The sequence below is a fragment of the Neoroseomonas lacus genome, from assembly GCF_014644535.1.
In the GTDB taxonomy this organism is placed as follows: domain Bacteria; phylum Pseudomonadota; class Alphaproteobacteria; order Acetobacterales; family Acetobacteraceae; genus Neoroseomonas; species Neoroseomonas lacus.
Genome location: NZ_BMKW01000008.1, coordinates 285485 through 341650 on the forward strand (window position 1 = coordinate 285485; position 56166 = coordinate 341650).

Consider the following 56166-nt stretch of genomic DNA (forward strand, 5'->3'; position numbering starts at 1 on the left):
CGGCTCTTCGCGAATTTCGGCGCCGCCGTCGCCGGCCGCTACACCGGCGGGCCGGCGAAGGTCGCGGTCGTCTCCTCGGGCCTGTTCGGCACGATGAGCGGGTCCTCCGTCTCCAACGTCATCACCACCGGGGCGATGACCATCCCGCTGATGATCCGCATCGGCTACAAGCCGGCGGTCGCGGCCGGAATCGAAAGCGCGGCCTCGGTCGGCGGCGCGCTGATGCCGCCGGTGATGGGTGCCGCGGCCTTCGTGATGGCCGAGATCACCAACATCCCCTATGGCGACATCCTCGTCGCCGCGGCGATCGGCGCGGTGCTGTACTATTTCGCCATCCTCGCCGCCGTGCATTTCGAGGCGAAGAAGCTCGGCATCACGCCGATGGCGGCCAAGGATATCCCCGCCTGGCGCGAGGTGCTGGCCGATGCCCACCTGATCATCCCGATCGGCCTGCTCGTGTACCTGATGACCGAGCGCTGGAGCGGTAACTACGCCGCCTTCTGCGCGACGCTGGCGATGGTCGCGGTCTCCCTGCTGCGGGCGCGTACGCGCATGGGCTGGCGCGAGGTCATCGAGAGCCTGACCAATGCCGGCCTGACCATGGCGCCGCTCGCCGTTGCCATCGCCGCCTCGGGCGTGGTGGTCTCCGTGCTGACGGCGACCGGCATGGTCGTGGCCTTCGGCGGCATCATCAAGGAACTGGCGGATGGCAGCTTCGGCCTGCTCGCGGTGCTGCTCTGCCTGACCGTGCTGATCCTCGGCCTCGGCATCCCGACGACGCCGTCCTACATCATCGCCGCGGCGATCGGGGCGCCGCAGTTGCTGGAACTGGGCCGCTCGCTCGGCATCGACATGATGCAGGCGCACCTGTTCCTGTTCTACTTCGCGGTGATCGCGGATGCGACGCCACCCGTCGCCGCCTCGGCCTTCGCCGCGGCTGCCATCGCCAAGGCGAGCCCCACCATCGCCAGCCTGCATGCCTCGCGCTTCGGCATCGCCGGCTTCACGGTCGGTTTCGCCTTCCTCTACGACCCCGGCATCATGATGCGTGGCGGCATCATCGAGATCGTTTCGGCAACCTCGATCCAGGTGATGGCGCTGGTGCTGATCACCTCGGCATATGCCGGCTTCCTGATGCGGCCGATGGGCGTGCCGCTGCGGATCCTGCTCGGTGCCGCCGGGCTGTTCGCCGCCTTCGGGCATATCGCGCCGGATACCGTCCGGCTGACGATCGCCGCTGTCGCGCTTGGTGGAACGGCCCTGCTACAAATGATGATAACAAGGAAGACTTCGATGATACGACCGATCGTGGCGCTGCTGGGGCTCCTGCTGGCGGTGCCGGCGGTTGCGCAGAACGTGGCGCCACAGCAGGCGGGCCCGACGCTCTCGGCGATCCGTGCGCGTGGCATGCTGAATTGCGGCGTCTCCACCGGCGACCCTGCCTGGAGCCAGCCCGACAGCCAGGGCGTCTGGCAGGGCGTCGATGCCGATTTGTGCCGCGCCGTCGCCGCTGCCGTGCTCGGCGACCCGTCCAAGGTCTCCTGGCATCCGCTGACCGGCCAGACGCGCTTTGCCGCGCTGTCGGGCGGGCAGATCGACATGCTCGCGCGCACCACCACCTGGACCTTCCTGCGCGATGCGGTGAACGGGCTGAACTTCACCGCGCCCTATTTCATGGATGGCCAGGGCTTCCTGGTGAAGGCCGACAGCGGCATCGAGCACGCCAACCAGCTCGACGGCGCGAGCATCTGCCTGACCGCAGCCAGCACGCATGAACTCAACCTGCAGGATTGGGCACGGCAGGCGAATATCCGTTTCCAGCCGGTCGTCTTCGCCGACAAGGACGAGGCGCGCCGCGCCTATGAGAGCGGCCGCTGCGACGCCTACACGGCCGATTCCAGCCAGCTCGCCGCCATCCGCGTCGCCTTCACCAACCCGGCTGCGCATCGCCTGCTGCCCGAGCGCATCAGCAAGGAACCCTACGCCGTCGCCGTCCGCCAGGGCGACGACCAGTGGTTCGACATCGTGCGCTTCGTCACCTTCGGCCTGATCGAGGCCGAGGAACTCGGCGTCACGCGCGAGAACGCCGCGACGCTCGCGGTCGACAGCCCACGCCCGGCCGTGCAGCGCCTGCTCGGGCGCACGGGGGATCTCGGCCCGACGGTTGGGCTCGACCGCGCCTGGCTGCTGAACGCGGTCAAGGCCGTCGGCAATTACGGCGAGATCTATGACCGCCATCTCGGTGCCAACAGCCCCGTGCGACTTCCGCGCGGGCCGAACGCCCTGTGGAACGCCGGCGGCCTGCTCTGGAGCCCGCCGATCCGCTGACCCACGCCTCTTCTGGTCGGGCAGCCCTGCGCCCGGCCGGAAGCCGAGCCGATCGTGCCGGCGCGCCCCCTGGCGCCGGTCTCGATGCCGGCGATATGCTCCCGGCCGCGATCATCAAGAATACCTCCGGGAGAAAGCACTATGAATCGGACTGTCCTCGCCGCGCTCGCGTTGATGACGGCTGGCCCCGCTCTGGCGCAAACCGCCTCGCCTGGCCCCACCCTCACCGCGGTCCGCGCGCGCGACGCCGTTGTCTGCGGTGCGCATCCCGGCTCGCCAGGTTTCGGCGTGATGGACAGCCAGGGTGTCTATCGCGGCCTCGATGCCGATACCTGCCGCGCCATCGCGGCGGCGACCCTCGGTGATGGCGACAAGGTGCGCTGGACGCTGCTGTCGTCGCAGGCGCGCATGCCGGCCTTGCAGTCAGGCACGGTCGACCTGCTCGCCCGCACGACGACCTGGACGCAGACGCGCGACACGGCGAATGGGCTGAACTTCACCGCCGTCACCTTCTATGACGGACAGGGCTTCCTGATCCGCCGCTCGGCCGGCGTGACGCGTGCGCGCGAACTCGAAGGTGCGACGGTCTGCGTCACCTCGGGCACCACCAATGAGCTGAACCTCACCGATTGGGCGCGCGCCAACAACGTGCGCATCCAGCCGCTGGTCTTCGACCAGAACGAGGAAACCCGAAACGCCTATACTGCCGGGCGCTGCGACGTCTACAGCACCGACGCCTCGCAGCTTGCCGGCATCCGCTCCACCCAGCGCGATCCGTCCGAACACGTCATCCTGCCCGATATCATCTCGAAGGAACCGTTGACCCCGGCGGTGCGCCACGGCGACGACCAGTGGTTCGACATCGTCCGCTGGACGGTCTTCGCGCTTCTCGAGGCGGAAGAACTCGGCGTCACCCAGGCCAATGTCGACGAGATGCTCAACAGCACCAACGCGTCGATCCGCCGCCTGCTCGGCCAGACCGGCGACCACGGGCCGCTCATGGGCCTCGACCGGCGCTGGGCCTACAATGCGATCAAGGCGGTCGGCAATTATGGCGAGATCTACGACCGCCACATGGGCCCCAACACGCCCATCGGCCTGCCGCGTGGCATCAATGCGCTGTGGAACCAGGGCGGGCTGATGTACGCGCCGCCGATCCGCTGACTGTGCCGCGAGCCGGAGAGGGGCCTCGCCCCTCTTCGCGCCTCATGCCGTCGAACCCTTTCCGATGACGGTGTCATCGGGCAGGCGAACGTCATGGCGCACAGGATTGGTTTCGCGGCCGCGCGCGAAACCGAGGCTCTGATGCAGCTCAGCCGGAGGGCTGGCCCGTATCAGCCCAGTAGGCCGAACACGTTCAGCAGGATGATGACCGTGACCGGCACGCCAAGTACCCACAGGAAGATCGATCGCATGGCATTCTCCTCCGCTGGACGACGCTGTCCCGGCGAATGAACGCGGCGATCGCGACAAAGGTTGCGCCTCAGCGACGCTCGTAGATCAGCCGCGCTCGGATGGTGCCCGGCAGGGCGCGGAATTCCTCGAGGATCGCCTGTGCGTCGCGCTTGGCTTCCTCGCTGTCGACCACGACATAACCGACCGACCCGGCCGTCTGGTAATACTGGCCGGAGATGTTCAGCCCGCGCTTGGCGAAGCTCTCGTTGATGCGCGAGAGGATGCCCGGCGCGTCGCGATGCACATGCACCCAGCGCGCCCCGGTCGGCCGTGCGGGTAGTTCCACCTGCGGGAAGTTCACCGCGCCCATCGTCGCGCCGGTGTCGGAGAATTCGATCAGCTTGCGGCTGACCTCGTCGCCGATGCGCCACTGCGCCTCGCCGGTCGAACCGCCGATATGCGGCGTCAGGATGACATTCGGCAGCCCCTGCAGCGGCGAGACGAAGGCCTCGCCATTGCGCGACGGCTCTACCGGGAATACGTCGATCGCCGCCCCCAGCAGATGCCCATCGCGCAGCCCATCGGCCAGCGCGTCGAGGTCCACCACCGTGCCGCGCGCGTTGTTGACGAACACCGCGCCCTTCTTCATCGCGCCGATCTCGGCCGCGCCGATCATGTTCTTCGTGTCGGGCGTCTCGGGCACATGCACCGTGATCGCGTCCGACTCCGCCAGCAGCGCGTGCAGCGAGGTCATCGGCTGCGCATTGCCATGCGGCAGCTTGCCGGTGCGGTCCCAGTAGATGACGCGCATGCCAAAGGCTTCGGCGAGCACCGACAGCTGGCTGCCGATATTCCCGTAGCCGACGATGCCGAGCGTCTTGCCGCGCACCTCCCAGGAATTCGCCGCCGACTTGTCCCACTCGCCACGATGCGCCGCGTTCGACTTGGGGAAGATGCCGCGCATCAGCATCACGATCTCGCCGAGCGTCAGTTCGGCGACGGAGCGCGTGTTGGAAAACGGCGCATTGAACACCGGAATGCCGCGATGCGCCGCCGCTTCCAGATCCACCTGGTTGGTGCCGATGCAGAAGCAACCGATCGCGAAGAGCCGGTCGGCCGCTTCGAGCACCTCCGCCGTCACCTGGGTACGTGAGCGGATGCCCAGCACATGCACGCCCTTGATCGCCTTGATCAGCGCGGCACCCTCGAGCGCCTTCGGCTCGCGCTTGACCGTGGCGTAGCCGGCATGGGCGAGCTGCTCGATCGCGCTGTCCGAAATGCCTTCGAGCAGCAGGATGCGGATCTTTTCCTTGGGCAGGGACAGGCGGGTCGGGGACATCGTTATGCCGAAACAGGGGAGGGGGCGCGTTTCCTGCTCCCTTCGCGCCCGCGAGACAAGGGCGGGTGCCGATGGCGCACCTATTGCTTGGCTTCTTCCGGAGTCGGCATGGTGCAACACAGCGGCCGGACACGCCGCGCGGGGATGCTTCGATGGACGTCGCCTATCTTTCCGAATGGGCCAACCTGCTGCTGCGCTGGCTGCACCTGATCACCGGCATCGCCTGGATCGGCACGTCCTTCTACTTCATAGGCCTCGATAGTCAGCTCGACCCCGCGAAGGACGGCAATCCCCGCGTCGCCGGCGAGCAATGGTCCATCCATGGCGGCGGCTTCTACCACAAGCAGAAGTACCTCCTGGCGCCGGAGCGCCTGCCGGAGAAACTGCACTGGTTCAAATGGGAAGCCTATTGGACCTGGCTCAGCGGCTTCTCGCTGTTTGTCCTGATCTATTGGGGCCAGGCCTCGACCTATCTGGTCGACCCCGCGGTGCTCGACATGCCGGCCTGGCTCGCCGTGCTGCTGAGCGCCGCGCTGCTGGCCGGCGGCTGGGTCGGCTACGACCAGCTCTGCCGCTCGAAACTCGGGGAGAACGAGGCGCTGCTTGGCGCCATCGGCGCCGCCGCGCTGGCGGTCACCGCCTTCGTCTCCTGCCACCTGTTCGGCGGGCGCGGCGCCTTCCTGCAGGTCGGCGCGATGACCGGCACGATCATGGCGGCCAATGTCGCGATGGTCATCATCCCCGGCCAGAAGAAGATGGTCGCGGCGATGCAGAAGGGTGAGCTGCCCGACCCCAAATACGGCCGCTGGGGCAAGCAGCGCAGCGTGCACAACACATATCTGACGCTGCCCGTCATCTTCATCATGATCTCGCCGCACTACCCGATGACCTTCCAGTCGCAGTGGAACTGGCTGGTGCTGCTGGCGATCGGCCTGTCCGGCGCGCTGGTGCGCCAGTATTTCGTGCTGCGGCAGAAGGGCGCCAACCCGGTCTGGCTGCCGGCGGCGGGTGCGGCGGTGGTTGCCCTGCTCATCGTCACCGGTGCGCCCGAACGCGGCACCGGCAGCGCCGGCGAGGCGCCCGCCTTCGCCGAGGTGCAGACCATCGTCGCCTCGCGCTGCGTCGCCTGCCACGCCGCGCGGCCGACCATGGATGGCTTCGCCGCCCCGCCCAAGGGCGTCATGATGGAAACGCCGCAGCAGATCCGCCGCTGGGCAGCCGGCCTGCGCCAGCAGGTGCAGACCGAGGCCATGCCCCCCGGCAACATGACCGAGATCACCCCCGAGGAACGCGCCAAGCTGGTCGCGTGGGTCGCCGCCGGCGCGCCGGCCGAGTGAGAGGCCCGTCGCGATCCACGTGCCTGAGGCCGGTATCGGCCCGCACCGCCCGGCATGGCGAGAGCAGGCTGGGCCCGGCTGCCGGCCCGGCTTTCTCAAGCGGCCTGCGGTCCTTCCACCTGCGGTTGCGCTGCCGCTGGCGTGACCTGTAGGAAGGCGAAACGACGCCGGCATTGGGGGAGCGAGTCGTGCCGCGGTCCGCGATCATCCTTCTCGGTTGCCTGCTGCTCGGCTGCGCGTTGCCGCCCAATACCGCCCTGCGCGACTGGGCGCGTCTGGCCAGCGTGCTCGCCGACCACCCCAGCGCCGCGGCTGCCCCCAACCCCGCCCAGCGCGACGGCCTGCTCGCCCAGCAGCAGGCGCTCGCCATCTATCTCTACGCCCTCTCGGTGCTGGCCACCGAGGAGAGCACCCTGACCTTCCGGCCCGAACCCTTCGCGCCACTGCCGTCGCGCGCCGCCGCCGCGGACCCCGCCGCCGGTCCGGCGGTGGCCGAGATCGGCCGCCTGCTCGCCGCCGCCCGTGCTGCCAACCTGCCCCCCGGGGCGCGTGCCCGGAGCGCCGGCTCCGCCACCGTCGTTGAGGATCTGCGCCTGCGCCCGCTGATCCGCGCGGCCGACGCGCCGGTGCAGATGCTGGTCGGCACGCTGTCCCGTGGCACGACCGGCCCGGAGGAAGAAACCTACCGCCAGGTGCTGGCCGCGATTGGCCAGGGCCATGCCATGCTCAAGGCCCAGGCGGGGGATATCCGGCAACGCGAGACGGCCCGCGACATCATGGCCCAGGAGGATCGCTTGCGCCGCCTCATGCTGATCCTCGCGCCCGACCCCGCGGTCGGATTGCGGCCCGACCCGGCCGGCCTCGTCGGCGCCGTGGTGCAACCGTGAGGCGCCACGTCGCCGTGCTGGCGGTGCTGCTGGCGGCCGCCTGCAACGCGCCGGACTACACCGCGGTGCGCGACTGGGCCCGCACCGCGAGCCTCGCCGCCGATTTCCCGGCCGGCCGCCTGCCGCCGCCCGCCTCGGCGGATGTGCGCGAGGGCGGCCTCGCGATGCGCGACGCGCTCGCGACCTACCTCACATCGCTGGCGCGCATGGCCGATGACGGCGTGCTGCCCTACCCGGAAAACCCCTTCGTCGAGCTCGCTCCCCAGGCCGGCCGCGCCGGCACCGGCGGCGAACAGCCGGTCGCGGCCCTCGGCGCCTTCCTCCGGTTGGCGACGCGGCAGAACTGGCAGGCGCCGCGCCTGCGTGAGGCGATCACCCTCAACGACCCCTCGGTGCAGGCGCTGGCGCATGCGCTGACGGCGGCGCTCGCCCGCAACGCCGACCCCGGCGAACCGCCCGCCATCGCCACCGCCCGCGCGCAATATGCCGGTATCATCACCCGCATCGGCGCCGACCACGCGCTGCTCGCCGCCCATGCCGACGACATCACCGATGAGGAGGTAGTGGAACTGATCCGTGCCGCCGAGGACCGCATGCGCCGCTCGGTGCTCGCGCTGCCGCGCCCGGCGATGCCGGCCGAGCCGCCACGCTGATGCGGCGGAGTTGCTTCGCCGGCCTGCTCGTCATCGCGCTGGCGGCGCTGCTGCCGGCCATCGCCGCCGCGCAAACCACCACCGACCAAGTCGATGGCCTGCTCGACCGCATCGACGCCATCCGCGCGCAGCTCGCCCCGCGCGGGTCGGGCGTGCTCGGGCTGATGGGCTACAACATGTCGCCTGACGGGTCGGCCAATGCGTTGGAGGTCGAACGCGGCAATGCCAAGACCGAGCTCGGTTCCTCGGTCATGCAGCTCGGCCAGTTTGGCGCCGGCTTCACCGTGTCGGAGAGCTTCCCGCTCTGGCTCGAAGGCTATGTGGGCTATGCGCGCTACGATCCGCGCGCGGTGTTCACCGATCTGCCGCCGCGGCAGCACCCGCTGCGCTGGAACAACCTCGCTGCGACGGTGGGCGTCGGGTACGACATCCGCTTAGCCGAATACCTCTGGCTGCGGCCGATCTTCAACGTGTCGGGCGGCTATGCCACGTCCGATTCCTCACTCTTCGCCAGCTTCATCGACTATCGCACCGGTCGCGAGGTCGCCGCGCTCACCGACAAGCACGTCAATGTCTGGGGCATCGGCGGGTCGCTGATGCTGGCCTATTACGACCACCGCCCGTCGCGCGATATCGATGTCGAGCTACGCTACACGCAGATCTATCTGCAGACCTTCGGCGACACGATCCGGGCGGCGCGCGGCACCGCCATGGCGCAGACGCTCGGCCTGTGGGCCCGTTATCGCTGGCCGACCGGCTGGGAGGCCTTCGGCCGGCCGGTGCGCTGGGTGCTGGATGGCTCCTTCAGCTACTATCTCGGAGACCAGGAATCGGCGCTCGGCTTCAGTTGGGCGGCCAAGGCCGGCGGCGGCATCGAGGTCGATGTCGGCCGCTACGAATTCGGCGCCGCCGGGCTCTATGTCTCGCGCATCCGTCTCGTTGCGCGTTATTTCCTCGGCGACAACAACGTCACCGGCACATCCGTCGGCATCGGCATCAGCTTCTGAGGTCCCGCATGGCAGGCACCGGCCCCGGCACGCTCTCGACCCATGTCCTCAACACCGCCGAGGGCATCCCCGCCGCCGGCGTGCGGGTCGAGCTGTGGCGCCTCGACCCCGACCCCGTACCGGTCAGCAGCACGCTGACCAACGACGACGGCCGCACTGTCGACCCGCTGCTGCCACCGGGCGGCTTCCGCGCCGGGCGCTACGAACTGCGCTTTCATATCGGCGCCTATTTCACCGCGCGGGGCATCGCGCCGGAGCCGCTGTTCCTCGACGTGGTGGCGGTGAATTTCGGCATGGCGGACGGTGTCGGGCACTACCATGTGCCGCTGGCCTGCACGCCGTGGTCGTATTCGACCTACCGGGGGTCGTGACCCGGGGCGCAGGCCGAACCCGCTACAACAGAAACCATCCCGCCGCCGGCGCTGCGCCGCCGTGGATCTCGACGGCGAGCTCCGCCGTGCCATCGCCATCGACATCGCCCTCGGCCAGCTGCACCCCGTCCGCGAGCGCCGTAACCCGCAGATCCGCCGCCCCCGTCGCCCCGAAGGCCGCGCCGCCGATGAAGACGGATCCCTGATCGAGCGGTGCCACCGGGTCCGTGCCGATCAGCCGCAGGTCCAGCCGGTCGAAGCCGTCGGTCGCGTTGGAGGTGAAGTCCAGGATCACATCCCGCAGCCCCGGCGCGCCGTCCGAGGCGATGCTGATGCGGAACTGGTCCGCCCCGGCCCCGCCGATCAGCACGTCGTTGCCGCCCCGCCATTCAGGCTGCCCGGGCCGGCCAGGCCATACAGCGCATTGTTCGCCGCATTGCCGACCAAGCTGTTGTCCGGCGTATTGCCGAACCCCGTCAGCAGGGTCGGCCACGCCCGCCTCAGTGCCTCGAGGAGGTCAGCGTCCAGCTGGTCCCGGTCGTCGCCCCGCCTTCCTCTCAGGCCCGCACCAGCCCGCTCGCCGGGCTCGCCGCATCGCTCCCCGGAAACGCCCGCGCCACCGCCTGCGCCGGCAGTTTCAGGTGGTCGCGCAGCAGCCCCTTGGCCAGCGAGCGGAAATCCGTGGTCGGCGCCAGGTCGCGGTTCTGGAACAGCGCGCGTTCCGACAGCCCCGGCCAATCGCCACCGACGCGCCCACCCGCCACCGCGCCCCCGGCCAGGAAGGCGACGCCGCCCGTGCCATGGTCGGTGCCGCCGGTGCCGTTGATGCGCACGGTACGGCCGAATTCGGTCACCACCAGCACCGCCGTCCGGCGCCAATGCTGGCCCAACGCTTCCTTGAGCCCCCCCAGCCCGTCATCGAGCTGCGACAGCGGCCCGTTCAGTCGATTGACCTGCTGCGCATGGGTGTCCCACCCCGTCAGTTCGAAGGCGGCGACCCGCGGCCCGTCCGCCTGCGCCATCAACCGGCCGGCGGCCAGCGCCAGCGTCCGGAACGCGTCGCGCGCCGGCGGCCGGCCGCCGGCATCCTCGCCCAGGGTCGTCGCCGCATAGCCACGCGCGCTCAACCCTTCGGCGATGGCCGGGCCGGTGATCGGGTCGTGCTCGTTCAACGCGGCGATGCGCGCCATCAGGTCGGGGGAGGGCCGCCCGGCGCCACGCGGGGCATAGGTGCCGACATGAGTGGGCCCGCGCATCAGCAACGGCAGGTCGGTGCCGACCGCAAGCCCATTCGGCTGCGCCCCCGGCCGCGCCGGCACGGCCGAGAGCGCCCGGTTCAGCCAGCCACTCGCCAATCGCTGATCCGCGCCGGACTCCAGCAGGTCCTGCGCGTCGAAATGGCTGCGGGTACGCCAGTTGCCGGCCACCGCATGGATCACCATCGCCTCATTGGCCGCATACATCGCATGCAGCTGCGGCATGCGCGGATGCAGCCCGAAACGGCCGCCCAGGTCGAGCAGCCCGTTCTCCTGCCCCGGCTCGGGCAAGGCAAGGGCGCCGCGCAGCTCGCCGAAACCGGCCTCGCCATAGGGCTGCACGGCGAACAGCCCATCCAGCCCGCCGCGCAGCAGCACGATGGCAAGCCGGGCCTCGCCCGGCGCCTGGGCGAAGGCGACGCGCGCCCGCGGCAAGGTGATGGCCGCGCCAAGGCCGAGCAGGAAGCTGCGGCGGCGGAGGTCGGGCAGATGCATGGTCATCGGCGTTGGAACTCCGGGCTGGTCAGCACAAGTGTCAGGGCCTCCCGCGCCGAGCCGGCCCGGGCGGTGGCGCGTAGCGTCTCGGGCTTGGTCAACGGGCCGAGCACCGCCTCGGCCAGATCGCCGGCATCCCGCCCGGCGCCCCGCGCCGACAGGCCATTCGCGAGGTCGATGCGGCGAACCATCAATTCGGGCGAGGCCCAGGCGGCGGCGGTATCCGGAAAGCCGATCGGCGCCGGCGGCGACCACCAGGACTGCCCAAGGAACTGCGTCATGGCGAAAGCGCGCGCGGCGCTGTCGGCCGGCGCCTCGACGGCGCGCAACACGCTGATCAGGTAGTCCTGCGGGGCGCGCAGCTTGGTCAGCGGCGGGTCCCAGGCCTCCGGCATCGCCACCAGCGCGCGCGCCGCGGCACCGAGGTCGCCCCGCGTGTCCCGCAATACGCCATGGATCCGCTCGACCGCGGCCGGCGGCGGGTCATCGGCGACGAAGTGACGGACCAGCTTGGTCGCCAGGTGTCGATGCGTCTTTTCATGCTGGGCCAGCCAGGCCAGCGCCATGACGCCACCCTCCTGACCCTCGGGGAAGGTCTGGCCCATCAGGGTCTTGGGACCGGGTTCATGCGCCTGGGGCCGGAAGATGAAGCCGAAGGGCTCGCGCGCGGCATTGATGGTCCAGCCGGTCAGGATCGCGGCGAAGCTGGTCACGTCGGCCTGCGTATAGCCGGCGGCCGGGCTGACGGTGTGCAGTTCCAGGATCTCGCGCGCCAGGTTCTCGTTCAGCCCGCGCCCGCTGCGCCGGCCGATCGGGCTGTTCGGCCCGACCGAGCCGGAATTGTCGAGGTAGTCCAGCATGGCCGGATGCCGCGCCATGGCCAGCAGCATGTCCCCGAAGCGGCCGGTGACATGGGGCCGGATCGCTTCCCGCGCGTAGAGGCCGGCGTAATAGGGAACCTTGCGGCGGTCGACCGCCAGGTGGTTGGTCCAGAACGCCACCAGGCGTTCGCGGAAGCCCTGCTGGCCGCCGATCGCCAGGGCGAGGGCGGCGACGGCTTCCTCCCGCACGATGCGCCCCTGGTTCGGCCGGCCCACGCCGCCGGCGCGCACCCGCTCGGTATCCTCCAGCCGGGCAGCGAAGATGGCGGGCACCGTACTGGGTAGGTCGTCGGCCAACTCCGGGCCCGGCAGGCCGGGGGCCAGCTGCGAGTCGAGCCAAGCGACCGGGTCGCCCGGAACGGGATCGGTTGGGCGTCGGCCCTGGGCGAAGCGAATGGCGGCGATGGCAGACTTGGCATCCATCATGGTATTTTAGGCGCTTGGAGGTCCGCCGGCACGCAACAAAGCGTGTCGACCGCCCCGCGGAGGGCAGCCGTGACGGCGCTGCGGGACAGCTTCTGTCATGTTGCGCTTGCAATGCATGGCCGGACGTCGCAGATAGCCGCACCGACTAATCGGCGTGAACCCTTGGGGCGGCGCGGAGCGGATGCTCCCGCGCGGGCGCCCATTTCTGCTTATGGAGGCCCTCGTGGCACGCACCCCCCTAGACCGGATCCGGAACATCGGGATCACGGCACATATCGACGCCGGCAAGACCACCACGACCGAGCGCATCCTGTACTACACCGGCAAGTCGCATCGCATCGGTGAAGTCCACGAAGGCAACACCACGACCGACTACATGGACCAGGAGCGCGAGCGGGGGATCACCATCACCTCCGCCGCCGTGACGGCCGTGTGGAACGACTACCGCATCAACGTCATCGACACCCCGGGCCACATCGATTTCAACATCGAGGTGAACCGCTCGCTGCGCGTGCTCGACGGCGCCATCTTCATCATCGAGGGCGTCGCCGGCGTGCAGCCGCAGTCCGAGACGAACTGGCGCCTGGCCGACCGCTACAACGTCCCGCGCATCATCTTCATCAACAAGCTCGATCGCACGGGTGCGGACTTCTACAAGGCGGCGGCGACGCTGACCGAGAAGCTCGGCATCAACTGGGTGACGCTGCAGCTGCCGATCGGCATCGAGGACACCTTCCTCGGCGTCGTCGACCTGGTCGAGATGAAGGCGATCATCTGGGAAGGCGACGAGCTCGGCGCCGCGTACCATGACGCCCCGATCCCCGACGACCTGAAGGAAAAGGCGGCCGAATACCGCCAGATCCTGCTCGACACCGCCGTCGGCGTCGACGAGACGGCGATGGAGGAATATTTCGAGAAGGGCGACGTCTCGGTCGAGACGCTGCGCCGCTGCATCAAGAAGGGCACGATCTCGGGCGAATTCCGCCCGGTGCTCTGCGGCACGGCCTTCAAGAACAAGGGCGTGCAGCCGCTGCTCGATGCCGTGGTCTCCTACCTGCCGTCCCCGATCGACGTCCCGGGCATCAAGGTCGCCCCGGATGAAGGCTTCGACGAGACCCAGGAACGCCGCCACATCCCGGCCGACCCGGACGCGCCTTTCGCCGGCCTCGCCTTTAAGATCATCAACGACAAGTACGGCAACCTGACCTTCGTGCGCGTCTATCGCGGCACGCTGAAGCAGGGCGACATGATCATGAACACGACGAAGGATTCGCGCGAGCGGATCGGCCGCATGTTCCAGATGCATGCCGACAAGCGCGAGGAGATCAAGGAAGTCTCCGCCGGCGACATCGCCGCCTTCGTGGGCCTGAAGGACACCGGCACGGGTGACACGCTGGCGTCCAACGACGACCCCGTGATCCTCGAGCGTATGGCCTTCCCGGTGCCGGTCATCGACATCTCGGTCGAGCCGCGGACCAAGGAAGGCGTCGAGAAGATGACGCTCGGCCTGCAGAAGCTGGCCGGCGAGGACCCCTCGCTGCGTCTCAAGACCGACCAGGAAACCGGCCAGACCATCCTGTCCGGCATGGGCGAGCTGCATCTCGAGATCATCGTCGACCGCCTGAAGCGCGAATACGGCGTGGACGCCAACATCGGCGCCCCGCAGGTCGCCTATCGCGAGACGATCACCAAGGCGCACACCGAGACCTACACCCACAAGAAGCAGTCGGGTGGCTCGGGCCAGTACGCCGAAGTGAAGATCACCTTTGAGCCGAAGGAGCGGAACACGGGCATCGAGTTCGTGAACGGCGTCGTCGGCGGCGCGGTGCCGAAGGAATACATCCCGGCGGTCGACAAGGGCATCAAGGTGCAGGCCGATACCGGCGTGCTCGCGGGCTTCCCGACCGTCGACTTCAAGTACACGCTGGTGGACGGCAAGTACCACGACGTGGACTCGAGCGCCCTGGCGTTCGAAATCGCGGCGAAGGCCTGCTTCCGCGAAGGCATGAAGAAGGCCGGCGCGGTCATCCTCGAGCCGATCATGGACGTCGAGGTGACCACCCCGCAGGACCATGTCGGCGACGTCGTGGGCGACCTCAACCGCCGCCGCGGCGTGATCCAGTCGCAGGACATGGCCGGCACCTCGGTCATCGTCCGCGCCCATGTCCCGCTGAAGGAGATGTTCGGCTACATCTCCAACCTGCGCGGCATGACCAAGGGCCGCGCGTCCTTCTCGATGCAGTTCCATCACTACGACCCGGTGCCGCGCAACGTCGCCGAGGAGATCATGGCGAAGTCCGCCTGATCCGACCGACAATCCGGTCATGCCGCGGCGCGGGGACAACCTCCGCGCCGTTTGCATGTCGGGGCGAGGGCCATGTCTCGGCGTAGTTGCCCGAGGCGGGCCTCCGCATGGATGCTCCTTGCGGCGCCGAGACAAAAGGAGGTCCGCCATGAGGTACACCGTCGCGGCCCTGTCCATGGCCACGATGCTGGCGCCCGCCGTGGCGTTGGCGGACTACTATGCCTACTGCGCCAACAACCGCATCGAGGTGGACAGCCGCAACCCCGAGCAGATGGCCAGCGCGCGTGGCTCGGGCACCTGCCAGATGGGCCCCAAATTCGGCTTCCTGTCGGACGCGCAATCCTTCGCGCAGCGCAATTTCGGCGGGCCCGGCAGCGCCTGTTCCTGCCGCTGAGGCGGCTGCGGCGCGCTCAACGCCGCAGGAAATGCGTCCCGACCGCGTCGAGCACCACCACTCCATCGGCAACCCGCCGCGCCGTGTAGCGCAGCTTGGCGATGCCGAGCGGCCGGCCCGAGCGCGACGGCCGCACCTCATCCACCTCGACCCGGATGGCGATCTCCTCATCCGGGCGCAGCGGTGCCGGCCAGCGGCTGTCGATCTGGTTGCCGCCGACCGAGATGCCCGAGATCAGCCCGCTGCGCATCACATGGCCGAACACCGCCGAGAGGGTGTGCAGCCCGCTAACCACGAGTTCGCCGAACAGGCTGTCGCGCGCCGCCTCGGGGTCGAGGTGAAAGAATTGCGGGTCGTAGCGCGAGGCGAAGGCAACGACCTCCTCCAGCGGCAGGGACAGCGTGCCGATGTCCCAGCCCTGGCCGGGTGCGAGGTCGTCGAGGGAGCGGATCGGGTCGGTCATGACCGCAGTCTAGCAGGCTGGGGCGGATGTCGCGGCAGGTCTCGGTGGCCCCGCCGCGCCGCCCGTGCGCCCGGCCCTTGCGGAGGGGCGGAGCGCTGACGCAGGCTCCCGCTTCCTCGCCGGAGTCCGGACCCATGCTGTTGCCGCGACGTTTCCCCAGGGCCGTGTTGGGCCTCGCCTTGCTGATCGGTGGCTGTGTCGCCGCGCCGCCGCCCGCCCCGCCCACCCCGGCGGGCCGCTTTGCCGCGCTGGTGGCTGCCGCGGACCAGTCGGCCGGGCAGGTGGTGGATCATCTGGCGCGGCGCGAACAGCAGGAGGTGCAGGAGGCGGGCACCCTCCGCTTCGGCGCCGGTGCCTTGCCGCCCGCGCCCCCGCCGCCGGCCGCGCCCGCCGCCGGTGCCGTGCTCGACCCCGGGATGAAGCTGATCCTGCTGGAGGCGCAGCGCCTGGCCGCCCTGTCCGCCGGGCAGGCCCCGGCCGAGGGCCAGCAGGGCGCGGCCCTGATGCGGCGTCTGCAGGACAGCCTCGCCGCGTTGCGCTCGGTGCCGGCCCGCTGGCCGTCCGAGGCAGTGCGGCGGCGCGGGGTGGATGGTTTCGCGCTGCTCGCCGAAGCCGTGCCGGCGGGCAGCACCCCGGCGGTGGTGGCCAGCGCCCGGCAGCGCGCGATCGGCGATGCCGTGCTGTTGATGCGCGCGGTCGTCGGGGACGATCCGCGCCTCGGCATGCGCGGCGCGTTGGCGCAGCGCCATGCGGCCTGGCGCGCCGCGCAGACGGCGATGCTCAACACGGTGCGCAACGACCGCAACATCAGCCCCGACCAGCGCATGCAGGCCTGGAACGCCGCCCAGACGCGGCTGGCCGCCGACCCGCCGGAGGTTGCGGCGGCGGAACTGCACCGGCTGCTTGGCGGGCTGCCGGCCGCGCATGCGGCGGCCGGGGCAGGGGATGCCGCCGGGGTGGAGGCCTTCGCCGGCGAAGTGGCGCGCATGCAGGCGCTCGCGTTGCAGGCGCGATGAAGCATGACGCAGGCAAAGCCCGTCGCGGGACTTGGCGCGCCGCGGCACCCGGTGTAGCCACCGCCATCCCCTGAACGACCGGAGTGCCGCCCCCATGGCCGCCATCGCCGACATCATCGCCCGCGAAGTCCTGGATTCCCGCGGCAACCCGACCATCGAGGCCGAGGTGGTGCTCGACAGCGGCGCGCGCGGCCATGCCATCGTCCCCTCCGGCGCCTCGACCGGCGCGCATGAGGCGGTGGAACTGCGCGATGGCGACAAGTCCCGCTACGGCGGCAAGGGCGTGCTCAAGGCCGTCGGCAATGTCGAGGGCGAGATCTTCGACGCCATCTCCGGCATGGACGTCTTCGACCAGGTCAAGATCGACGAGACGATGATCGAGCTGGACGGCACGCCCAACAAGGCGCGCCTCGGCGCCAATGCGATGCTGGCGGTCTCGCTCGCGGTCGCCAAGGCGGCGGCCGCCGACCTCGGCATTCCGCTGTACCGCCATGTCGGCGGCGTCTTCGCCCGCACCCTGCCGGTGCCGATGATGAACATCATCAATGGCGGCAAGCACGCCGATAACCCGATCGACATCCAGGAATTCATGATCATGCCGGTCGGCGCCGGCACCATCGCCGACGCCGTGCGCATCGGTTCCGAGGTGTTCATGGCGCTGAAGAAGGCGCTGCACGATGCCGGCCACTCGACCAATGTCGGCGACGAAGGCGGCTTCGCCCCCAACATCGGTTCGGCCGACGAGGCGCTCGGCTTCATCGCCAAGGCCTGCGAGGCCGCTGGCCATCGCGTGGGCGAAGACGTGGTCTTCGCGCTCGACTGTGCCGCGACTGAATTCTACCACGACGGCGCCTACAAGCTGGAAGGCGAGGGCAAGACCCTCGATGCCGGCGGCATGGTCGACTACCTCGCCGCGCTGACCGCGAAGTGGCCGATCGTCTCCATCGAGGACGGCATGTCCGAGGATGACTGGGCCGGCTGGAAGGCGTTGACGGATAAGCTTGGCGCCAAGGTGCAACTCGTTGGCGACGATCTCTTCGTCACCAACCCAGAGCGCCTGCGCATGGGCATCGAACAGGGCACGGCCAACGCCATCCTGGTGAAGGTCAACCAGATCGGCACCCTGACCGAGACGCTGGAAGCGGTCGAGATGGCCCATCGCGCCGCCTATCGCGCGGTGATGTCGCATCGTTCCGGCGAGACGGAGGATTCGACCATTGCCGATCTGGCCGTGGCGACAAACTGCGGGCAGATAAAGACCGGCTCGCTGTCGCGCTCCGACCGCCTCGCCAAGTACAACCAGCTCATCCGCATCGAGCAGGGTCTCGGCGACGCCGCGCGCTATGCCGGCCGCGGCGTGCTGCGCCGCTGACCGCACGCCCTGCTATGCGCACCGACGCGCATGGCAGGGCGGCAGACCGAGGGGCCGTTCAAGGTACGACCGGCCGCGCCGGACGCGTGAATGCAGAGCAGGCGCGTCCGCCAACCGGCATTGAGTCCCCTTTTGTCGCGACGCTTGCGAAAAATGCGGGCGTTGCGCCGATTTCCTGGTCGAACCGCGTGACACGGATTCGCCGTGGTGCTTAGAATCACAAAGTCGCCAAACATCAGGTGTTTGCGTTGCGGTTCCTCAGGCGCTTTTTCCAAGCCATCGCCATGCCATGTCTGTTCATGGCGCTGTCGGGCTATTTCGCTTGGCATGCCATGCATGGCGACCGCGGGCTGATCGCACGCGAGCAGCGCCTGGCCGACATCGCCGCCGCGCGCGCGGAACTCTCCCATGCCGAAGCCGATCGCGACGCCATCGAACGCCGCGTCACCGGCCTGCGCGGTGACCGTGTCGATCGCGACCAGCTCGACGAACGCGCCCGCGCCCTGCTGAACATGGTCGGCCGCGACGAGATCGTCGTGCCCTACGCGCCGGAACGCCGCCTCTACTGATCCTGTGAGGCCCGTCACGCCGCCGCGCTTGCGTGGCCGCGCCATCAAGGCCAATCCTGCTGCGAATGATGGAGGCCGCCGCCATGCGACGCCCGTTGCTTGTCGCCCTTGCCCTGTTGCCGCTGGCGCTGCCCGCCATCGCCCAGGACCAGCCGCGCCGCATCGCGCTCGACGCGCCGCCGGCGGCGGTCACCGTCTATCCCGAACAGGCGACCGTCACCCGCCGCGGCACGGTCGATCTGCCGGCCGGGGTCAGCCTGCTGGTGCTCTCGGGCGTGCCGACCGGCGTATTGCGCGACAGCGTGACGGCGCGCGGCCAGGCGAGCGGCGCGGTCGCCATCGGCGCCGTCGAACTGCGCCAGGCAAGCTTCGACCGCCGCGATGTCGATGCACGCCGCGCCGGGCTCGAAGCGCAGCAGCGCGCCCTGGATGAGGCCATCGCCACCCTTGATGTGCAGATTGCCGCCCAGGCCGCCCAGCTGCGCCTGATCGAACGCCTCGCCGGCGGCTTCGTCACCGCCCAGCGCCAGCCGACCGCGCCCAATGAGCCGCCGCCACGCCTGTCGGCCGACCCGGCCGCCTGGCGCAACGCCTGGGATGCGGTGCGCGAGGGCACCGCCGAGGCCGGCGAGGCCACCCGCCGCCTGCAGGCCGACCGCCATCAGGCCGAGCAGCGGCGCGAGGCGCTGAAGGCCGAGATCGGCATGCTCGGCGGCCCGCCGCCGGGTGCGCTGGAAATCGCCGTCAGCGTCCAGGCCGCCGCGCCCACGCGGTTGGAGCTGCAGGTCGCCTACCAGATCCCCGGCGCGCGCTGGCTGCCGGTCTATGAGGCACGGCTCGACAGCCAAGCCGGGCGCGTCGCCCTGCGGCAGGAAGCGATCGTCGCCCAGACCACCGGGGAGGATTGGACCGACGTCGCCCTGACGCTGTCCACCGCCCGCCCGGCCGAAGGCGCCGCGCCGCCGAGGCTCTCGCCCTGGCGCATCGCGCTGGTCGACCCGGCGGCGCTGCAGCGTGAAAACGCCGCGCGCGACCGGCTGTCCGGCGGCATGGCGACACGCGGCGTCGCCCCCGCCGCGCCGATGACCGCAGCTCCGCCCCCGCCGCCGCGGCAGGAGGCCCAGGCCGTCACCGCCACCGTGCAGGCCGCCGGCTTCGCGGTGGAATACGTCATCCCCGGTCGCGCCACGGTGCGCGCCGATGGCAGCGAACGACGCGTCCGCATCGCCGACATGGACGCCGCCGCGACCGTCACGGCCTTCACCGTGCCGCGCGTCGCGCCGCGTGCCTTCCTGCGGGCGCGCTTTGCCCACGCGGTCGCCGCGCCGACGCTGCCGGGCGCGGCGTCGCTGTATCTCGACGGCGTCTTCGTCGGCCGTGCCTCCCTGCCGCTGCTGCGGGCGGGGGAGGAGGTGTCGCTCGCTTTCGGTGCCGATGACCGCCTGCGCGTCGCCTACGAACCCCAGGCGCGCCGCCGGGCGCAGGAAGGCAGCCTGCTGACCGGGCGCAGCAACACCGAGAGCTTCGAGGCGCTGATCACCCTGCGCAGCTTCCACGCCCGCCCGATCGACGTGACCGTGGAGGACCAGCTGCCGGTCTCCTCCGACGCCGACCTGACCGTCGCCATGCAGGCGGACCCGGCGCCTACGGCACGCGATGTTGACGACCGCCCCGGCGTGGTGGCCTGGACCCTGACCATGGCGCCGCAGCAGGAACGCCGGATCCGCTTCGGCTACACCGTGACCCTGCCACGCGACCGCCAGGTGCAGGGCCTGCAACGCCCCTGATTCCGGGGGCAGATCGCGGCGTTTGAGACACTTAACCGAAATTCGGTTAAACGTCTTATTGCATTGCAATAGAAGGATTTTCGCGCAGTCTGACTTGCGAAATCTGTCGTCGCGCGCCTAATAGGCGACAGACAGCCTTCCCGAGGGAGACGCCGCATGGCCCAGGCCACGGAGACCACCAGCAAGCGCCGTGGGAAGGGGAAGGAGCCGCCGATCGCGCGCGACGACCTGCTCAAGGCCTACCGGGACATGTTGCTGATCCGCCGCTTCGAGGAGAAGGCGGGCCAGCTCTACGGCATGGGGCTGATCGGCGGCTTCTGCCACCTCTATATCGGCCAGGAAGCCGTGGTGGTGGGCGTTCAGATGTGCCTCAAGTCGGGCGACGAGGTCATCACCTCCTATCGCGACCACGGGCACATGCTCGCCACCGGCATGGAAGCGCGCGGCGTGATGGCCGAGCTGACCGGGCGCATCGGCGGCTATTCCAAGGGCAAGGGCGGGAGCATGCATATGTTCTCGCGCGAGAAGGGCTTCTACGGCGGGCACGGCATCGTCGGCGCCCAGGTCAGCCTCGGCACCGGCCTCGCCTTCGCCAATTGGTACCGCGAGGATGGCGCCATCGCCGTCACCTATTTCGGCGAGGGCGCATCCAACCAGGGCCAAGTCTATGAAAGCATGAACCTCGCCGCCCTGTTCAAGCTGCCCTGCATCTACGTCATCGAGAACAACAAATACGGCATGGGCACCAGCGTCGAGCGCGCCTCCGCCTCGCGCGACCTGTCGCAGAACGGCGCCGCCTGGGGCATCCCCGGCGAGCAGGTGAACGGCATGGATGTGGTCGCCGTGCGCGAGGCCGCCGAGCGCGCCGCAGCCTATTGCCGCGCTAACAAGGGGCCGTACCTCCTTGAGATGAAGACGTACCGCTATCGCGGCCATTCCATGTCCGACCCCGCCAAGTACCGCACGCGCGAGGAAGTGCAGAAGATGCGCGAGACCTCGGACTGCATCGAGACCGCGCGCAAGCTGCTGGTCGACCAGTTCGCCGCCACCGAGGCCGAGCTGAAGGTGATCGACGACGACGTGAAGGCGATCGTGCAGGACGCCGCCGATTTCGCGCAGCAGAGCCCGGAGCCGCCGGAGTCCGAGCTGTGGACCGACGTTCTCGTGGAGACGAAGTGACATGGGTGCCGTGATCCTGATGCCGGCGCTCTCGCCGACCATGACCGAGGGCAAGCTGGCGCGCTGGCTCAAGAAGGAAGGCGACGCGGTGAAGTCCGGCGACGTCATCGCCGAGATCGAGACCGACAAGGCGACGATGGAAGTCGAGGCCGTCGATGAGGGCACCATCACCTCGATCCTGGTGTCGGAAGGCACCGAGGGTGTGGCGGTGAACAGCCCCATCGCCGAGCTGGATGGCGGCGCCGGCGCTGCGGCGCAGACCATGCACGGGATCACCAACAAGAACCCGCGCGAGAATGAGAAGATGATCGCCGATTCCGGCACCAGGCAGCGGATGGAAGGCACCGTCCCCGCCGCGCCGCACACGCCGCCGCCCTCGGCGGAGAAGGATTGGGGTCCGACCAAGCCGATCACCGTGCGCGACGCGCTGCGCGACGCCATGGCCGCCGAGATGCGCGCCGACAAGGACGTCTTCCTGATGGGCGAGGAAGTCGCCCAGTACCAGGGCGCCTACAAGATCAGCCAGGGCCTGCTCGACGAATTCGGCGCGAAGCGCGTGATCGACACGCCGATCACCGAACACGGCTTCACCGGCATGGCGGTCGGTGCCGCGATGACCGGCCTCAAGCCGATCGTCGAGTTCATGACCTTCAACTTCTCGATGCAGGCGATCGACCAGATCATCAATTCGGCCGCCAAGACGCTGTACATGTCGGGCGGCCAGCTCGGCTGCCAGATCGTCTTCCGCGGGCCGAACGGCGCGGCCTCCCGCGTCGCCGCTCAGCACTCGCAGTGCTATGCCTCCTGGTACGCGCATTGCCCGGGGTTGAAGGTGCTCGCGCCGTGGAATGCGGCCGATGCGAAGGGCCTTCTGCGCGCCGCCATCCGCGACCCGAACCCTGTCATCTTCCTCGAGAACGAGATCATGTACGGGCACACCTTCGAGTGCCCGACCGATGACGACTTCATCCTGCCGATCGGCAAGGCGAAGGTGGAGCGCGAAGGCACCGACGTGACCATCGTCGCCTTCTCCATCATGGTCGGCATGGCGATGCAGGCGGCCGAGAAGCTCGCCGAACAGGGCATCAGCGCCGAGGTGATCAACCTGCGCTCGATCCGCCCGCTCGACACCGAGACCATCGCGAATTCCGTGCGCAAGACCAACCGCCTGGTCACGCTGGAGGAAGGCTGGCCCTTCGCCGGCATCGGTGCCGAGGTGGCGATGCAGATGGTCGAGGCCTGCTTCGATCACCTTGATGCGCCGCCGGTGCGCGTGCATGGGCTCGACATCCCGATGCCCTACGCCGCGAACCTCGAGAAGCTCGCGCTGCCCCGCCTCGAACAGGTGGTCGATGCAGTGAAAAGCGTGACGTACAAGTAAGGCGCGGGGGAACGATCCATGGCCACGAACATCCTGATGCCGGCCCTCTCGCCCACCATGACCGAGGGCAACCTCGCGCGCTGGCTCAAGAAGGAAGGCGACCGCATCAAATCCGGCGACGTCATCGCCGAGATCGAGACCGACAAGGCGACGATGGAAGTCGAGGCCGTGGATGAGGGCATCCTCGGCAAGATCCTGGTGCCGGATGGCGCGCAGGGCGTGAAGGTGAACGACGTGATCGCCGTGCTGGTGGATGAGGGCGAGGCGGTGCCGTCGGGCGCGCCCGCACCGGCCGCCGCGTCGGCGCCGGCCGCCGCAGCACCTGCGCCCGCCGCGGCACCGTCGGCCGCTCCGGTTGCGTTGAACCCGCAGCCGCTGCCGCCATCCGGTGGCGACCGCGTCTTTGCCTCGCCGCTGGCGCGGCGCATGGCGCAGCAGGCGGGGCTCGACCTGGCGGGTTTGAAGGGCTCCGGCCCCAATGGCCGCATCGTGAAGTCGGATGTCGAGGCCGCACTGTCGCGTGGCCCGGCCGCCGCGCCGACGGTTGCCGCCGCGCCAGCCGCCGCACCGGCACCGAGGCCGGCCGCAACACCCTTCACCACCACCGCGCCGCATACCGCCGTGCCGAACAGCACGATGCGCAAGGTGATCGCCCGCCGCCTGTCGGAATCCAAGGCGACCATCCCGCATTTCTACGTGACGATGGATATCGAGATCGACGCGCTGCTGAAGTTGCGCTCCGACCTCAACGCCCGTTCGCCGAAGGATGGGCCGGGCGCCTACAAGCTCAGCGTCAACGACCTGGTCATCAAGGCGACCGCCGCGACGCTGCGCCGCTTCCCGGGCTGCAACGCCTCCTGGACCGATGACGCGATCATCCAGTACCACGACGTCGACATCTCGGTGGCGGTGTCGATCCCGGAAGGCCTGATCACGCCGATCGTGCGCAGCGCCGACAAGAAGGGCCTCGCCGCGATCAGCGGCGAGATGAAGGATCTCGCCGCGCGCGCCAAGTCCGGCAAGCTGAAGCCCGAGGAATTCCAGGGCGGCGGCTTCTCCATCTCCAACATGGGGATGTATGGCGTCAGCGACTTCTCTGCGATCATCAATCCGCCGCAGGCCGGCATCCTGGCGGTCTCCGCCGGGTTGCAGAAGCCGGTGGTGAAGGATGGCGCGCTCGCCATCGCCACGGTGATGACCTGCACGCTGTCCGTCGACCACCGTGTCATCGACGGCGCGCTGGCGGCGGAATTCATCCAGGCGCTGAAGCGCACCATCGAGGACCCGCTGAGCCTGATGCTGTGACCAGGCATCCGATCCGCGCATCGGCAGCGTGAACCGGATGCCCCACCTCAGCATCCGCGAAGCCACGCCGGCCGACATCCCGACCATCGCGCGTTTCGTGCGCGCGCTGGCCGAATTCGAGAAGCTGGCGCACGAAGCCGTCGGCACCGAGCCCGACTTCCACGCCGCGATCTTCGGCAGCCCCCAGCGCGCCGGCTGCCTGGTCGCGGAGGTTGGCGGTGAACCGGCGGCGATCGCGCTCTACCACTGGACCTTCTCCACCTTCCTCGCCAAGCCGGGCCGGTGGCTGGAGGACCTCTGGGTGGAACCGCAATTCCGCCGCCGCGGCATCGCGAAGGCGCTGTTCGCGCGGCTCGCGACCGATACGCTCGCCGAAGGCGGAGGCCGTCTCGCCTGGAACGTGCTCGACTGGAACACACCCGCCATCGCCACCTATGACGCGATGGGCGCGCAGGCTCTCAAGGAATGGATCACCCGTCGCCTGTCCGGCGATGCGCTGAAATCCCTCGCAGTGGAGGCGACGTGATGGCCGAACAATTCGACCTGGTGGTGGTGGGCGGTGGTCCCGGCGGCTATGTCGCCGCGATCCGCGCCGCGCAGCTCAAGATGAAGGTCGCGCTGGTCGAGCGCGAAAATCTCGGCGGCATCTGCCTCAACTGGGGCTGCATCCCGACCAAGGCGCTGCTCAAGGCGTCCGAGATCAACCACATGCTGCACAGCCTCGACCATTACGGCTTCGCGGTGGACAATCCGCGCTTCGACTTCGCCAAGGTGATCAAGCGCTCGCGCAATGTCGCCAACCAGCTCTCCTCCGGCGTGAAGGGGCTGATGAAGAAGCACAAGATCACGGTGTTCGACGGCCATGCGAAACTCGCCGGCCCGGGCAAGGTCGCGGTCAGCAAGGACGGCAAGCCGGTCGCCGAGGTCGCCGGCAAGAACATCATCCTCGCCACCGGCGCCCGTGCACGCGTACTGCCGGGGATGGAACCCGACGGCAAGCTGATCTGGTCCTATCGCGAGGCGCTGGTCCCTGACGCCCTGCCGAAGAAGCTGATCGTCATCGGCTCCGGCGCGATCGGGTCCGAATTCGCCTCCTTCTACCTCAACATGGGTTCCGAGGTGACGCTGATCGAGGTGCTGGACCGCATCCTGCCGGTCGAGGATGCCGAGGTCTCCGCCTTCGTCGCCAAGGCCTTCACCAAGCAGGGCATGAAGGTCATCACCGGCGCCAAGCTGCAGGGCGTGCGGAAGGAAGCCGGCGGTGTCGCGGCGATCGTCGAAGTCGATGGCAAGGTCACAGAGATCAAGGCCGACCGCCTGATCTCGGCCGTCGGCATCGTCGGCAATGTCGAGGACCTCGGCCTCGAAGGCACCAAGGTGAAGGTCGACCGCACCCATGTGGTGATCGACGCCTTCGGCCGGACGGGTGAGCCCGGCGTCTATGCCATCGGCGACCTGGCCGGCCCGCCCTGGCTCGCCCACAAGGCGATGCATGAGGGCGTGATCGTGGTCGAGGCCATCGCCGGCCTGCATCCGCATGAGATGGATGTCGGGAACATTCCGGGCTGCACCTATTGCCGCCCGCAGGTGGCGAGCGTCGGCATGACCGAGGCCGCGGCGAAGGCGGCGGGCCACGAGGTCCGTGTCGGCCGCTTCCCCTTCATCGGCAATGGCAAGGCGATCGCGTTGGGCGAACCGGAAGGCTTCATCAAGACGGTGTTCGACGCCAAGACCGGTGCCATGCTCGGTGCCCACATGGTCGGCCCCGAAGTCACCGAGATGATCCAGGGTTACGGCATCGCCCGCACCCTGGAGACGACCGAAGCCGAATTGATGGCCACGGTCTTCCCCCACCCGACCCTGTCCGAAGCGATGCATGAATCGGTGCTCGATGCCTACGGCAAGGTCCTGCACATCTAAAGCAGGCAAAAATAGAAGGGGGATTCGGGGGAATACTTTCTCCCGACGGGAGGGGTATGGGGAGGGCGGAGCCCTCCCCGTTCGCGTCCGCTGGGCCTATATAACCGGGCTTGAGGGCAATCCATGAGCACCACGCGTATCGAGATCGACCACCGCAAGCCTCTCACGGGCGCCGACCGGCACCCGGAGAAGGCGCATCGCCCCGACAACCCCATCCAGCGCAAGCCGTCCTGGATCAGGGTCAAGGCGCCGACGCACCCGATCTACCACGAGACGCGCAAGCTGATGCGCGACAGCAAGCTGGTGACGGTCTGCGAGGAAGCCGCCTGCCCGAATATCGGCGAATGCTGGTCGCAGCGTCACGCCACCATGATGATCATGGGCGAGATCTGCACGCGCGCCTGTGCCTTCTGCAACATCACGACCGGCCTGCCGAATGCCCTGGATGCCGACGAGCCTCGCCGGGTGGGCGAGGCGGTGGCGACGCTCGGCCTGCGCCATGTGGTGATCACCAGCGTCGACCGCGACGACCTCAAGGATGGCGGCGCGGAACATTTCGCTCAGACCATCCGCGCCATCCGCGCCGCCGCCCCCGAGACGACCATCGAGATCCTGACGCCCGACTTCCTGCGCAAGGACGGCGCCCTGGAAGTGGTGGTGCGGGCCCGCCCGGACGTGTTCAACCACAACCTCGAAACCGTGCCCGGCCTGTACCCGACCATCCGCCCCGGCGCGCGCTACTACCATTCGCTGCGACTGCTCGACCGTGTGAAGCAACTCGACCCGACCATCTTCACCAAATCCGGCATCATGGTCGGCCTCGGCGAGGAGCGCCTGCAGGTGCTGCAGGTCATGGACGACCTGCGCAGCGCGGATGTCGATTTCCTCACCATCGGCCAGTATCTCCAGCCAACCGTGAAGCACGCCGCGGTGGACCGCTTCGTGACCCCCGACGAATTCGCCGACTACGCCACCGCCGCGCGTGGCAAGGGCTTCCTGCTGGTGTCGTCGACGCCGCTGACGCGCTCATCCTACCATGCCGATCGTGACTTCGCGGCGTTGCGGGAGGCGCGGGCCGGGCGCCTCGCCACCGCCTGAGATGCCGACGCATGCTGAGCGCAAAATCCTGCGCTACACGCCCGAACAGATGTTCGACCTGGTCGCGGACGTGCGCCGCTACCCGGAATTCCTGCCCTGGTGCGTCGGCGCGCGTGTGCTCTCCAGCACAGAGACCGTACTGATCGCCGACCTCACCATCGGCTTCAAGATGTTCCGCGAGACCTTCCGCTCGCGCGTCACGCTCGAACGCCCCGACCATGTCCATGTCACCTATGAGACAGGCCCGTTCCGCTACCTCAACAACCATTGGCGCTTCCGCCCGCTGCCGCAGGGCTGCGAGGTCGAATTCTTCGTCGATTTCGAATTCAAGAGCCGCATCCTGCAAATGGCCATCGGCGTCGTGTTCAACGAAGCGGTGCGGCTGATGGTGCGCGCCTTCGAACGCCGGGCGATGATGCTGTACGGGCGCAGCCAGGCGCCCGTGGCCGGCGGCTCGGCGACGCCGGCGCCTTCATCGGGCTGAACGGCGCCACCACCCCGCGCGCCGCGGCCTGATCTTCAGTCTTGTTGATGGCCCGCATCAGCGCTTTGCAATGGCGCGCCCGCGACCGGCACGCCATCCTGCGCCCATGAGCTACGTCCTTTACGGCGACAAGGGATCGGGCTCGGCCCCGGTCGAGATGGCGCTCGCCGAGATCGGCGTGCCGGTCGAACTGCGCGCGGTTCCCTTGACCACCGACGCGCAACTCGCCGCCGATTATCGCCGCCTCAACCCGATGGGCCGCATCCCGACGCTGCTGCTGCCGGACGGCACGGTGCTCACCGAATCCCTCGCCATCCTGCTGACGCTCGCCGATCGCCACCCCGAGGCGGCGCTGCTGCCCGCGCCCGGAACCGCCGAGCGTGCGCGCGTCCTGCGCTGGATGGTGCTCGCCGGCGCCGAGGGCTACCCCCACGTCACCCGTGCCGACTACCCCGAACGCTTTAGCGCCGAGCCCAGCCACGCCGAGGAGATACGCTCCCGCGCAAGGGAGATGTATCGCGACCTCTGGCGGCTGATCGAAGCCGAGGCGGGGCTGGCCGGCGATGCCGCGGCGCCGTACCTGCTCGGCGCGCATTTCACCATTGCCGACATCTACCTCGCCGTGTTGTCGCGCTGGCTTGGCGGGCGGGACTGGCTGCCGGTAGCCTGCCCGAAGCTCGCCGCGCTGGGCCGCGCCGTCGCCGCACGGCCGCGCATCGCCCCGGTCTGGGCGAGGCATTTCGCTGGCTGACGCCGGAGGTCAGGCGATGGCGGCCAAGATCTCCTCCGGTGCGACGCGGCCGTGGGCGTCAGCCTGCGGCACGACATGCCAGGCGAGGCCAAGCGCGTTGCAGAGGTTGCGGAAATAGGTACCGTTTGGCACCGCCTGGACCGGCCGCCGCCCCGGATTGGGCAGGATCTCCACAAGCCCACCCCCGCTCGGCGCCCACAGCATGTGGGCGAGCCCCGCGCCATGCTGGCCCACCACCCGCCAGGCCCGGGAGAACAGGTGGATCTGCTCGAACAGCGAGCAATCCTCCAGGCGGATCAGCGCGGCGTCGTGCCGCGCGGCGATGGCGGCGTGGATCTCGGCCATGTTCGGAACGCTGCGCCGCGCTGCCCCGGCGGAACGATTCTCGGAGGCGGCCGTGTTGTAGAATGGATGTGGGGGGGCGCGATCGATCACCAGCACGAAGCGTTCCGAGGCGGCGAGAGGATGGCGCGCCGCTGCCGCGGCGATTCGAGGTCCATAGAGATCCTGTACGATCCGACGGATCTGCAGGAAGCGCGGCCGCGCATAGGTCGCCGGGCTGTCGAAGCCCGGCAGAATGATCTTGGGCAGGTTGCCTACGGCCGAATTCAGTCCCACCAGGCTGTTCAGCACGAGATTGGCCGCGACGATGTTGATCGCGAAGCCGTCCAGCTCCCGCAACAATCCATTCATCGGGCCGCAGTCGCGCAGCAGGAAGCGGTGCGTGCCGCGCAGTGCATGGCAATGCTCGATGAAGGGCAGCAGGTACCCGAACAGGAAATGATAGAAATGCTGGACCGAGCCGCTCTGATGGGCCGGCACGACGATGAGCCGCTGCATCGGTTCCGGCCCGGCATCCGGCAATGGGGCGATGGTCACGATCCGGTCAGGCCGTCGCGCCGCGCGGCGCACCCTCGCCAATCCGATGCAGCAGTCGCCCGCCATCGGCCAGCGCCATCACCACCAAGATCTCCTCCGGCCGCGGCGCGTCGCCCATCATCACCGTGATGGCGTCGAAATGCCCGCGCGACCAGGCATCATCCTTGTGCCCGAGGGGCAGGTCGAGCGCCGTGCCCGGCCCGCCCATCTTGACGGAGGACGGGATCAACGCCGCACCGCCGCCGATCGCCGCGCGCAACGGCGCCCCCATGCGCGGATGCAAGAGAGCATGGCCGTGCTCCAACTCCCCCATCGAGCCGACGATGGCCCCCTTGCCGTAGGACACCGGCGGGCCGTGCAGCATCTTCACCAGATCGGCGGCGAATCGCTGCGCCAGGGCCGCACCGGCATCCACCAACTCCGTCAGGTCGCCCACGAAGCGCCGGGCGAAGGGATTCTGGATGGCGATGAGCGCGACGGCCCGTACCACCGGACGCTTGGCCGCGTGGCTCATCTCGCCGAAGGCTTCCTCGCGCAGCAACGACACCTTGCGGATCTCGACCATGATGGGGCTCCTCCCTCTGGCCGGATCGTGGCGCCGGGGGCATCCTGCGCGCAACCGCATCGCAGGAAGATGACCACATGGTCCACGCTCCGAACCGCCCGCCCGCCGGCGCCCCGCCCACCCGCATCAACCTCTACTCCGACACGCAGACGCGCCCGACGCCCGCGATGAAGGAAGCGATGATGCGCGCCGAGGTCGGCGACGAGCAGCACGGCGACGACCCCACGGTGCACGAGCTGTGCGACCGCATGGCGGCGCTGATGGGCAAGCAGGCGGCGATGTACCTGCCGTCGGGCACCATGTGCAACGTCATCGCCATCCTCACCCATTGCGGCAAGGGCGACGAGGTCATCGCCCATGAGACCAGCCACATCCTGCATTCCGAAGGCGGCACCCATGCCGCGCTTACCGGCGTGCAGATCATGCCGATGCGCGGCCCGCGCGGCATGTTCACCGCCGACGACGTGCGCGCCGCGATCCGCCCGAAAACCCGCTACGCGCCCCCCCAGCGCCTGCTGGAAGTCGAGCAGACTGCGAATATCGGCGGCGGCGCGATCTGGCCGCTCGCCCAGCTCAACGCCGTCGCCGATGTCGCGCATGAACAGGGCTGGTCCACCCACATGGACGGCGCGCGGCTGATGAATGCCTGCGTCGGCGCCGGCATCGCCGCCAAGGACATGGTCGCCAACTACGACAGCGTCTGGCTCGACTTCACCAAGGGCCTCGGCGCCCCACTCGGCGCCGTGCTGTGCGGCGACGAGGAATTCATCGGCCGCGCCTGGCGCTGGAAGCAGCGCCTCGGCGGTTCGATGCGCCAGGCCGGCATCTGCGCTGCCGCCTGCCTCTACGCGCTGGACAACAACATCGACCGGCTCGCCGATGACCACGCGAACGCCAAGGCGCTCGCCCGCGGCCTGCGCCAGCTCCCCGGCGTGGTGGTCGAGGAACCCGACACCAACCTGGTGTTCTTCGACATCAAGGGCACCGGGATGGATGTCGCGACGCTGCAGGAAAAACTGCAGATGCGCGGCGTCGCGGTCTCCGGCCTCGGCGGCCGCGTGCGCGCCTGCACGCATCTCGACGTGACCGCGCCGATGATCGAGGAAGCGGTTAGCGAAATCCGTACGGCGCTGGCGGCAGCCTGACAGCAGCGGCACGCGACTTCGCACCGGGTCGAAGCCGAGCCCGGCGGCGGAGGGCGGGACCGGAGAGGGCTTTGCCCTCTCCGAACCTCACCCACCAAAGGCCTGAGGGCCTGTGGACACCTATTTCTTGTTGCCTGAAGCAGGGCGGGCGTGACGGCGAGGCAGGCATTGCGACGCGCCCCATGGCCTGTAACTGTCGGGCACCGTCCCCGACGCGCGCGCTGCCAGGCTCGGCACCCGGTTTCGGCGCTCCAGGGTGCTCGGCACCCTGGCGAGGTGAGGTTTGGAGCGGGGCAGGGCCCCTCTCCAATGCCGCCCTCAGTCCGCCGTCCCCCGGCTCCCCTTCCACTCGGCGTGATCTCGCTCGACGATCTCCGCGAGCCGTTCCGCCCGGTTGGTCAGCCACGCGGTGCCCGGATGCTCGGCTTCGAGCGACGCCGCGATCGCCTCCGCATCCTCGGCCCGCGCGCCATGCATCGCCCCGATGTCGCGCCCCATGGCGTAGAGCACCTCCGGCCGCAGCGGCAGCGGCAGGCAGGGCGGGTCGGTCTCCGCCTTGTCGATCTCGATCTTGCGGTTGTTGGGCGAAAGCCGCCGCACGGCGATCGCCCCGACCACGGCGAACCACGGGTCGGGCGCGCGGGTCGGCAGCGACGCGGCTTCCCTGGTGCGGTTGCGCGGCGGCTCCTCGCCGATCCTGACGCTCCAGGATGACGGCAGCAGCCGCTTCACCTCGCGCAGCACCGGCCCGCCGCGATACTCGCCGATGACGGCAAAGCGCGGCCGGCCGAGGCTGCCGGTCCCTGCCTTGCGGGCATAGGGTTCGCCGAGCTCGGCACCGGGCGGGAAGGCGTCGCGCAACGCGGCGCGATAGCGCGCCGGCGGCCTGGCGCGGCGCTTGTTCAGGTCACGGCGTTCCTCCGCCCAGAAGGCCTGGTGCGCGGCAACGCTGGTCAGCACCAGCATGTCCCACAGCCCGGACGTGCCATCGAGGATCACCGGCCGACGCTCGGCGAGGCCGTGCCGATAGCCGGCAAGCAGCGCGCGCGCCATGGTGGTCATACCGGGCCCCAGCACGCGATCCTGTGCCGCGAGCCGCGCACTGGCCAGCAGCCGCACCAGATCGTGCGGCCATTGCATCACCGCCGCTTCGTCGAGGTCATTGACGCCGAAGACGAGGCGCCCATCGGCATCGCGCCAGGTGCCGAAATTCTCGATATGGATGTCGCCGACCGACAGCACGCGCCGGTGCCTGGAGAAGCCCAGCGGATAGTCGCACCAGCGCCAATAGGTCGCGCGCAGGAACGGAAAGGGCCCCTCGGCCATCCTGGCGAGGCGGCGTTCGTAATCCTTGGCGCGGAACTCGCGGCCGAGCTGGCCCTGGAGCCAGGCCCGATACTCGGCTTCTGCCGCAACGATCGATGCCATGCGCGATGCTCCGGGTCCGGCGCGAAATATACGTGGGTATATTCGCGCAGACGACGACAACCTTGCCGTCATCCGGCCGGGCGTCGTCTGGGCCGGTGGAACCGCGCCGCGTCATCGCCCATCCTGGATCCGGTCGGCGCATGGCCGGATGAGGATGGACGCCCGGCGCGGATGCCTCTCGCGCCCGCTCCCGAAATCGACCCCAGGTTGTTGTTCTTGCGGCCATCATCACCCGGCCACGGGTTCCGCCTAGTCGGGATCCGCTCCGGCGTCCCGATGCCGAAGGTCGTTCCTGGCCACCTCTGATTGGCGCCGGCGGCCGGCTTGTCGGTTCCGGCCGCTGAAAACCCAGCGAAGGTCGCCGCCACGATGTCAGTCGAGAATCCGCGTCCACGATGCCTTCGGCCCGATATCGATATGGGTGAAGGACCCGTACCAGCCGACGCCCATGAACCCGAGATGGTTCGACAGCAGCGCCGCCTGCGCATGAACCTCCGCCTGCGGCATCCCCCGCACCACGATGTCGGCGGCCTTGCCTTGCATATGCAGGCTGTTCGGCGCCGCATAGGGCAGCGAGGCATTGGTCTGTGGCGTGCGGTAGCCCGAGATCAGCCGCAGCGGCCGCGTATAGCCGAGCCGTTCCTGCACCAGGGAGAGCATGTCCAGCAGCAGCCCCGGGATCGGCCCTGGGGCATCCTCGCGCAGGTCGCGGAACAGATTCTGCAGCCGCGCCATGGCGCCGATGTTGTAGTCCTGCCCGGTGCGGTAGGCGAGCGCGACCTCCTCACCGGCATTGTTCTGCAGCCACAGCCAGCGGTCGCGCGGTCGCAGGATGGCGGGTGCCGGCGGCGTGATGCCGGCATTGAGCAGGTCGGCCCGCGCCGCGCCGCCACTGACCGCGGCGGCGCCAATCCCGGCGAGTAGGGCACGCCGCCGCGGGCACCCGGCGCGCTTTATCGGATTGTTAATCATTTTTGGAATGTGCGCCCGTGCAGGTGACGGGTGCAATCGGGCGATCGAGTCGCGCGGAAGGTGCACGGCAGGTGTGGCCGTCACGCCGCGCCGGGTGCTGGCGCATACCTGCCGGAGCGCCATGGCGCTGGCGCCAGGCCCAGCCGGCGACCCGCGTCAATGAAGCGTCCGTCGGCGATGCCCCTGGATTTCCGCCAATGTTCTGGTTATGTTCGAATCATCAGAGAGGAATTTCCTGCCCGCATGCCGCAGTAGCGCTGAACGAATAAAATCCTAAAATCCTAAAGTATGCGAATCCAAGGACTTCGACCACAGCCATCGCCGGCTGTGCCGCCCACGCCGCGTCGCCGGCCCTCCCGCCACGCTACCGTGGCATCGCCATGTCCAACGCCGCCGCCACCGTCGCCGCCCGCACCGCCCCGCGGTCCCCGGGAAAGACGTGCCGTTCCACCACCGTCGCCGCGCCCTTGCGCGCGCAGCCGATGAACACCAGCCCGACCGGCTTGCCCGGCGTGGCGCCGCCTGGCCCGGCGATGCCGGTGCAGGACAGCGCGACATCCACCTCGGCCTGTGCCAGCGCCCCCTCGGCCATCTCGCGCGCCACCGCCTCGCTCACCGCGCCATGGGCGTCGAGCGTCGCCTGCCGCACCCCAACCATCCGCACCTTGGCCTCGTTCGAATAGGTAACGAAGCCGGCCATCACGACGGTCGAGGACCCGGCGATGGCCGTGAGTGCCGCAGCGATCAGCCCGCCGGTGCAGGATTCCGCCGTGGCGAGGGTCTCGCCGCGCGTCTCCAGCGCGCTCAGCAGCGTGCGCGCCTGGTCGATGGTCTGATCGGGCAGCATGGTCACAGCACTCCGGGCAAGAAGACGCCGAACAGCATCAACAGGGCGGCCACGATCGCCCCGGCGAGGATATCGTCCAGCATGACGCCGGTTGCGCCATGCAGCCCATCCGCCCAGGACACCGGCCAGGGCTTGAGGATATCGAAGCCGCGGAACAGCACGAAGGCGACCGCGGCACCAAGCCAGCCGGCCCCGGCCGGCAGCGCGGCGAGGGCGAGCAGCATCCCGGCCGCCTCATCGACCACGATCCAGCCCGGGTCGTCGCTCGGCCGGCCGCGCAGCACCTCGCGCACCGCCACCCAGCCCAGCGCGCCGACGAGCAGGGCGAGGGCCAGGATCCACCACCGCCCTAGCAGCAGCGCGGGCAGCGCGACCAGCGACCCCCAGGTGCCTGGCGCGACCCGGATCCAGCCGACGCCGCCGACCGTCGCGACCAGCTGCGCAGCCTTCACGGCAAGGCGGCCAGGAAGCTGTCGAGCGAAGCGATGGCGGCCGGTTCCTCCAGCGTCGGCGCATGCCCGGTGCCGGGCAGCGAGACGACGCGCATGTCCGGCCTGGCGCGGCGCATGGTGGCGACGGTGTCGGCGTTCAGCAGGTGGCTTTCCTGCCCCCAGACCAGCATCAGCGGCAGCCGCCCCAGCCCGTGGAAAAACGGCCAGAGATCGGGCGGCGCACCGGCCGCGTCGCCGACCGCCTGCTGGCCGACCCGGATGTCCCAGCGCGGGTGCCACAGCCGGTCAGCACCCTCGGCATAGGTGCGGGCGGTGAAGGCGCGCCAGCCCGCGTCATCCAGCACGGCCAGCGCCGGGTGGCGCTGCCGCAGCCAGACGGTGGCGGCATCGAGGGAGGTGAAGGATGGGTCGGAGCCGATCAGCTCGACCACCGCCGCGCGCCCCATGGGTTCGATATGCGGCCCGATGTCGTTCAACACCACGGCGGCCAGCGCGGCCGGGCGCATCGCTCCGATCGCCATCGCAGCCAACCCGCCGAAGGAGGTGCCGACCAGCGCGACGCGATGCAGATGCAGCGCCGCCATCGCATCGATCACGTCGCGGATCAGCGCCTCCGGCCGGTAGCGACTCGGGTCGGTGGCCCGGGCGCTTTCCCCATGGCCGGCATAATCCAGCGCCACTACCCGACGCGCCCCGGCATGGCGCCCGGCCAGCGACGCGAAGTCGAGCGCGGTGCGGCAGATGCCCGTCAAGCACAGCACCGGCGTGCGGTCGGCCGCGCCGGGCCAGTCGGTCGCGGCCAGGCGCAGCCCGTCATGCGCGGCGAACTCGACGCGGCGGCCGGTCACGGCGCCTGCCGCAGATAGGTCGCCAGGGGATGGTCCCGCGACGCGGCGGCACCGTCGGAGGCCCGATAGACCACGGCGTTCTCGACCACGCGTTGGACGTAGTTGCGGGTCTCGTTGAACGGGATCTGTTCCATCCAGTCGATCATGTCGACATCGGTCCCGCGCGGGTCGCCATAGGTGCCGAGCCACTGGTCGACGCGCCCCGGTCCGGCATTGTACGCCGCCGCCGCGAGCGGCAGCGCCCCGCCATAGCGATTGAGCATCTGGTCGAGATACCCGGCGCCGAGCCGCATATTCGCCTGCGGATCGCCGGTCAGCTGGCCGACCTGGTAGGGCACGCCGAGTTGCCGGGCGACCTGCGCGGCGGTCGAGGGCAGCAACTGCATCAGCCCGCGCGCATTGGAACCGCTGACGGCCTCGGTGTCGAAATTGCTCTCCTGCCGCGTGATGGCGTTGATGTAGGCCGGCTCCGGGCTGGTGACCGGCGGCGAATAGGGCGCGGGCCAGCCCTCGGGCAGGATGATGTCGCCATCGGCCCCGGCGCGGCGAGCGATCCACACAGCATGGTCAGGCCGGCCGATATGGTAGGCGAGCCGCGCGGCAAGCATGCGGTCCGTGCCATCGGCCGCGAGGTCCTCGATACGCAGCAGGAAGATGCGCGCCCGCCGCGAATCACCGAGGTCGGCCAGGGTGAGCACGGCGCGCGCCAGTTCCCGCCCGGCGAAATCCACCGCGCGCGGCGGCGTCACCGGCGGTGCGGGGGTGCGCAGGATGCGGGCCGACAAGGCCGCCGCGTCATCGCCCAGCGCCAGCGCCGAGAGCTGCCCATAGAAGGCGACCGGCAGGTCGGCGCCGGCGGCGTATTGCGCCCGCGCCCGCGCGGTATCGCCGCGCGCGGCGAGCGCGCGCCCCTGCCAATAGGCCGAGCGCGCCCGGGTGATGACCGAGCGGCTGTCCTGCCCGACCATGGCGAAATGGCGCTGCGCGGCGGCCGGGTCCTCCAGTCGCCGCAGGGCGATGAAGCCGGCGAGGAACTCGGCCTCGCCGCGTGGTTCGCCAGGTTCGGCCTGGCCATGCGCGGCGGCAGTCCGGTAAGCCTCGCGCGGCTGGCCGAGGCGCAGCAGCTTGCGCGCGAGGATATTGCGCTCGACCCAGACGGCGCGCGCGGCGTCGCCCTGCAGCCCGGCCTGCAACGGCTCGGCGGCGACCCAGGCGACGGCGGCCTCGGCGTCGCGCTCGCGCCGGCGCAGCAGGCGGGCGCGTTCATAGGCCCAGCCGATATCGGTGGGGGTGGCCGCCAGGGCGCTGTCGTCGTCGCGCATCAGGGCAAGCCGCGCGGCGGCGGCACTGGCCTGTGGGTCAGCCAGGCGGCCGGCCTCGCGCGCCGCGCCGGCAAAGTCACGAGCAAAGGCGAGGTGGTCGAAGCGGCGCCAATGGTCGTCGGCGGAAAGAAGCGCGCCGTAGCGTTGCAGCAGGGCTTCCTCGGTCAGCACGTCGCCTTGCGTCTCGACCCAACCGCGACGGATGACGGCCTGCACCTCGGTGGGGCGGCCGGCGCCTTGCAGCGCCTGGGCGTAACGCAGCACGCCGGCCAGGCTGCGCGGCGGGTTGCGAGTGAAATGACGCAGCGCCAGCGCGTCGTCGCCATCGGTGGCGAGGGCGATCTCGGCCCGCCGGTTCAGCGTGTCCGGGTAGGGCCAGTCCGGATTCTCGCCGATGAAGGCGACGAGTTCATTGGCCGAGGCCGGTGCGGCACGGTTGGTCAGCCGCAGCCACAGGGCGATTTTCGCGGCCAGCGGGTCGGCCGCGGCGGCGAAGCTGTCAGCCTCTGCCCAGCGTCCGGCCGAGGCGGCGGCCAGCGCCTGGCGGCCGGCGGCGCGTGCCGGTTCGGGCGCCCAGGGCTGCGCTGCGGCGGGCAGGGCCAGCGGGAGGGACAGGGCGAGCGAGGCGAGGAGGAGCAAGCGGCGCATGGGAGCCTTCCTACCCGATCCTGCCCCCGCTTGTCGCGCTGGCCTTGTCCCGGCGATGGGTGACGCCTAGGTTGCCGCCTCAAGGCCTGAAACGTTGGAGGAAGGTGCTATGTTCAGGGGTTCGATGGTCGCGCTGATCACGCCGATGCGTGCCGACGGATCCGTGGACGAGAAAGCCTTCAAGGAATTGGTGGAATGGCAGATCGCCGAGGGCACCGAAGCCCTCGTCCCGGTCGGCACCACCGGTGAGAGCCCGACTCTGTCCCATGCCGAGCACAAGCGCGTGGTCGAGCTGTGCATCGAGGCCGCGGGCGGCCGTGTGCCGGTGATCGCCGGCGCGGGCAGCAATTCCACCGCCGAGGCGGTCGACTTCGCGCAGCATGCCCAGCACGCCGGCGCGGATGCGATCCTGGTGGTCACGCCCTACTACAACAAGCCGACGCAGGAAGGGATGTTCCTACATTTCTCGGCGATCGCCGATGCCGCCGACATCCCGATGTTCATCTACAACATCCCCGCCCGCAGCGTCGTCGACATGTCGGTCGAGACGATGGGGCGGCTGGCCAAGCACAAGAACATCATCGGCGTGAAGGATGCGACGGCGAACCTGACCCGGCCGCTGCACACCAAGCGCGCCTGCGGCGAGGATTTCATCCAGCTTTCGGGCGAGGATCACACGGCGTTGGCGTTCAACGCCTCGGGCGGGGTGGGCTGCATCAGCGTCACCGCCAATGTCGCGCCGCGGCTGTGTGCCGAGATGCACAAGGCCTGGCGCGACGGCAGGCTGGACGAGGCGATGGCGATCCAGGACCGCCTGGTGCCGTTGCATGACGCGCTGTTCTGCGAGACCTCCCCGGGTCCGGTGAAGTATGCGGCGTCCCTGCTGGCGAAAAGCAGCGACCATTGCCGCCTGCCGCTCGCCCCGGTGGGCGAGGCCTCCAAGGCGCGGGTGCGCGAGGCGATGGTCTCGGTGGGGCTGTTGAACTAACTGACACCATGGCGGACACACGGTCCGAGGCAGCAGCCCCGGGCCGCGAGCGCACAGCGCGACCGCGCCCAGACCGCCCGGGGTATCCGGCGCAACAGTGCAGGGCGCGAAGGCAAGGCGGCCGGATGGCCGCCGCCCGTCATTCGAGGGCAAGGCAAATGGCATCACCACCGAAGAAGAAGGGCCTCATTTCTCACGGCATCGCCGCGCAGAACCGCAAGGCCCGCTATGACTACAAGATCGGCGAGACGATCGAGGCCGGCCTCCAGCTGGTCGGTCCCGAGGTGAAATCCCTGCGCGCCGGCCGCGCCACGCTTTCCGAAGCCTGGGCCGGCGAGCGCGACGGCGAGATGTGGCTGTTCAACTGTTACATCCCGGAATGGCAGGCGGGGTCATTCGTCTCGCATTTCGAGCCTCGCCGGCCGCGCAAGCTGCTGGTGCACCGCAAGCAGGTGGAATCCCTGGCCGGGGCCATGTCGCGGGAGGGGGCGACCATTGTCCCGCTCGACATCCACTTCAACGAACGCGGCCTGGCCAAGATCCTGCTCGGCGTCGCCGAGGGCAAGAAGCAGCACGACAAGCGCGCGGCGATCGCCGAACGGGACTGGCAGCGCGACAAGTCGCGCATGATGCGCAACAAGGGCCGGGAATAGGCCCTGCTACCGGCCGGCCTTCCGACAGCCCTGTATCAGCGTCGTGTTTTGCCGCGACGCCGGCACACCAACGCTGCGCGCCATGCCGTTCGCCTCTCCGGTGACGGGGTCATCGGAAAGGGCCAGGCGGCATTACTCGACCAGCCGACGGCGGTAGCGCTCGCGCACCAGCGCACAGGGACGTGGCGGGGAGCCGGCCAGGAGCAGCGCGCGATGGTCGAGCACATGCGCGCCGCCGCCGGGCAGCAGGGCCTCGGCCAGGGTGCGCCGCGTCGGATGCAGCGCCTCGACGACGAGGCCGAAGGGCCGGTCGGTGGTGTCGAGCGCGTGCCGCATGGACGGCGCGATGCGCCCCGGCAGCCACCAGATGTCGCAATCCGACAGGGCGGCAGCGCCACGCCACAGCGTCACCCGCCGATGGCGCAGCGGCGTGGTGCGGTCCGCCTCAAGCAGCACGGCGATGGCGGCGGCCTCGGGCGGGGTGGGCAGGGCCGGATGGCGCTCGGCCCGGATCGGGCCCTCGCCGATGCCCCGCTCGGCGCACCAGGCGGCAAGCAGGCGCGTTGCGCTGGTGGTCTCGCGCAGGCGCCGCGCCAAGGTCGCGATCGGCTCCTCGGCGCCGGGCAGGGGCGTTGCGGCGGACAGGCGGGACCTCGGCATGCGTGCTGCCAGGCTTCTACCGCCCTTCCATGCCGTGCGCACCCCGGGGCATCTTGCATTGCAACCTGCCCGCGCCACCTGGGGCATGCTGCGCTCCCACCGCTGACGCCAGGTTTTGGTTGGCGAGCATCTTCACGCGTTCGGATGATTCCATCCGAAGGCGATCTGCTCTAACCACGGCGCGCCGCGGCGCGGCATGACAAGGCAGGACCCGATGGCCGAGGACGACATTCCCCTGACCGGTACGGTCAAGGACAAGCTGATCCGCACCAAGGAACGCTGGGCCGAGGAAGGCCGGCTGCTGACCGGCACCCATGCCGACCCGACGCGCGACCGCCTGCCGCCCGGCCAGACGCTGGTGAAGGACTGGCCGGTGCTCGACCTCGGGGTGCAGCCGGATGTGGCGAAGGAGAAGTTCCGCCTGCGGGTGGAAGGCCTCGTCGAGAACCGCATCGCGCTCGACTGGGACGGCTTCATGGCCCTGCCGCAGACCGAGATGGTGCGCGACATCCACTGCGTCACCCAATGGTCGCGCTACGACAACCGCTTCACCGGGGTGATGGTGCGTGACCTGCTCGACATTGCCAGGCCGAAGCCCGAGGCGCGCTTCGTCTCGCTGACCTGTTACGACGGCTACACCACCAACCTGACGCTGGACGAGTTCGCCGAGGCCGACGTGATGTTCGCCCATGCCTGGGAGGGCGCGCCGCTCGCGCGCCAGCATGGCGGGCCGGTGCGCCTGGTGCTGCCCAAGCTGTATTTCTGGAAAAGCCCGAAATGGGTGACGCGGGTGGAACTGCTCGCCGAGGACCGCCCCGGCTTCTGGGAGGTGCGCGGCTACCACAACCACGGCGATCCCTGGACGGAGGAGCGGTATGGCTGATGCCTGTCGCCGCGCGATACTGGGCCGCGCGATCCTGGCCGCGCCGCTGCTGATGGCCGCCGCATCCGGGGCTGATGCCTATGGCTTCCGGCTGCCTTCGCTGGAGGGCGGCGAACTCAACTTCGCCGCGTGGCGCGGGCGGGTGCTGCTGGTGGTGAACACCGCCTCCTTCTGCGGCTACACCCCGCAGTATGCGGCCTTGCAGCGGCTGCATGACCGCTTCCAGGCGCGCGGACTCACCGTGGTTGGCGTGCCGTCCAACGACTTTAACCAGGAAAGCGACGACAACCGGCGCATCCGCGAATTCTGCGACGCGCAATTCGGCATCGAGTTCCCGATGGCCGCGCTGTCGCATGTCCGGGGGCCGCAGGCGGTGCCGCTGTTCCGCTGGCTGGCCGAGCAAGGTGGCGGGGAGCCACGCTGGAACTTCCACAAATACCTGGTGGCGCGGAACGGGCGGACAGTGCGCGGCTTCGCCACGGGCGTGCAGCCGGAGAGCATCGAGATGCTGCGCGCCATCGAGACGGCGCTGGCCGCGCCTTCAGTCTGAGCCGAGCCGCGCCAGCAGCGCCTGCACCGCCTCCTCGAACATCTCTGCCGTTAGTCGCTTCGTCGAGGTGTTGTACCGGCTGACATGGTAGGAATCGGCCAGCAGCAGCCCGTCCGGCAGCGTGGCGATCGCCCCATGCGCGAAGCGATACCGTGACGCCGGAATGCCCTTGGCCCGTAGCAACGCGGCATGGGCCACGACACCGAGTGCGAGCACCGCGCGCAGCTTCGGCATCCCGGCCAGCTCGGCCTTCACAAAGCCGTTGCAGGTGCGGATCTCGGCCGGCGTCGGCAGGTTCTCGGGCGGCACGCAGCGCACGGCGTTGGCGATGCGGCAACCGAGCAGTTCCATCCCATCATTCGGGTCCTCACGGAACTCGCCGCGGGCGACACCGAACTTCAGCAAGGTGCCGTAGAGCAGCTTGCCCGCGTAGTCGCCGGTGAAGGGCCGCCCGGTGCGGTTCGCCCCGCGCACGCCCGGCGCCAGGCCAAGTACCAGCAGCGGCGCATTGGCCGGCCCCCAGGAGGGCACCGGCGCATTGTGCCAGGCCGGGTTCGCGGCACGATTGGCGCGGCGGTACTCGACCAGTCGCGGACATAGCGGGCAGTCGCGCGCGGGCGCCTCGATCATGCCTCCGGCTCCGGCAGCTCCGTGTCGGCGAAGGGATCGGCGGGGGTCGCGCGGGTCGGCCGTGGCGCAGGGGCGGCCGGCGCAGGTGCGGGGGCAGCGGTGGCCGGGCGGGCGCGCGATTCGACCTGGCGGCGGGCGATCTCGGGCGCGATATCCGCGATGTCGAGGAAGTTGTCGGCCTGGCGGCGCAGTTCGTCGGCGATCATCGGTGGCTGGGCGCGGGTGGAGGAGACCACGGTGACGCGCACGCCCATCCGTTGCACGGCCTCGACCAGCCGGCGGAAATCGCCATCGCCGGAGAACAGCACGACATGGTCGAGATGCACCGCCATCTCCAGCATGTCGACGGCGAGCTCGACATCCATGTTGCCCTTCAGGCGCAGCCGTCCGGTCGGGTCGGTCTGCTGCTTGGCGGGCTTGGTGACGACCTGCCAGCCGTTGTAGGCGAGCCAGTCGGTCAGCGGACGGAGCGGGGAGTAGTCCTCGGTCTCGATCAGCGCCGTGTAGTAGAAGGCACGGACGAGGTAGGTGCCGCCGCGGAAATAGTCGAGCAACTGGGCGAAATCGATCTCGAAGCCCAGCGCGCGCGAGGTGTGGTAGAGATTCGCGCCATCCACGAACAATCCGACCCGTTCCGCCCCACCTGATCGCCGCATGTCGCCCGCCATTGAATCAGCCTCCTCCGACACCCGAAGTGGCGCGGATGTGTGCCCGCTACACAATTCGCGGCGAACTGTCATGGTTGCTGAGATGGCGTTGGTTGCAATCGGGGCCAATCTGCCCCGCCTGGATGGCACGCCGGCGATCGAGACCTGCCGCTGGGCGGTGAGCGAACTCGGCCGGATACCCGGCATGCGGGTGGCGGGCGTGTCGTCCTGGTGGGCGTCGGCGCCAATTCCACCCGACCCCGGCTCGCCCCCCTACATCAACGGCGTGGCACGGCTGGAGGGGGAGGCGGCGCCCGAGGCGCTGCTGGCCGCCCTGCATGCCATCGAGGATGCGGCCGGTCGGGTGCGGCCCTACGTCAATGCGCCCCGGGTGCTGGACCTGGACCTGATTGACGTTGGTGGGCGCGTGCTTCGTGGGCCGGGGCTGGTATTGCCGCATCCGCGGGCGCATCTGAGGGCCTTCGTGCTGCAGCCGCTGGCCGAGGTGGCGCCGGGCTGGGTGCATCCGGTGCTGGGGCAGTCGGTCGAGGCGCTGGTCGCGGCGCTGGAGCCGCAGGAGATCCGCCGGCTGCCATAGGGCATGCAGGGGTTTTGCTCCTCACCGGACCTCGACCCGTCACCGGGACCCATTGATGTTGCGAAGCGACAGACATGGGAGCTTGCCGACGGGAGGGTTTTCGCGGGAGCGGCACAGCCGTCCCGCCCAGTGCCAGGCAACCTCCTGGGCACTCTGCCCGGCGCGACTTCTTCGTCTTGGCAAGGCTGGTGGGGCCCCACGCCAATTCGAGGTCTCCAGAGGCCCTCAGGCCTTTGGTGGGGAGGGTCCGGGAGGGGCAAAGCCCTTCCCGGTCCGCCCGTCGCCTGTCGCAAAAACCCGCTTTCACCTTGCGGTGCAGCGAACCCATGGCTATGTGGAGGGTTCACCGGCATTTCCGGGCGCCCGGAACCCCCTTCCGCGCGCCCCCAAACGTGTTTGGAGCCTCCATGGCGCGCGTCACCGTCGAAGACTGCATCGAGAAGATCCCGAACCGTTTTGAGCTCGTGCTCATCGCCGCCCAGCGTGCCCGCAACATCGCCCGCGGCGAGGCCATCGAGGTCGAGCGCGACAACGACAAGAACCCGGTCGTCGCCCTGCGCGAGATCGCCGAGGAGAAGGTGGAACTCGCCGCTCTCGAAGGCGACCTGATCAAGTCGCTGTCCCGCGCGCCGGAGCCCGAGCCCGCCGAGGAGGAGGTGATGGACATCATCGCCACCGACGAGAACATCTTCGGCATCATGGAAGTGCAGGAAGAAGCCCTGCCGGATGCCGGCGCCGACGATCTTTCGCCCGACGACATCGAGGCGGCGATCGCTGCGGAACTGGGCGGCAAGCGCTAGGCCGCGCCATGGGCCAGGGCGCCAGCGGCTCCCGACGTTCCGGCCCCGCGCAGGCCCCCGAGGGGCTGCGCACCCAGGTGGCGACCAATCCGGGCGCGGAGATCGCCCGCAAGGTCGCCGCCTATGACCCCCGCGCCGACGTCAAGCTGATCGAGGCCGCCTACGCGCTGGCGGCCGAGGCGCACGCCCCGCAGCGGCGCGAGGACGGCCAGCCCTACATCGTCCATCCTGTCGCGGTGGCCGAGATCCTGGCGAGCTACCGGCTCGATACCGCGACCGTCGTGACCGCGCTGCTGCACGACACGGTCGAGGATACCGGCGTCAGCCTCGCCGAGATCGAGAAGCGCTTCGGCAAGGAAGTCGCCCGGCTGGTCGATGGCGTCACCAAGCTGACGCGCCTCGAACTGCAATCCGAACGCACCAAGCAGGCCGAGAATTTCCGCAAGCTGGTGCTGGCAATGAGCGAGGACATCCGCGTCCTGCTCGTGAAGCTCGCCGACCGGCTGCACAACATGCGCACCATCGGCGGCAAGGGCAGCCCTGAGAAGCGGATGCGCACGGCGCGCGAGACGCTGGAAATCTACGCCCCGCTCGCCGAGCGCATCGGCATGGACGCGCTCAAGACCGAGATCGAGACGCTTTCCTTCCGCGAGATGAACCCGGATGCCTGGCAGACCATCGCCGCGCGCCTGACCTATCTGCGTGGCCAGGGTGCCGACCTGATCGAGGAGATCGAGCAGGACCTCCATCGCGTCCTCGCCGAGAACGGCGTGGAACAGGTGGAAGTGCAGGGGCGCGAGAAATCGCCCTATTCCATCTGGCTCAAGATGCAGCGCAAGAACGTGGCGTTCGAGCAACTGTCCGACATCATGGCCTTCCGTGTCATCGTGAAGGACAAGCACGATTGCTATGCGGCGCTCGGCGGCATTCATTCGGCCTATCGTGTGGTGCCTGGCCGCTTCAAGGACTGGATCAGCACGCCCAAGACCAACGGCTACCAGTCCCTGCACACCGGCGTGACGGTGCCTGAGCGCCGCAATGCCAAGATCGAGGTGCAGATCCGCACGCGCGAGATGCACGAGGTCGCCGAATTCGGTGTCGCCGCCCATTGGATCTACAAGCAGGGCGAGGGCACGGCGCCGAACCGCAAGCGCTACCCCTGGGTGCGCGACCTGCTGGAAATCCTGGAATCCGCCTCCGACCCGCAGGACTTCCTCGACCACACCAAGCTCGAACTGCATCGCGACCAGGTCTTCTGCTTCACGCCCAAGGGCGACCTCATCGAATTGCCGCGCGGCGCCACGCCGGTCGACTTCGCCTATCAGGTGCATTCCCAGGTCGGCGACAACACGGTCGGCGCCAAGGTCAACGGCAAGATCGTGCCGCTGCGCCACCCGCTGGAGAACGGCGACCAGGTCGAGATCATCACTGCCCGCGGCGGGACGCCCAACCCGGCCTGGGAACGCTTCGTCGCCACCGGCAAGGCGCGCGCGCGCATCCGCCGCTTCATCCATGCCCGCCAGCGCGCGACGCAGAAGGAAGACGGCCGCGCCGCCATCGCCAAGGCATTCCGCGCCGCCGGGCTCGACTTCTCGGAGAAGCTCGTCGAGCCCGCGCTCAAGGTGCTGAAGCAGCCGGATTTCGAGACGCTGTGCGTCGCCGTCGCCTCGGGCAACCTCACCCCGCGCGACGTGCTGACCGCCGCCGTGCCGGAACTGCGCACCCCGGCACGCACCATCGACCAGATGCCGCTGGCCCGCCCGCGTGGCCGCCTCGGCGCCGGGCCGATGCTCACGCCCGGCAAGGCCGACCGCAGCGCGCCATCGCGTCGTGGCGACGTGGCCATGGGGATCACCGGCCTCGTCGCCGGCATGGCGGTGCATTTTGCCGGCTGCTGCCACCCGCTGCCCGGGGACCGCATCGTCGGCATCGTCACCACGGGCCGCGGCGTCACCATCCACAAGAACGATTGCCACGGGCTCGAAGCCTTCTCCGCCACGCCCGAACGCTTCATCGATGTGGATTGGGAATATGATGACGGCGTTCGCGGCAGCCATGTCGGGCGCATCGAGGTCACGGCGGAGAACAAGTCCGGCACCCTGGCCAGTCTGACCACGGCGATCGCGCGGCAGGAAGGGGCGGTGAACAATCTGCGCATCCTCAACCGCGCCGGGGATTGGTGCGAGGTGCTGGTCGATGTCGAGGTGCGCGACACCGCGCATCTCGCCGCCATCCTCGCCGCGCTGCGCGCCTGCACGGGGGTGACGCAGGTGGATCGGTCCAAGGGATGATCGTGTGTGACCCAAGGGCAGGGGAGGGAACTCCCCCGCACCCCCTCCTTATTTTGTCTGTCACCAGGGCCATCCCGGCGCGGCAGGCGCGACCCAGCGTCAAGTACGGGCCAGCAAGATGATCATTGGGTTAGGGTCGGATATTCTCGATATCCGGCGTCTGGAAAAGACCATCGCCAAGCATGGCGACCGGTTCCTCGACCGCATCTTCACGCCGGTCGAGCGCGCCAAGGCCGAGCGGCGCGCCGAACGCATCCGCACCGCCACCTATGCCAAGCGCTTCGCGGCCAAGGAGGCGGCGTCCAAGGCGCTCGGCACCGGCTTTCGGGCCGGTGTGTTCTGGCGTGATCTTGGTGTGGTCAACCTGCCATCCGGGCAGCCGACCCTGCGCCTGACCGGTGGCGCGGCGGCGCGGCTCGCGGCCATCACACCGCCGGGGCATCGCGCCGACGTCGCGCTGACCATGACCGACGAATTTCCCTACGCCCAGGCCATGGTGGTGATCACCGCGGTTCCCCTTCCTTGACAGAGCGCCGCCCCGCTGTTTTCCCTGCCGTCTCCGCGCCGCCCGACGCGGGGACCACCCCTGACCAGGCCGTCAAAGCACCTCATCCCATGTTGAAGAAGAAGACTGGCGGCTGGCTCGAAAGCGTCAAGACGATCCTTTATGCCGCGCTCATCGCGATCGGCATCCGGACCGTCGCCTTTGAACCGTTCAACATCCCATCCGGATCCATGATCCCGACCCTGCTGGTGGGCGACTACCTCTTCGTGTCCAAGTTCTCCTACGGCTATTCGCGGCATTCCATGCCGTTCAGCCCCAACCTGTTCAGCGGGCGGATCTTCGGCTCACTGCCGAGGCGCGGCGATGTCGCGGTGTTCAAGCTGCCGCGCGACGGCACCACGGATTACATCAAGCGCATCGTCGGCCTGCCCGGCGACCGCATCCAGGTTCGTGCGGGCAGGCTCTACATCAACGGGGAGCGGGTCCAGCGCGAGTTGGTCGGCCCCTACACGGTCGATGGCGACGGCCCGCGCATCACCGTGAACATGTATCGCGAGACCCTGCCGGGCCCGAACGGCCAGTCGGGCGTGACGCACCAGATCCTCGAATCGACGGATGACGGGCCCTTCGACAACACCATCGAATATCTGGTGCCGCCGGGGCACGTCTTCGCGATGGGCGACAACCGCGACAACAGCCTCGACAGCCGGGCGATGAACTCGGTGGGCTTCATCCCGATCGAAAACCTCGTCGGCCGCGCGGAATTCATCTTCTTCTCCGTGGATGGCTCCGCCTCCTGGTGGGAGGTCTGGGGCTGGCCCTTCGCCATCCGCTGGAGCCGGATCTTCTCCGGCGTCCGATGAGCGCCATCGAGGACCGTCTCGGCCACCATTTCGCCAATCCCGACCTGCTGACGGAAGCGCTGACGCATCGCTCCGCTGCCGATGCACGGGGCGGGCAACTCGATTCGAATGAGCGGCTGGAATTCCTTGGCGATCGGGTGCTCGGCCTGGTCATGGCCGAATGGCTGATCGAACGCTTCCCGGCCGAGCGCGAGGGCAACCTCACGCGTCGTCTTTCCTCCGTCGTGGCCTCCGAGGCGCTCGCCCGGGTCGGCGAGACGATGGGGCTGGGTGAGGCGATCCGCATTCCGCCTGGCGAGGAGCGTACCGGCTTGCGCGCGCGCCAGACGGTGATGGCCGATGCGGTGGAGGCGCTGCTCGGCGCCATCTATCGCGATGGTGGGCTGGCGGCGGCGCGCGGCGTCATTCGCCGCCATTGGGTGGCGCTGCTTGATGCCGATGTGAAGCCGCCGGTCTCGGCCAAGAACCGGCTGCAGGAATATACGCTGGGGCGCGGGCTCGGACTGCCGCAGTATCGGCTTGTCTCGGCGGCCGGGCCGTCCCATGCGCCGTTGTTCGTCATCGCTGTGCTGGCCGCCGGGCGCGAGGCCGAGGGCACGGGTGATTCCAAGCGCGCGGCGGAACTCGCCGCAGCTGAAGCATGGCTTTTGGGGGTCGAGACATGACCACGACACGCTGCGGCCTGGTTGCCATCGTCGGCGCGCCCAATGCCGGTAAATCGACGCTGGTGAACCGGATCACCGGGGCGAAGGTGACCATCGTCTCGCCCAAGCCGCAGACCACGCGCTTCCGCATCCGTGCGGTGGTGATGCATGCCGGGGCGCAGATCATTCTGGTCGATACGCCGGGCATCTTCGCGCCGCGCCGGCGGCTGGACCGCGCCATGGTCGCCGCCGCCTGGGGCGGCGCGCAGGATGCCGATATCGCGCTGCTGGTGGTCGATGCGCGGGCCGGTCTGACCGACGCCGTGCGCAAGATCGCAGAGGGGCTGGCCAAGTCGCACCACCCGATCTGGCTGGCGCTGAACAAGACCGACCTGATCCCGCGTGAGCGGCTGCTGCCGTTGACGGCGGAACTCAATGCCATACTGCCTTTCGCCGAGACCTTCATGATCTCGGCCGAGAAGGGGGAGGGGGTGGACCGCCTGCAGGACCGCATGGCCGCGGCGATGCCGCCAGGGCCCTACCTGTTCCCCGAGGATGAACTGTCGGACCTGCCCAACCGCATGCTGGCGGCCGAGATCGTGCGCGAGCAGATCCTGCGCCAGACACATCAGGAAGTGCCGCACCATGCCTCCGTGGAAACGGAACAGTGGACGGAGAATGATGACGGCTCGGTGCGGGTGGACTGCACCATCTACGTCTCCCGCGCGACGCAGAAGGCCATCATCATCGGCGAGAAGGGCAGCCGCATCCGCACCATCGGCCAGTCGGCGCGGATCGAGCTGACCAAGCTGCTGGAACGACCGGTGCACCTGTTCCTGAATGTGAAGGAACGCACGGGGTGGGACGAGGAACGGGCGCGCATCCGGGCGATCGGGCTCGAGGATATGGGCTGACGCCCGCGCCATGAGCGTGGAATGGGCCGCCCCCGCCATCGTGTTGGAGGTCCGCCCGCTGGGCGAAGGTGGCGCCGTCGCCACCCTGCTGACCGAGGAGCACGGCCGCCATGCCGGGCTGGCGAAGGGCGGAGCCTCCCGCGCCCAGGCCGGGCTGTGGCTGCCGGGCAATCTGATCGAGGCGCGTTGGATCGCCCGCCTGGCGGACCAGCTCGGCGCTCTGAGCGGGGAGATGGTCCACCCCGCCGCCGCGCTGGCGATGGAGGACCCGCTGGCGCTCGCCCTGCTGTCCTCGGCCTGCGCCATCGCCGCCGACGCCCTGCCGGAACGCGAGCCGCATCCACGCGCCTTCCATGCGCTGGTCTCCGTCATTGCCCATCTGGCCGGCGGCGCGGAGGGTGTGATGGCCGATTATGTGCGCTGGGAATCGCTGGTGTTGACCGAACTCGGCTACGGCCTGGACCTGTCCGCCTGCGCGGTGACGGGTGCGCGGGAGGGGCTGACCCATGTCTCGCCGCGCACCGGCCGGGCGGTCAGCGCCGAGGCGGCCGCGCCCTATATCGACCGCCTGCTGTCGCTACCGGGCTTCCTGCTGGCCGGCGACGACCCTGGCGACCCGGCCGCCTGGGATGCCGGGCTACGGCTGACCGGGCATTTCCTGGAGCGCGACGCGTTTGGCGCGCGGCACCGGCCGGTGCCGGAGGCGCGGCATCGGCTGGCGGATCGGGTGGCGGCGCTGGCCGGGGGCGAGGCCGCCTTGGATTGACGATGGGCTCGGCCGCGACGCTGGCTGTGGCGCCGCGCGCCCTGACGGTGTAGATCCGCGAACGAGAACGAAGCACGAATCAGACCCATGCCCGACGACATCAAGGACCTGCCCGAAGGCGGCGCGACGCGCGAGACGAAGCTCGCCGATGCGCTGTCCGAGCGCTACCTCGCCTATGCGCTGTCCACCATCACCGCGCGGTCGCTGCCGGATGTGCGGGACGGGCTGAAGCCGGTCCATCGCCGCCTGCTCTGGGCGATGCACCAGCTTCGCCTGGACCCGGCCACCGGCTTCAAGAAATGCGCCCGCATCGTCGGCGACGTGATGGGCAAGTATCACCCGCACGGCGACAGCTCGATCTACGAGGCGATGGTGCGCCTCGCGCAGGAATTTGCCGCGCGCTTCCCGCTGGTCGAAGGTCAGGGGAATTTCGGCAATATCGACGGCGATAACGCTGCGGCCATGCGCTACACCGAAGCGCGCATGACCGAGGTCGCCAAGGCGATGCTCGAGGGCATCGAGGAAGACAGCGTCGATTTTCGCGCCACCTATGACGGCGAGGAACGCGAGCCGATCGTCCTGCCAGCGGCCTTCCCGAACCTGCTGGCCAATGGCGCGGCGGGCATCGCGGTGGGTATGGCGACCTCGATCCCGCCGCATAATGCGGGGGAGCTGTGCGACGCGGCGCTGGCGCTGATCGCCGACCCGAATGCCGATCTGCTCGCCCACATCAAGGGCCCGGATTTCCCGACCGGCGGCGTGCTCGTCGAACCGGCCGAAGCCATCCGCGACGCGTACGAGACCGGCCGCGGTGGCTTCCGCGTCCGCGCGCGCTGGGAACGCGAGGCGCTGAAGAACGGCACCTGGCAGATCGTCGTCACCGAGATCCCGTATCAGGTCCAGAAGGCCAAGCTGATAGAACAGATCGCGCAGTTGCTGGAGGAGAAGAAGCTCCCGCTGCTCGGCGATGTGCGCGACGAGAGCACCGACGTCGTCCGCCTGGTGCTGGAACCCAAGACCCGCGCCGTCGAACCCGCCGTGCTGATGGAGACGATGTTCCGCGCCACCGCGCTGGAATCGCGCTTCCCGCTGAACATGAACGTGCTCGACGCCAACCGCACGCCGCGCGTGATGGGGCTGCGGGAAGTGCTGCGCTCCTGGCTCGACCATCGGCATGTCGTGCTGGTGCGGCGCGCCGAACACCGCTTGGCGGCGATCGCGCGGCGGCTGGAGATCCTTGACGGCTACCTGATCGCGTATCTCAACCTCGATGAGGTGATCCGCATCATCCGCAGCGAGGACGAGCCGAAGCCGGTGCTGATGGCGCGGTTCGAACTCACCGATCTCCAGGCGGAATCGATCCTCAATATGCGCCTGCGCGCCCTGCGCAAGCTGGAGGAGATGGAGATCCGCAAGGAGCACAGGAAGCTCACCGCGGAACAGAAGAGGCTCCAGGGCCTGCTGGGGTCGGAGAAGAAGCGCTGGGATGCCATCGCCGAGGAAATCGCCGCAACGCGCGTCAAGTTCGGCGACGGCCCGCTCGGCAAGCGCCGCACCGAGACGGGCCGCATCCTGCCTGCCGTGCTGGTGGACGAGACCGCTTTCGTCGAACGCGAGCCGATCACCGTCATCCTGTCTGAGAAGGGCTGGATCCGCGCGCAGAAGGGGCACATCCCGCTCGATGGCGAGATCCGCTTCAAGGAAGGCGACGGGCTGCTCGCCGCGCTGCATGCGGAGACGACCGACCGAATCGTAATCTTCGCCACCAATGGCCGCGCCTACACGCTGAAGGCCGATGCCCTGCCGCGCGGCCGCGGCGACGGCCAGCCGGTGCGCCTGATCGTCGACCTCACCAATGAGGACGCCGTGGTGACGATGTTCGTGCATGAGGAAGGCAAGCGCTTCCTGCTCGCTGCGTCGGATGGCAAGGGCTTCGTGGTGAAGGGCGAGGACCTGCTGGCGGAGAAGCGCACCGGCAAGCAGGTGCTCAATGTCGATCCGCCGGTCGAGGCCGCTGTCTGCACCCCGGTGGATGGCGACGCCGTTGCTGTGATCGGGCAGAACCGCAAGTTGCTGGTCTTCCCGCTCGACCAGGTGCCGGAGATGACGCGCGGCCGCGGCGTGCAGTTGCAGGCCTATCGGGACGGCGGGTTGTCGGATGTGAAGGTGTTCCGCAAGGCCGAGGGCCTGACCTGGACATTGGGCGGCCGCACAAGGACGGAAACGGATCTGCGCCCCTGGGCCGGCAACCGTGCCGGCGCGGGCAAGCAGCCGCCGAACGGCTTCCCGAAGGCGAACCGGTTCGAGTAGCCGCCCCGCACCATCCCCTTGTCAGGGCGGCCCGCGACGGCGCAGGGTTTCTTCCATAGGAGGAACGAATCCATGGCACGTCGCCCGGCAACGGACCCGAAATCCCTCACCGTCTTCTACGCCACCAACCGGCGGCGCAATTCGGATGCCTTCGACGCGATCAGCGGTGAGGAGCCGGACAATCGCCGGCTCTGGCTTGGCAAGGCGAGCGTCGAGATGATCGGCGACCCGAATGACACGGAGGCCCGCCGTCGCCTGCTGGCGCATCCTGAGATCCCGGGTGACGACGACTTCAAGGACCCGGATGCCGGCTCGGCGGCGCAACTGCTGGATGCCTGGCTCGACAATGCGGTGGACCGGCAGGCGGTGGCGCTGTTCTACATTCACGGCTTCGCCAACAGCTTCGGTTCGGCCATCGAGCGCGGCGCCCAGATCACCGAATTCTACAGCGGCCATGTGGCGCTCGCACCCTTCGCCTTCTCCTGGCCGTCGGACGGCATGGTGATCGACCCGCAGAAGCTCGCCGCGCTGGTCGGTGCCGCCATCTCGCAATACCGATCGGACCAGTCGGATGCGATGGCGGCGGGTGGCGCCCTGTCGCGCCTCCTGCGGGAGATCAATCGCGCCCGGCTGCGGGCGAAGAAGCGCCGCCGCCTGCCGCGCATGGTGCTGCTGGCGCACAGCATGGGCAACCTCGCTCTGTCAGCCGGGCTTGCGGTCATGCGCAACGGCCTGCTGACGGCCCCGATGGCGGGCACCTTCGACCACGCCGTCCTGGTCGCCTCGGACGTGCCGCACACTATGCTCAATCCTGACGAACCGCTGAGCGAGATCGCCTTGCTGGCCAGTGGCGTGACCGTCATCACCAGCCGCGACAGCACGCTTAGCATCGCCAGTCGCATTGCCAATGAAGGCTCGCGCCGGCTCGGCCATTTCGGGCCATCGGAGCTGTCACTGCTGCCGAAGGGCGTGACGGTGGTGGATTACTTCCTCGGCCTGCAGGCGCCGCAATCCAAGCCGCAGCTATTCACCGTCGGCGGCACCGAATGGGACATCGTCGAGCACCAGTATTATCGCAACGACCAGAAGGCGCGCATGGACCTCGCCGAGGTGCTGGCCGGGCGCGAACCGGCGGGACGCGTCGTGCTCGATCCGGCGGACCAGGTCCAGCAGGAGAGGGCACGGCACCAGATCCTGCCCTTCACGGGCGTGTAGCGCGGACCCCGATCAGGTTTAAGCATCCGGTCGGGTGACGATGCTCGCCCAAACATGGCCCGGGAACGGCTTCCGTAAGCCAATGCGAACGGAAATCGCTCCGGGGCGGCCACCGGCCGGCGTCCGGGTGCGCCAAGGAACGGTCAGCCGGTCCCCCTGTGGTTCAGGCGGCGCGCACCAGGACGTGACGCTTGCGCCCAACCGACAGCTTTGCCGCGCCATCGCGCAGGTCGGCCTCGGTGACGGTGACGCCGACATCCGTCACCACCACGTCGTTCAGCCGCAGCCCGTTCTGCACGATCAGCCGCCGCGCCTCGCCCTTCGAGGCGGCGAGACCCGCCTGCACCGCGAGGTCGATATAGGCTGCCGGCAGCGCCACGGTGATGGTGGGCAAGGTATCCGCCGCTGCCCCTTCCTCGAACGCCCTGCGGGCGGTCTCGGCGGCGGTCTCGGCGGCGGCGCGGCCATGCAGCAGGGCGGTCGCCTCGGTCGCGAGGATCTTCTTGGCCTCGTTCACCTCGGCGCCTTGCAGGGCGGCGAGGCGGCGCACCTCCTCCATCGGCATTTCGGTGAACAGGGCGAGGAAGCGGCCGACATCGGCATCCTCGGTGTTACGCCAGAACTGCCAGTAGTCATAGGGGCTGAGGCGGTCCGGGTTCAGCCACACCGCACCCGCGGCGGTCTTGCCCATCTTGGCGCCGGAGGCGGTGGTCAGCAGCGGCGTGGTCAGCACATGGGCATGGCCGCCTTCCATGCGGCGGATCAGCTCCGCACCCATGACGATGTTGCCCCATTGGTCCGACCCGCCCATCTGCAGCACCGCGCCGTGGCGGCGGTGCAGTTCCAGGAAGTCGTAGGACTGCAGCAGCATGTAGTTGAATTCGAGGAAAGAGAGCGAATGCTCACGCTCGAGCCGCAGCTTCACGCTGTCCATGGTCAGCATGCGGTTCACGCTGAAATGCCGCCCGACATCGCGCAGGAAGGGGATGTAGCGCAGCTCATCCAGCCACGCGGCGTTGTCGAGCATCATCGCACCCGCATCGAAGTCGAGCAGCGCGTCGAAGGTACGGCGGATGCCGGCCTTGTTGGCCTCGATGACCTCGTCGGTCAGCAGCTGGCGCGCCTCGTCCTTGCCGGAGGGATCGCCGACCTTGGTGGTGCCGCCGCCGATCAGCGCGATGGGCCGCCCACCGGTCTTCTGCAGCAGCCGCAGCAGCATGGTCGGCATCAGGTGCCCGACATGCAGGCTGTCGGCCGTGCAGTCATAGCCGATATAGGCGACGAGGCCGCCCTTCAGCAGGGCAGCATCCAGCTCCGCCTCGTCAGAGGTCTGGTGGATGTAGCCGCGTTCCTTGGCAATGCGCAGGAAGTCGCTGGTCGGACCGCTCATTGTCATATCCTGTACACGTCGGGACTTCCGCCCGAAGGGCTGGGGGGCTAGCACGTCAACCGCATGCTGAGAACCATCGGGCTGATGAGCGGCACCTCGCTGGACGGGGTGGACGCTGCCTATCTGGAGACGGACGGGGAGACGATCGCCCGTCTCGGCCCGCGCCTGACCTTGCCTTACGACCCCAAACTGCGCCGCGCGCTGCGGGCGCTGCTCGACCGCGCCGAGACACTGCGGGACGACGACCCGGAGTTGCTGGACGCCGTGAAGCGCCTCACCGACCGCCACGCGGAAGCGGTCGAGGCGCTGGGCCTCGATGCCGACCTGATCGGCTTCCATGGCCAGACCATCCTGCACCGGCCGCCGGTTGCGGGGCGCAACATCACGCCCTTCACCTGGCAGGTGGGCGATGCGGTGTCGCTGGCACGGCGCACCGGGATGACGGTCGCCTATGATTTCCGCTCGGCGGATGTCGCGGCGGGCGGGCAGGGCGCGCCGCTGGTGCCGGTGTTCCATCGCGCGCTCGCCGCACCGCTGCCCAAGCCGCTGGCGATCCTGAACCTCGGCGGCGTGGGCAACGTCACCTGGCTCGGGCCGGATGGCGAGATGCTGGCCTTCGACACCGGCCCGGCCAATGGCCCGCTCGACGATTGGGCGCGCCAGCACACCGGCAAGGATTACGACGCGGCAGGCAAGCTGGCGCTGGCCGGGCAGGCCGATGGCGCGGTGCTCGGGCGGCTGATGTCGCATCCCTATCTGACGGCGCCGCCGCCGAAATCGCTCGACCGGCTGGATTTCGACCGGGCGCTGAAGGAAGCCGGGGCGGCGGAGCTGTCGGCCGCCGATGGCGCCGCGACGCTGTGCGCCTTCTGCGCGGTTTGTGTGGCCGCCGCCGCGCGGCTGTTCCCAGAACCGCCGCTGCAATGGCTGGTGGCCGGCGGCGGGCGGCGCAACCCGGCGATCATGAAGGCGCTGGCCGGCGCGCTGGAGGAACCGGTGCGGCCGGTCGAGGTCGCCGGCTGGGATGGCGATGCGCTGGAGGCGCAGGCCTTCGGCCTGCTGGCCGCCCGGGTGGCGCGCAAGCTGCCGATCACCTTCCCGGGGACGACCGGGGTGCCGCGGCCGCTGGTGGGCGGGCGGATCCTGGGGTCGCTGTTGTAACAGCGGCTCCGCCCCCGCGCGGGCCTGAAAGCCTGCTAGCGTCGCCAGGTCACAGGGAGCCTTCAATGGCCTGGTCCTTCCCCATCGGCACCGTGCGCGGCACGGTCATCCGCGTCCACGTCACCTTTTTCCTGTTGCTGCTGTGGATCGGCGCGACCCATGCGTCGCGCGGCGGGTTGCCCGATGCGCTGGC

The 56166-nt window shown here is 69.3% G+C and carries 55 protein-coding genes (2 of these 55 only partly in view); 38 read left to right on the forward strand and 17 right to left on the reverse strand.

What is annotated here, in order from left to right:
- A protein-coding gene (locus tag IEY36_RS17350) for a TRAP transporter fused permease subunit (RefSeq protein ID WP_188968903.1) crosses the window boundary here: on the forward strand, positions 1-2328 show its 3' portion. It extends 597 nt beyond the left edge of the window; only the last 2328 of its 2925 coding nucleotides appear in the window; the start codon falls outside the window, past its left edge; the stop codon is at positions 2326-2328.
- Between the two features lie 141 nt (positions 2329-2469).
- The gene (locus IEY36_RS17355) at positions 2470-3492 is read left to right on the forward strand and encodes an amino acid ABC transporter substrate-binding protein (protein WP_188968905.1); all 1023 of its coding nucleotides are present in this window, start codon (positions 2470-2472) and stop codon (positions 3490-3492) included.
- Positions 3493-3811: 319 nt separating this feature from the next.
- On the opposite strand, the gene serA is transcribed toward IEY36_RS17355, so the two are convergent.
- Positions 3812-5062, reverse strand: coding sequence for a phosphoglycerate dehydrogenase (serA, locus tag IEY36_RS17360; RefSeq protein ID WP_188968907.1), 1251 nt, complete (start codon positions 5060-5062; stop codon positions 3812-3814).
- A 152-nt stretch (positions 5063-5214) separates the two neighbouring features.
- Here serA and IEY36_RS17365 point away from each other — a divergent pair, with 152 nt between their 5' ends.
- The 5 genes from IEY36_RS17365 to uraH all read left to right on the forward strand — a co-directional run bounded on the left by IEY36_RS17365 (position 5215) and on the right by uraH (position 9317).
- Positions 5215-6399 (forward strand): urate hydroxylase PuuD, encoded by a 1185-nt coding sequence (locus IEY36_RS17365; protein WP_188968909.1) that lies wholly within the window; start codon positions 5215-5217, stop codon positions 6397-6399.
- A 188-nt stretch (positions 6400-6587) separates the two neighbouring features.
- The gene (locus tag IEY36_RS17370) at positions 6588-7286 is read left to right on the forward strand and encodes a hypothetical protein (protein ID WP_188968911.1); all 699 of its coding nucleotides are present in this window, start codon (positions 6588-6590) and stop codon (positions 7284-7286) included.
- Entirely contained in the window at positions 7283-7939 is a 657-nt protein-coding gene (locus IEY36_RS17375) for a hypothetical protein (protein ID WP_188968913.1), read from the forward strand. The genes IEY36_RS17370 and IEY36_RS17375 overlap by 4 nt, the downstream gene beginning before the upstream one ends.
- On the forward strand, positions 7939-8946 hold the full coding sequence (locus IEY36_RS17380) for a hypothetical protein (RefSeq protein WP_188968915.1): 1008 nt from the start codon (positions 7939-7941) through the stop codon (positions 8944-8946). Before IEY36_RS17375 ends, IEY36_RS17380 begins: the two co-directional genes overlap by 1 nt.
- Before the next feature lie 8 nt (positions 8947-8954).
- Entirely contained in the window at positions 8955-9317 is a 363-nt protein-coding gene (gene uraH, locus IEY36_RS17385; protein WP_188968923.1) for a hydroxyisourate hydrolase, read from the forward strand.
- A gap of 22 nt (positions 9318-9339) precedes the next feature.
- Here uraH and IEY36_RS17390 read toward each other — a convergent pair whose 3' ends face one another.
- The 3 genes from IEY36_RS17390 to IEY36_RS17400 form a co-directional block, all read right to left on the reverse strand.
- Entirely contained in the window at positions 9340-9687 is a 348-nt protein-coding gene (locus IEY36_RS17390) for a hypothetical protein (protein ID WP_188968925.1), read from the reverse strand.
- 187 nt (positions 9688-9874) lie between these two features.
- Positions 9875-11068, reverse strand: a complete 1194-nt coding sequence (locus IEY36_RS17395; RefSeq protein ID WP_188969139.1) for a DUF1501 domain-containing protein — start codon at positions 11066-11068, stop codon at positions 9875-9877.
- A 2-nt stretch (positions 11069-11070) separates the two neighbouring features.
- Positions 11071-12375: a DUF1800 domain-containing protein gene (locus tag IEY36_RS17400; RefSeq protein ID WP_308423183.1), complete on the reverse strand. Its 1305-nt coding sequence runs from the start codon at positions 12373-12375 to the stop codon at positions 11071-11073.
- A 211-nt stretch (positions 12376-12586) separates the two neighbouring features.
- Here IEY36_RS17400 and fusA point away from each other — a divergent pair, with 211 nt between their 5' ends.
- Positions 12587-14680: an elongation factor G gene (gene fusA / locus IEY36_RS17405; RefSeq protein WP_373290332.1), complete on the forward strand. Its 2094-nt coding sequence runs from the start codon at positions 12587-12589 to the stop codon at positions 14678-14680.
- 148 nt (positions 14681-14828) lie between these two features.
- The gene (locus IEY36_RS17410; RefSeq protein WP_188968929.1) at positions 14829-15074 is read left to right on the forward strand and encodes a hypothetical protein; all 246 of its coding nucleotides are present in this window, start codon (positions 14829-14831) and stop codon (positions 15072-15074) included.
- 16 nt (positions 15075-15090) lie between these two features.
- On the opposite strand, the gene IEY36_RS17415 is transcribed toward IEY36_RS17410, so the two are convergent.
- Positions 15091-15537 (reverse strand): MaoC/PaaZ C-terminal domain-containing protein, encoded by a 447-nt coding sequence (locus IEY36_RS17415; protein ID WP_188968931.1) that lies wholly within the window; start codon positions 15535-15537, stop codon positions 15091-15093.
- Positions 15538-15671: 134 nt separating this feature from the next.
- Between IEY36_RS17415 and IEY36_RS17420 the strand changes: the two genes are divergently transcribed.
- From IEY36_RS17420 to IEY36_RS17475, 12 genes are all read left to right on the forward strand, one after another.
- Positions 15672-16553: a hypothetical protein gene (locus IEY36_RS17420; protein ID WP_188968933.1), complete on the forward strand. Its 882-nt coding sequence runs from the start codon at positions 15672-15674 to the stop codon at positions 16551-16553.
- A 94-nt stretch (positions 16554-16647) separates the two neighbouring features.
- Entirely contained in the window at positions 16648-17925 is a 1278-nt protein-coding gene (gene eno, locus IEY36_RS17425) for a phosphopyruvate hydratase (RefSeq protein WP_188968935.1), read from the forward strand.
- A 284-nt stretch (positions 17926-18209) separates the two neighbouring features.
- Positions 18210-18494, forward strand: a complete 285-nt coding sequence (locus IEY36_RS17430) for an FtsB family cell division protein (protein WP_229681386.1) — start codon at positions 18210-18212, stop codon at positions 18492-18494.
- Positions 18495-18577: 83 nt separating this feature from the next.
- A complete protein-coding gene (locus IEY36_RS17435; RefSeq protein WP_188968939.1) occupies positions 18578-20281 on the forward strand; it encodes a mucoidy inhibitor MuiA family protein in 1704 nt (567 codons plus the stop codon).
- Positions 20282-20437: 156 nt separating this feature from the next.
- The gene (pdhA, locus tag IEY36_RS17440; RefSeq protein WP_188968941.1) at positions 20438-21460 is read left to right on the forward strand and encodes a pyruvate dehydrogenase (acetyl-transferring) E1 component subunit alpha; all 1023 of its coding nucleotides are present in this window, start codon (positions 20438-20440) and stop codon (positions 21458-21460) included.
- 1 nt (position 21461) lies between these two features.
- Positions 21462-22841, forward strand: a complete 1380-nt coding sequence (locus tag IEY36_RS17445; protein WP_188968943.1) for a pyruvate dehydrogenase complex E1 component subunit beta — start codon at positions 21462-21464, stop codon at positions 22839-22841.
- Between the two features lie 18 nt (positions 22842-22859).
- Positions 22860-24146, forward strand: coding sequence for a pyruvate dehydrogenase complex dihydrolipoamide acetyltransferase (locus IEY36_RS17450; RefSeq protein ID WP_188968945.1), 1287 nt, complete (start codon positions 22860-22862; stop codon positions 24144-24146).
- Positions 24147-24183: 37 nt separating this feature from the next.
- Complete coding sequence (locus IEY36_RS17455) at positions 24184-24672, forward strand: GNAT family N-acetyltransferase (RefSeq protein WP_188968947.1); 489 nt, start codon at positions 24184-24186, stop codon at positions 24670-24672.
- Positions 24672-26066, forward strand: coding sequence for a dihydrolipoyl dehydrogenase (gene lpdA / locus IEY36_RS17460; RefSeq protein ID WP_188968949.1), 1395 nt, complete (start codon positions 24672-24674; stop codon positions 26064-26066). Before IEY36_RS17455 ends, lpdA begins: the two co-directional genes overlap by 1 nt.
- Before the next feature lie 123 nt (positions 26067-26189).
- Positions 26190-27164, forward strand: coding sequence for a lipoyl synthase (lipA, locus tag IEY36_RS17465; protein ID WP_188968951.1), 975 nt, complete (start codon positions 26190-26192; stop codon positions 27162-27164).
- Between the two features lies 1 nt (position 27165).
- Positions 27166-27648 (forward strand): type II toxin-antitoxin system RatA family toxin, encoded by a 483-nt coding sequence (locus tag IEY36_RS17470; RefSeq protein ID WP_188968953.1) that lies wholly within the window; start codon positions 27166-27168, stop codon positions 27646-27648.
- A 106-nt stretch (positions 27649-27754) separates the two neighbouring features.
- A complete protein-coding gene (locus tag IEY36_RS17475; RefSeq protein WP_188968955.1) occupies positions 27755-28399 on the forward strand; it encodes a glutathione S-transferase family protein in 645 nt (214 codons plus the stop codon).
- A gap of 9 nt (positions 28400-28408) precedes the next feature.
- Here the strand turns inward: IEY36_RS17475 and IEY36_RS17480 are convergent, their stop codons facing one another.
- The gene (locus IEY36_RS17480; protein ID WP_188968956.1) at positions 28409-29278 is read right to left on the reverse strand and encodes a glycosyltransferase 61 family protein; all 870 of its coding nucleotides are present in this window, start codon (positions 29276-29278) and stop codon (positions 28409-28411) included.
- A 7-nt stretch (positions 29279-29285) separates the two neighbouring features.
- Complete coding sequence (locus IEY36_RS17485) at positions 29286-29843, reverse strand: amino acid synthesis family protein (protein WP_188968963.1); 558 nt, start codon at positions 29841-29843, stop codon at positions 29286-29288.
- A 77-nt stretch (positions 29844-29920) separates the two neighbouring features.
- Between IEY36_RS17485 and IEY36_RS17490 the strand changes: the two genes are divergently transcribed.
- A complete protein-coding gene (locus IEY36_RS17490; protein ID WP_188968965.1) occupies positions 29921-30988 on the forward strand; it encodes a threonine aldolase family protein in 1068 nt (355 codons plus the stop codon).
- 318 nt (positions 30989-31306) lie between these two features.
- On the opposite strand, the gene IEY36_RS17495 is transcribed toward IEY36_RS17490, so the two are convergent.
- The 6 genes from IEY36_RS17495 to IEY36_RS17520 form a co-directional block, all read right to left on the reverse strand.
- Positions 31307-32416: a DUF2252 family protein gene (locus tag IEY36_RS17495; protein ID WP_188968967.1), complete on the reverse strand. Its 1110-nt coding sequence runs from the start codon at positions 32414-32416 to the stop codon at positions 31307-31309.
- Positions 32417-32788: 372 nt separating this feature from the next.
- Positions 32789-33388, reverse strand: a complete 600-nt coding sequence (locus IEY36_RS17500; RefSeq protein ID WP_188968969.1) for a YcbK family protein — start codon at positions 33386-33388, stop codon at positions 32789-32791.
- A gap of 364 nt (positions 33389-33752) precedes the next feature.
- Complete coding sequence (locus IEY36_RS17505) at positions 33753-34235, reverse strand: CinA family protein (RefSeq protein ID WP_188968971.1); 483 nt, start codon at positions 34233-34235, stop codon at positions 33753-33755.
- Between the two features lie 2 nt (positions 34236-34237).
- Positions 34238-34687 carry a phosphatidylglycerophosphatase A family protein gene (locus IEY36_RS17510; RefSeq protein WP_188968973.1) on the reverse strand — a complete coding sequence of 150 codons (450 nt, stop codon included), beginning with the start codon at positions 34685-34687 and terminating at the stop codon, positions 34238-34240.
- A complete protein-coding gene (locus tag IEY36_RS17515; RefSeq protein WP_188968975.1) occupies positions 34684-35535 on the reverse strand; it encodes an alpha/beta fold hydrolase in 852 nt (283 codons plus the stop codon). The genes IEY36_RS17510 and IEY36_RS17515 overlap by 4 nt, the downstream gene beginning before the upstream one ends.
- The gene (locus tag IEY36_RS17520) at positions 35532-37505 is read right to left on the reverse strand and encodes a lytic transglycosylase domain-containing protein (protein WP_188968977.1); all 1974 of its coding nucleotides are present in this window, start codon (positions 37503-37505) and stop codon (positions 35532-35534) included. The genes IEY36_RS17515 and IEY36_RS17520 overlap by 4 nt, the downstream gene beginning before the upstream one ends.
- A gap of 109 nt (positions 37506-37614) precedes the next feature.
- Here IEY36_RS17520 and dapA point away from each other — a divergent pair, with 109 nt between their 5' ends.
- Together dapA and smpB are read left to right on the forward strand one after the other, a co-directional pair.
- The gene (dapA, locus tag IEY36_RS17525; protein WP_188968979.1) at positions 37615-38493 is read left to right on the forward strand and encodes a 4-hydroxy-tetrahydrodipicolinate synthase; all 879 of its coding nucleotides are present in this window, start codon (positions 37615-37617) and stop codon (positions 38491-38493) included.
- A gap of 158 nt (positions 38494-38651) precedes the next feature.
- A complete protein-coding gene (gene smpB / locus IEY36_RS17530; protein WP_188968987.1) occupies positions 38652-39146 on the forward strand; it encodes an SsrA-binding protein SmpB in 495 nt (164 codons plus the stop codon).
- Positions 39147-39278: 132 nt separating this feature from the next.
- Here the strand turns inward: smpB and IEY36_RS17535 are convergent, their stop codons facing one another.
- Positions 39279-39806, reverse strand: coding sequence for a hypothetical protein (locus tag IEY36_RS17535; protein WP_188968989.1), 528 nt, complete (start codon positions 39804-39806; stop codon positions 39279-39281).
- 214 nt (positions 39807-40020) lie between these two features.
- Between IEY36_RS17535 and IEY36_RS17540 the strand changes: the two genes are divergently transcribed.
- Positions 40021-40689 (forward strand): sulfite oxidase-like oxidoreductase, encoded by a 669-nt coding sequence (locus IEY36_RS17540; RefSeq protein WP_188968992.1) that lies wholly within the window; start codon positions 40021-40023, stop codon positions 40687-40689.
- Positions 40682-41239 carry a glutathione peroxidase gene (locus IEY36_RS17545; protein ID WP_188968994.1) on the forward strand — a complete coding sequence of 186 codons (558 nt, stop codon included), beginning with the start codon at positions 40682-40684 and terminating at the stop codon, positions 41237-41239. The genes IEY36_RS17540 and IEY36_RS17545 overlap by 8 nt, the downstream gene beginning before the upstream one ends.
- On the opposite strand, the gene IEY36_RS17550 is transcribed toward IEY36_RS17545, so the two are convergent.
- Together IEY36_RS17550 and IEY36_RS17555 are read right to left on the reverse strand one after the other, a co-directional pair.
- Complete coding sequence (locus IEY36_RS17550) at positions 41231-41869, reverse strand: uracil-DNA glycosylase (RefSeq protein WP_188968996.1); 639 nt, start codon at positions 41867-41869, stop codon at positions 41231-41233. The genes IEY36_RS17545 and IEY36_RS17550 overlap by 9 nt on opposite strands.
- Positions 41866-42537, reverse strand: a complete 672-nt coding sequence (locus tag IEY36_RS17555) for a LabA-like NYN domain-containing protein (protein WP_229681387.1) — start codon at positions 42535-42537, stop codon at positions 41866-41868. The genes IEY36_RS17550 and IEY36_RS17555 overlap by 4 nt, the downstream gene beginning before the upstream one ends.
- A 70-nt stretch (positions 42538-42607) precedes the next feature.
- On the opposite strand from IEY36_RS17555, the gene folK reads away from it, so the two are divergent.
- From folK to IEY36_RS17605, 10 genes are all read left to right on the forward strand, one after another.
- The gene (gene folK, locus IEY36_RS17560) at positions 42608-43114 is read left to right on the forward strand and encodes a 2-amino-4-hydroxy-6-hydroxymethyldihydropteridine diphosphokinase (RefSeq protein ID WP_229681388.1); all 507 of its coding nucleotides are present in this window, start codon (positions 42608-42610) and stop codon (positions 43112-43114) included.
- Positions 43115-43521: 407 nt separating this feature from the next.
- Positions 43522-43914, forward strand: coding sequence for a DNA-directed RNA polymerase subunit omega (rpoZ, locus tag IEY36_RS17565; RefSeq protein ID WP_188968999.1), 393 nt, complete (start codon positions 43522-43524; stop codon positions 43912-43914).
- Positions 43915-43922: 8 nt separating this feature from the next.
- A complete protein-coding gene (locus IEY36_RS17570) occupies positions 43923-46205 on the forward strand; it encodes a RelA/SpoT family protein (protein WP_188969001.1) in 2283 nt (760 codons plus the stop codon).
- 118 nt (positions 46206-46323) lie between these two features.
- Entirely contained in the window at positions 46324-46731 is a 408-nt protein-coding gene (gene acpS / locus IEY36_RS17575; RefSeq protein ID WP_188969004.1) for a holo-ACP synthase, read from the forward strand.
- An 89-nt stretch (positions 46732-46820) separates the two neighbouring features.
- On the forward strand, positions 46821-47573 hold the full coding sequence (gene lepB / locus IEY36_RS17580; RefSeq protein ID WP_188969006.1) for a signal peptidase I: 753 nt from the start codon (positions 46821-46823) through the stop codon (positions 47571-47573).
- Positions 47570-48238, forward strand: a complete 669-nt coding sequence (rnc, locus tag IEY36_RS17585) for a ribonuclease III (protein WP_188969008.1) — start codon at positions 47570-47572, stop codon at positions 48236-48238. Before lepB ends, rnc begins: the two co-directional genes overlap by 4 nt.
- The gene (gene era / locus IEY36_RS17590; RefSeq protein ID WP_229681389.1) at positions 48235-49131 is read left to right on the forward strand and encodes a GTPase Era; all 897 of its coding nucleotides are present in this window, start codon (positions 48235-48237) and stop codon (positions 49129-49131) included. Before rnc ends, era begins: the two co-directional genes overlap by 4 nt.
- A gap of 16 nt (positions 49132-49147) precedes the next feature.
- The gene (gene recO, locus IEY36_RS17595; protein WP_188969147.1) at positions 49148-49897 is read left to right on the forward strand and encodes a DNA repair protein RecO; all 750 of its coding nucleotides are present in this window, start codon (positions 49148-49150) and stop codon (positions 49895-49897) included.
- Between the two features lie 87 nt (positions 49898-49984).
- Complete coding sequence (gene parC / locus IEY36_RS17600; protein WP_188969012.1) at positions 49985-52207, forward strand: DNA topoisomerase IV subunit A; 2223 nt, start codon at positions 49985-49987, stop codon at positions 52205-52207.
- A 72-nt stretch (positions 52208-52279) separates the two neighbouring features.
- The gene (locus IEY36_RS17605) at positions 52280-53422 is read left to right on the forward strand and encodes an alpha/beta hydrolase (protein ID WP_188969013.1); all 1143 of its coding nucleotides are present in this window, start codon (positions 52280-52282) and stop codon (positions 53420-53422) included.
- Between the two features lie 163 nt (positions 53423-53585).
- Here IEY36_RS17605 and tyrS read toward each other — a convergent pair whose 3' ends face one another.
- A complete protein-coding gene (tyrS, locus tag IEY36_RS17610) occupies positions 53586-54818 on the reverse strand; it encodes a tyrosine--tRNA ligase (RefSeq protein WP_188969015.1) in 1233 nt (410 codons plus the stop codon).
- A gap of 60 nt (positions 54819-54878) precedes the next feature.
- Here tyrS and IEY36_RS17615 point away from each other — a divergent pair, with 60 nt between their 5' ends.
- Both IEY36_RS17615 and IEY36_RS17620 read left to right on the forward strand, forming a co-directional pair.
- Positions 54879-55973 (forward strand): anhydro-N-acetylmuramic acid kinase, encoded by a 1095-nt coding sequence (locus tag IEY36_RS17615; protein ID WP_188969149.1) that lies wholly within the window; start codon positions 54879-54881, stop codon positions 55971-55973.
- A 65-nt stretch (positions 55974-56038) separates the two neighbouring features.
- Positions 56039-56166: the 5' end (the start) of a site-2 protease family protein gene (locus IEY36_RS17620; protein WP_188969017.1), read on the forward strand. 937 nt of this gene lie beyond the right edge of the window; the window shows 128 of its 1065 coding nt (coding positions 1-128); the start codon lies at positions 56039-56041; its stop codon lies beyond the right edge, outside the window.

Coding starts and splice junctions, on each gene's coding strand:
- IEY36_RS17355 (WP_188968905.1), top strand. CDS start 2,470: ATGAATCGGACTGTCCTCGCCGCGCTCGCGTTGATGACGGCTGGCCCC.
- serA (WP_188968907.1), bottom strand. CDS start 5,062: ATGTCCCCGACCCGCCTGTCCCTGCCCAAGGAAAAGATCCGCATCCTG.
- IEY36_RS17365 (WP_188968909.1), top strand. CDS start 5,215: ATGGACGTCGCCTATCTTTCCGAATGGGCCAACCTGCTGCTGCGCTGG.
- IEY36_RS17380 (WP_188968915.1), top strand. CDS start 7,939: ATGCGGCGGAGTTGCTTCGCCGGCCTGCTCGTCATCGCGCTGGCGGCG.
- uraH (WP_188968923.1), top strand. CDS start 8,955: ATGGCAGGCACCGGCCCCGGCACGCTCTCGACCCATGTCCTCAACACC.
- IEY36_RS17395 (WP_188969139.1), bottom strand. CDS start 11,068: ATGCATCTGCCCGACCTCCGCCGCCGCAGCTTCCTGCTCGGCCTTGGC.
- IEY36_RS17400 (WP_308423183.1), bottom strand. CDS start 12,375: ATGATGGATGCCAAGTCTGCCATCGCCGCCATTCGCTTCGCCCAGGGC.
- fusA (WP_373290332.1), top strand. CDS start 12,587: ATGGAGGCCCTCGTGGCACGCACCCCCCTAGACCGGATCCGGAACATC.
- IEY36_RS17410 (WP_188968929.1), top strand. CDS start 14,829: ATGAGGTACACCGTCGCGGCCCTGTCCATGGCCACGATGCTGGCGCCC.
- IEY36_RS17415 (WP_188968931.1), bottom strand. CDS start 15,537: ATGACCGACCCGATCCGCTCCCTCGACGACCTCGCACCCGGCCAGGGC.
- IEY36_RS17420 (WP_188968933.1), top strand. CDS start 15,672: ATGCTGTTGCCGCGACGTTTCCCCAGGGCCGTGTTGGGCCTCGCCTTG.
- eno (WP_188968935.1), top strand. CDS start 16,648: ATGGCCGCCATCGCCGACATCATCGCCCGCGAAGTCCTGGATTCCCGC.
- IEY36_RS17430 (WP_229681386.1), top strand. CDS start 18,210: ATGCCATGTCTGTTCATGGCGCTGTCGGGCTATTTCGCTTGGCATGCC.
- IEY36_RS17435 (WP_188968939.1), top strand. CDS start 18,578: ATGCGACGCCCGTTGCTTGTCGCCCTTGCCCTGTTGCCGCTGGCGCTG.
- pdhA (WP_188968941.1), top strand. CDS start 20,438: ATGGCCCAGGCCACGGAGACCACCAGCAAGCGCCGTGGGAAGGGGAAG.
- IEY36_RS17445 (WP_188968943.1), top strand. CDS start 21,462: ATGGGTGCCGTGATCCTGATGCCGGCGCTCTCGCCGACCATGACCGAG.
- IEY36_RS17450 (WP_188968945.1), top strand. CDS start 22,860: ATGGCCACGAACATCCTGATGCCGGCCCTCTCGCCCACCATGACCGAG.
- IEY36_RS17455 (WP_188968947.1), top strand. CDS start 24,184: ATGCCCCACCTCAGCATCCGCGAAGCCACGCCGGCCGACATCCCGACC.
- lpdA (WP_188968949.1), top strand. CDS start 24,672: ATGGCCGAACAATTCGACCTGGTGGTGGTGGGCGGTGGTCCCGGCGGC.
- lipA (WP_188968951.1), top strand. CDS start 26,190: ATGAGCACCACGCGTATCGAGATCGACCACCGCAAGCCTCTCACGGGC.
- IEY36_RS17470 (WP_188968953.1), top strand. CDS start 27,166: ATGCCGACGCATGCTGAGCGCAAAATCCTGCGCTACACGCCCGAACAG.
- IEY36_RS17475 (WP_188968955.1), top strand. CDS start 27,755: ATGAGCTACGTCCTTTACGGCGACAAGGGATCGGGCTCGGCCCCGGTC.
- IEY36_RS17485 (WP_188968963.1), bottom strand. CDS start 29,843: ATGGTCGAGATCCGCAAGGTGTCGTTGCTGCGCGAGGAAGCCTTCGGC.
- IEY36_RS17490 (WP_188968965.1), top strand. CDS start 29,921: ATGGTCCACGCTCCGAACCGCCCGCCCGCCGGCGCCCCGCCCACCCGC.
- IEY36_RS17495 (WP_188968967.1), bottom strand. CDS start 32,416: ATGGCATCGATCGTTGCGGCAGAAGCCGAGTATCGGGCCTGGCTCCAG.
- IEY36_RS17500 (WP_188968969.1), bottom strand. CDS start 33,388: ATGATTAACAATCCGATAAAGCGCGCCGGGTGCCCGCGGCGGCGTGCC.
- IEY36_RS17505 (WP_188968971.1), bottom strand. CDS start 34,235: ATGCTGCCCGATCAGACCATCGACCAGGCGCGCACGCTGCTGAGCGCG.
- IEY36_RS17520 (WP_188968977.1), bottom strand. CDS start 37,505: ATGCGCCGCTTGCTCCTCCTCGCCTCGCTCGCCCTGTCCCTCCCGCTG.
- dapA (WP_188968979.1), top strand. CDS start 37,615: ATGTTCAGGGGTTCGATGGTCGCGCTGATCACGCCGATGCGTGCCGAC.
- smpB (WP_188968987.1), top strand. CDS start 38,652: ATGGCATCACCACCGAAGAAGAAGGGCCTCATTTCTCACGGCATCGCC.
- IEY36_RS17535 (WP_188968989.1), bottom strand. CDS start 39,806: ATGCCGAGGTCCCGCCTGTCCGCCGCAACGCCCCTGCCCGGCGCCGAG.
- IEY36_RS17540 (WP_188968992.1), top strand. CDS start 40,021: ATGGCCGAGGACGACATTCCCCTGACCGGTACGGTCAAGGACAAGCTG.
- IEY36_RS17545 (WP_188968994.1), top strand. CDS start 40,682: ATGGCTGATGCCTGTCGCCGCGCGATACTGGGCCGCGCGATCCTGGCC.
- IEY36_RS17550 (WP_188968996.1), bottom strand. CDS start 41,869: ATGATCGAGGCGCCCGCGCGCGACTGCCCGCTATGTCCGCGACTGGTC.
- IEY36_RS17555 (WP_229681387.1), bottom strand. CDS start 42,537: ATGGCGGGCGACATGCGGCGATCAGGTGGGGCGGAACGGGTCGGATTG.
- folK (WP_229681388.1), top strand. CDS start 42,608: ATGGTTGCTGAGATGGCGTTGGTTGCAATCGGGGCCAATCTGCCCCGC.
- rpoZ (WP_188968999.1), top strand. CDS start 43,522: ATGGCGCGCGTCACCGTCGAAGACTGCATCGAGAAGATCCCGAACCGT.
- IEY36_RS17570 (WP_188969001.1), top strand. CDS start 43,923: ATGGGCCAGGGCGCCAGCGGCTCCCGACGTTCCGGCCCCGCGCAGGCC.
- acpS (WP_188969004.1), top strand. CDS start 46,324: ATGATCATTGGGTTAGGGTCGGATATTCTCGATATCCGGCGTCTGGAA.
- lepB (WP_188969006.1), top strand. CDS start 46,821: ATGTTGAAGAAGAAGACTGGCGGCTGGCTCGAAAGCGTCAAGACGATC.
- rnc (WP_188969008.1), top strand. CDS start 47,570: ATGAGCGCCATCGAGGACCGTCTCGGCCACCATTTCGCCAATCCCGAC.
- era (WP_229681389.1), top strand. CDS start 48,235: ATGACCACGACACGCTGCGGCCTGGTTGCCATCGTCGGCGCGCCCAAT.
- parC (WP_188969012.1), top strand. CDS start 49,985: ATGCCCGACGACATCAAGGACCTGCCCGAAGGCGGCGCGACGCGCGAG.
- IEY36_RS17605 (WP_188969013.1), top strand. CDS start 52,280: ATGGCACGTCGCCCGGCAACGGACCCGAAATCCCTCACCGTCTTCTAC.
- tyrS (WP_188969015.1), bottom strand. CDS start 54,818: ATGACAATGAGCGGTCCGACCAGCGACTTCCTGCGCATTGCCAAGGAA.